Here is a 48,247-nt window from a genome sequence, read left to right on the forward strand (position 1 = left end):
AAACTCGCCGGGGGGCGGCGGCCCGCGCTTTGTCGGGGGGCCTGGTGGGGGGTTTTGCGGGCCGGGGCCCCCCCCGGGGGGGGCCCCGGGGGGGGGGGGGGGGGCCCCGGGGGGGGGCCCCCCCGCACCGGGAGGCGATCAACTGCAGGGGTCCAGCTGCGGCAGCGGTGGGGTCTCCGGCGAGACCTTGCCCGCGGTGGCTCCCCAGGACTTCGCGTACTGGCCGTCGGCTTCGGCTCGGGTCAGGGTGTCGTCGATGAACCGGCAGAACGCCGTGTCGCCCTTCTTGACGCCGACGCCGTAGGGCTCCTTCGTGAACTGCCGGTCGACGAGCTTGAACCGGCCGTTGCCCTTCTGGACCAGGCCCATCAGGATCACGTTGTCCGTGGTGACGGCCTGCACCTGGCCGGTGCGCAGCGCGTCGGCGCACTTGGAGTAGACGTCGAACAACGTCAGGTTCTCCGGGTCGACGTACTGCTTGATCTGCTCGGCGGGCGTGGAGCCGGTGACCGAGCAGACCTTGGCGCCGGTGGGCCGCAGCGACTCCGGGCCGGTGATCGTGTCGTCGTCGGCGGAGACCATGAGGTCCTGGCCGGCTTCGTAGTACGGGCCGGCGAAGCTGATCCGCTGCTTGCGCTTGTCGTTGATCGTGTAGGTGGCCACGACCATGTCGACCCGGCCCTGCTCGATGAGTTCCTCGCGGGTCTTGCTCGGCGCCTCCACCCATTCGATCCGGTCGGCGGGGAGGCCGAGCCCGGCGGCGACGATCTTGCCGATCTCGACGTCGAAGCCCTGCGGGTTGCCGTCGAGGCCCTTCAGTCCGAACAGCGGCTGGTCGAACTTGGTGCCGATGCGGATCGTGCCGGACTGCTTCAGCTTCGCCATCGTGGTGCCGGGCTCGAACTGCGCGTTCGGGTCGACGGGCACGTCGGTGCCGGTTTCGAGGCGGTTCTCGCTGTTGCCCCCGCAGGCGGTCAGCGCCAGCGCCATCGACGCCGCCAGCACGCCCCAGCGCACGCTGCGCGCTTTCATCTCGGATGCCCCTCTCTGGAGGTGTACGGCTCCTGCGTCCCCGCGCGGGTGCGGGGACGACGCGAGGGAGGTCAGTGGGTGAGGATCTTGCTGAGGAAGTCCTGGGCGCGGGCGCTCTCCGGCTCGTCGAAGAACCGGTTCGGCGTCGAGTCCTCGACGATGCGCCCGTCGGCCATGAACAGCACCCGGTGCGCGGCGCGGCGGGCGAAGCCCATCTCGTGCGTGACGACCAGCATCGTCATGCCTTCGGCGGCGAGCCCGGCCATCACGTCGAGCACCTCGTTGACCATCTCGGGGTCGAGCGCCGAGGTGGGCTCGTCGAACAGCATGACCTTGGGCTTCATCGCCAGGGCGCGGGCGATCGCCGCCCGCTGCTGCTGCCCGCCGGAGAGCTGCGCGGGGTACTTCTCCGCCTGGTTGGCGATGCCCACCCGCTCCAGCAGGGCCAGCGCTTCGCGTTCGGCGGTGGCCTTGTCGGTCTTGCGCACCTTGATCGGCCCGAGCAGCACGTTCTCGAGGATCGTCTTGTGCGCGAACAGGTTGAACTGCTGGAACACCATGCCCACGTCGGCGCGGAGCTCGGCGAGCGCGCGTCCTTCGGCGGGCAGCGGCTTGCCGTCGATCTCGATCGTGCCCGAGTCGATGGGTTCCAGGCGGTTGATCGCGCGGCACAGCGTGGACTTGCCCGAGCCGGACGGCCCGAGCACCACCACGACCTGGCCGGGCGGAACGGTGAGGTCCACGTCCTGCAGCACGTGCAGGGAACCGAAGTGCTTGTCCACCGAGGACATGCGGATCATCGGCGAATCCGGGGAACCGGCGGTCATGCACACTCCTAGCCCGAGAATGTCCGGATCTGATGGCGAAAATTTAAGCTGCTCGTACCGATTAGTCCATATGGTGCGGGTCAACTCAGGTTGCAACTCGGTTACGCGGGTGGATCGGAGGATCGGTGGGGGTCTTCCCCATTGCCACGACGAGCTCCGAACGGTCTCCCAACTGCGCGAACCTGTTCTGGTAGGGGAGTTCGCCGCTTTCCGGCGACCTCCGCGGTGCGCACCCGAGGGGTGACCGTCCGTGTCGGTGCCCGCTCGGCCCCGCCCGGATGGACCGTCTGGGTGTGACCCGCAGTAACGCCTTCGGGTCGTGCCACGTGCACCTCCGCGGTGTTCTCGCGCCGTTCCCGCGCATCCCGCGAGCACCGGCGAATGCCCACCATGAATGAGCCGGACCGATCGCGGACGCGGTTTCGCTCGATTCGACTCGACTGCTCGAGAAGAATCACCGAATGCCGTTCATCCGGATTCCGGGCACCGGTCCGGACGGCCGCATCCGGTCCGCCGAACGCCGCAAGCGGCCCGCCGTGCCCGGCCCACGGCCGCGAGCGCCCGGCGACGATCCCCGGCCAGGTCGCCGCCCTCGCCTCCGGGTACTCGCCGACCAGTCCTGAGCAGCCGATATGGTGGCGGGGTGAGCACGACGAGCACTTCCCGGACCTACGAGATCCGCACCTACGGGTGTCAGATGAACGTGCACGACTCCGAGCGGCTGTCCGGGATGCTGGAAGACGCCGGTTACGTGCGCGCCGCGAAGGACCACGACCCCGACGTGGTCGTGTTCAACACCTGCGCGGTCCGGGAGAACGCCGACAACCGGCTCTACGGCAACCTCGGTCACCTGCGGCCCGCCAAGCAGGAACGCCCCGGGATGCAGATCGCCGTCGGCGGCTGCCTCGCGCAGAAGGACCGCAGCGAGATCGTCCGCCGCGCCCCGTGGGTCGACGTCGTGTTCGGCACCCACAACCTCGGTTCGCTGCCGACGCTGCTGGAACGCGCCCGGCACAACGAGGAGGCCGAGGTCGAGATCCTCGAAGCCCTCGACACCTTCCCGTCCACGCTGCCCGCGCGCCGCGAATCCGCCTACTCCGGCTGGGTGTCCGTCTCCGTCGGGTGCAACAACACCTGCACGTTCTGCATCGTGCCCGCGCTGCGCGGCAAGGAGAAGGACCGCAGGCCCGGCGACGTGCTCGCCGAAGTGCAGGCGCTCGCCGACGAAGGCGTGCTCGAAGTGACCCTGCTCGGGCAGAACGTCAACGCCTACGGCGCCGAGTTCGGCGACCGGTACGCGTTCGGCAAGCTGCTGCGCTCCTGCGGCGAGATCGACGGGCTCGAACGCGTCCGGTTCACCTCGCCGCACCCGCGCGACTTCACCGACGACGTCATCGACGCGATGGCCGAGACCCCGAACGTCTGCCACCAGCTGCACATGCCGCTGCAATCCGGGTCCGACCGGGTGCTCAAGGCGATGCGCCGCTCCTACCGCTCCGAGCGCTACCTCGGCATCCTGAGCAAAGTCCGCGAAGCGATGCCCGACGCCGCCATCACCACCGACATCATCGTCGGCTTCCCCGGCGAGACCGAGGAGGACTTCGAAGCGACCCTCGACGTCGTCCGCCGCGCCCGCTTCACCTCCGCGTTCACCTTCCAGTACTCCAAGCGGCCCGGCACACCCGCCGCCGACCTCCCCGGGCAGCTGCCCAAGGAGGTCGTCCAGCAGCGCTACGAACGGCTCGTCGCGCTGCAGAACGAGATGTCCTGGGAGCTCGGCAAGGAACTCGTCGGCCGCGAGGTCGAACTCCTCGTCGCCGAAGGCGAAGGCCGCAAGGACACCGCGACCCGCAGGCTCTCCGGCCGCGCCCGCGACGGGCGGCTCGTGCACTTCCACCCCGGCGGCGCCATCGACCGCGAGATCCGGCCCGGCGACATCGTGCACACCGCCATCACCCAGGCCTCCCCGCACCACCTCGTCGCCGACGGCGAGATCACCGCGCACTGGCGCACCCGGGCGGGCGACCACTGGGAAGAGGGCCGCAAGCCCAAGACCTCCGGGGTCAGCCTCGGGCTGCCCTCCTTCGGAGCCCCCGCGGCGCAGCCCGCCGCCGAACGAGGATGCGGCTGTTGAGCGACGACGACCGCCCGCGCCCCGAACCGGACGACACCCCCGGCCCCGACGAGGCCGGACGGGACCAGGACCCGCGAGAAGGGACCGACGTGCAGCGCGCCGAACCGACCGACCCGGTGAACGCCCCCGAGCAGCAGGCCGACCGGCGGCAGCTGTCCCAGGCCGAACGCGACCTGCTGCGCCGCATCGATCCCGGCAGCACCGCCGTCACCATCGCCGGCGTCATCCTCGTGCTGATCGCCAGCTCGCTGCTGCCGTGGATCGGCGACGCCACCGGGCTGCAGATCCTGCTCGGCCACGCCGACCCCGTGCTGCAGGTCGGGCTGCTGCCCCGGCTGTTCTCGATCAACGCCACCATCGTCGGCGTGCTCATCGGCGCGCTCGCGCTCGTCACCCGTCGCTGGGCGGTCGCCTGGGTCGCGGGCATGGCCGCGATCATCGTGTCCTTCGAGGGCATGATCGCCATCTGGTCGCGGCAGACCGCGCCCACCGGTGGCCCGTCCTGGGGCCTGGTGCTCGCGGCGCTGTGCATGGTGGTGCTGGCGATCCAGTGGCTCCGGGTCGTCCTCACCCGGCCGTGAGGTCGGGGATCGAGTGCGGGTCGGCGCCCCGGAGCGGCGGTGCCGCGCGCGGGGCTGAGTCCTGCTCCCGGGATCAGGTGGTCCGCGGTGCGGCGGCCCCGCCGTCGACGAGGCGGAACCGCTGCCCGGGTGTCCGCCCGCCCCGCTGATCGGGGCGGGCGGCGACCTCACCGATCGGCCAGCGCCTGCTCGGCAGCGGCGAGCCACACCCGCCACTGGCCGGCCTGCTCGTCGGCCTTCTTCGCCCGCTTCGCGTCGCCCGCGGCGCGCGCCTTCTCCGCCTGCGCCTCGAACTGCTCGACGCGCTCCCGGAACTGGTCGACGCGCGCCTGCGCCTCCGGGTCGGTGCGCCGCCACTGCGCGTCCGAAGCCGACCGCACCCGGTCCGCGACCGTGCGCAGCCGCCCCTCCAGCTCCCGCATCCGCTCGCGCGGGACCTTCCCGATCTCGTCCCAGCGCTGCTGGATGCGCTGCAGCTGCGCCTGTGCCGCGTTCAGGTCGGCACCCGGGTCGATCGCTTCCGCCTCGACCAGCAGCGCTTCCTTGTGCCGCGCGTTCTCGGCGAACTCGGCGTCGCGCTCGGAGAACGCCGCCGACCGGCGGGCGAAGAACGCGTCCTGCGCGGTCCGGAACCGCTGCCACAGCGCGTCGTCGCTGTCCTTCGGTGCCCGGCCGCTCTCCTTCCACTCGGCCATGAGCTCCTTGTAGCGCGCCGCCGTCGCTCCCCAATCAGTGGATTCGGTGAGCGCTTCGGCGGCCTCCACGAGCTCCTGCTTGCGGGCCTTCGCCGCGGCCCGCTGCCGGTCCAGGTCGGCGAAGTGCGAACCGCGCCTGCGGTTGAACGCGTCGCGGGCCTTGGAGAACCGGCGCCACAGCTGCTCGTCGGTCTTGCGGTCCACGCCGCGCACCGACTTCCACTCCTCGAGGATCGCGCGCAGCCGGTCACCGGCGGACTTCCAGTGCGTCGCCTCCGCGGCGATCTCCTCGGCCTCGGCGGCGAGCGCCTCCTTGCGGGCCACCGCGTCCGTGCGGGCCTGCTCCTTGTGCGCCTTCGCCTCCTCGACCGCCTGCTCGGCGTGCTGCACGAGGTGCTCCGCCAGCGCGCCCAGCGCGGCCAAGTCGCCGACGACGGCGGCCTCCGGCAAGCCGTCGCGCAGGTGCTTGGCGCTGGTCAGCGACTGCTTCGCGTCCCCGGACCGGCTGTTGAGCCGGTTCTCCAGCAGTTCCGCCTCGGTGCGCAGGTCGTCGAACTTCCGCGCGAAGTGCGCCAAGCCCTCGGCGGGCTCGCCGGCTTGCCAGGAACCGACCTCGCGCTCCCCGTCGGCGGTCCGCACCCACACGGTGCCCGCCTCGTCGACGCGACCCCACCGCTCCGGGTGCGTCGACGCCGTCGGGACGGAGGGGGCCGTCGAGGTGGACCCGGTCCCAGCGGCGGCCGCGGCCGCGTCGGGCGTGGCGCCCGCAGTGCTGTCGGGGGTCGTGTCCTGGTGCGTCATGACCGGAATCCTCCTCGGGTACCCGCTTCGGTGCCCGTGCCGGGCACGGGCGCCCCGCACGTGCGGGGCCGGTACGCGGCGATCCGGACCCCGGTGACGAGTCCGATCTCCGCTGGCGCATTCAAACAGGTCGGCACCCGCGCCGGAATTCCGGCGTTCCTCCGCGCGGTTCGCCCGGTCGCGCGGAGCGGCCGCGGGCGGGTGCCTCGAACGCCCGCCTCCGCCGATCGGATGCCTGCTCCGCTCACCGCTGACCGTGACCTCTACCGTGCACGGGTGTGATCACCCGCATCGCCGTGGTGCCCTACCCGCCGCTGCTCGTCCCCGAACTGACCGTGCGGTCCACTTCGGTGATCGAGCCCGTGCGGAGCGCGTGCCTGCGCGCCACCACCATTTTGACCGAATCCGCAACCGAATGGGTGGCGGTCGGGGTAGATCGTTCCGGTCCTCCCGAACTCGGGCCGGGCACGACGGGCACCTTCGCCGGGTACGGCGTCGACGTCCCGGTCTCGCTGCACGAGAGCGAGCGCACCACCCCCGACCCGGACCTGCCGCTGCCGGCGCTCGTCGCCGGACTGCTGCGTGCGCAAGCCGGGGCCCGGTCCGTGCGGATGCACCTGCTGGATCCCGACGCGCCCGCCGAGCAGGCCGCTGAACTGGGTGAACGGCTGGACGCCTCCGGGACGGAGACCGCGCTGCTGGTGCTGGCCGAAGGCGGCAGCCACCGCGACGAGCGTTCCCCGCACCCGCCGGACCCGCGGGCCGAAGTCCTCGACGAGGTGCTGCGCCGCGCGCTGCGCGACGTCGACCGCGCCGCCCTGCTCGGCCTCGACCCCGGCGAATGCGCCGAGCTGGGCGTGCACAGTCGCGCCGCGTGGCAGGTCGCCGCCGGGGCCGCCGCGCGCGGGACCTGGCAGGCCGAACCGCTGTACTCCGACACGCCGCTGGGCATCACCTACCACGTCGGCGTCTGGACCCGGACCGGCTGACGGCCCGCCGCGACCCCGGCCGGTGGCACTACAGTCCCCACCGTGTCCGCCGCATCCCCAGCTCGACCGGTGGCGATCGTCGGGCCCACCGCCACCGGCAAGTCCGACCTCGCCGTCGAGGTCGCGACCGAACTCGGCGGTGAGGTCGTCAACGCCGACGCGATGCAGCTCTACCGGGGCATGGACATCGGCACCGCGAAGCTCCCGCCGGGGGAGCGGCACGGCGTTCCGCACCACCTGCTCGACGTGCTGGACGTGACCGAAGCCGCCTCGGTGGCCGCCTACCAGCGGGACGCGCGCGCCGCCGTCGAGGACGTCCTCGCCCGCGGCCGCACCCCGGTGCTCGTCGGCGGCAGCGGGCTGTACGTGCAGGCCGTGCTCGACGACCTGCGGTTCCCCGGCACCGACCCGCAGGTGCGGGCGCGCTGGGAGGCCGAACTCGCCGAACGCGGGCCGGACGCGCTGCACCGCCGACTCGCCGAGCTCGACCCGTCCGCCGCCGAAGCCATCCTTGCCTCCAACGGGCGACGCATGGTGCGGGCGCTGGAGGTCATCGAGATCACCGGCGAACCGTTCTCCGCGAACCTGCCGGTGCCCGGACCACCGCGTTACGGCACCGTGCTCGTCGGGCTGGACCGGCCCGTCGCGGAACTCGACGACCGGGTGGACCGGCGCGTCACCCGCATGTTCGACGACGGGCTGGCCGCCGAGGTCCGCGAACTCTGCGAGCAGGGCCTCCGCCACGGGCGCACCGCCTCCCGCGCCCTCGGCTACCAGCAGGTGCTCGCCGAACTCGACGGGTCCGGGGACATGGCCGCGGCCGCCGCCGAGACCGCCCGGCTCACCCGCCGGTTCGTGCGCAAGCAGCGCTCCTGGTTCCGGCGCGACGACCGCATCCGGTGGCTGGCGCCCGAACCGGCGAGCGCGGTGCCCGCCGTCCGCGCACTGCTGCGCACGTAGACTCGTCGACGTGCGGTTTTCCGAAGGACCAGAGTTCGCCAAGGGCCACGGCACGCAGAACGACTTCGTCGTGCTGCCCGACCCGGACGGCGAGCTGAAGCTCACCGACGCGCACGTGCGCGCCCTCTGCGACCGGCGCCGCGGGTTCGGAGCCGACGGCGTGCTGCGCGTCGTCCCGACCGCCGCCATCCCGGACGCACCCGCCGACCTTCACCCGGACGTGTGGTTCATGGACTACCGCAACGCGGACGGCTCGATCGCCGAGATGTGCGGCAACGGGGTCCGCGTCTTCGCCCGGTACCTCGTCGACTCCGGGCTCGTCACCGGCACCGAGTTCCCCGTCGGGACCCGCGCCGGGCTCCGGCAGGTCCGCACCCACTCGGACGGCGGCAGCACCGTCGACATGGGCGCTGCGAACGTGTTCGGCGAGTCCGCAGCGACCCTCGCCGGGCGGGACTTCCCCGGCCTGGTCGTGGACCTCGGCAACCCGCACCTGGCGTGCGTCACCGACGCCGACCTCGACGCGCTCGACCTCGCCGGAAGCCCCGCGCACGACTCCGAGGTGTTCCCGAACGGCGTCAACGTGGAATTCGTCCGCCCCAGCGGGCCCGGGCGGGTGCGGATGCGGGTGCACGAGCGCGGCGTCGGCGAGACCCGCTCTTGCGGAACCGGCACCGTCGCGGCCGCCGTCGCCGCCCTCCGCGCCGACGGCGAGACGACCGGGATCCGCACCGTCGACGTCCCCGGCGGCACCGTGCAGGTCGAGGTGACCGGCGCGACGACCCTGCTCACCGGGCCCGCCGTGCTCGTCGGCGGCGGCCGGATCGACGCCGGCTGGTGGCGGCAGCTCGCGGGCGGCTGATCCGCATCCGGACGCGGTCACCCCGGTCGAAGGGTGAAAACCACTCGCGTGCCGTGGGACAATGGTGTCGATATGAAGAAATCCGCACTGTGGTCACATGAGGCGGGCACCCGCGACGGGAACGCTCGCACGGCATCCGACGTCGGGCGGGACGACCTCCCCGAGGACTCCCGCTACGACGGCGGCCACTTCGACTCCTTCGACGACGGTCCGTTCGACGACCGCTTCGACGACGGTGAGGTCGACTTCACCGCCGACTCCTACTCCGACGACCCGTCCGCGGGTGAGATGGAGCTAGAAGAGCGCAACTCGCTGCGCCGCGTCGCCGGGCTGTCCACCGAGCTCGCGGACATCACCGAGGTCGAGTACCGGCGGCTGCGCCTGGAGCGCGTGGTGCTGGTCGGGGTGTGGACCGAAGGCGACGCCGAGCATGCCGAGAGCTCGCTGGCCGAACTGGCCCGCCTCGCCGAGACGGCAGGTTCGGAAGTCCTCGACGGGCTGGTGCAGCGCAGGCCGCGGCCCGACCCGGCTACCTACGTCGGTTCCGGCAAGGTCAAGGAGCTGCGCGAAGTCGTCATCTCCACCGGTGCGGACACCGTCATCTGCGACGGCGAGCTCTCCGCGGGCCAGCTGCGCCAGCTGGAGGACAAGCTGAAGGTCAAGGTCATCGACCGGACCGCGCTGATCCTGGACATCTTCGCCCAGCACGCCAGCTCCAAGGAGGGCAAGGCGCAGGTCGAGCTCGCCCAGCTGCAGTACTTCCTGCCGCGGCTGCGCGGCTGGGGCGAGGCGATGTCCCGGCAGGCTGGCGGTCGTGCTGGTGGTGCCAACGGCGGCGTCGGCACCCGCGGTCCCGGTGAGACGAAGCTGGAGACCGACCGCAGGCGGATCCACAAGCGCATCAGCAAGCTCCGCAACGAGCTCAAAGCCATGAGCACCATCCGCAGCACCAAGCGCGGGCGGCGCGAGGCGCAGCGGGTGGCGGGCGTGGCCATCGCCGGGTACACCAACGCCGGCAAGTCCAGCCTGCTCAACGCGCTCACCGGTGCCGGAGTGCTCGTCGAGGACGCGTTGTTCGCGACCCTGGACCCGACGACCCGCCGGGCCGAGACCCCCGACGGCAGGCCCTACACGTTGACCGACACCGTCGGGTTCGTCCGGCACCTGCCGCACCAGCTGGTGGAGGCCTTCCGCTCCACGCTGGAGGAGGTCACCGGCGCCGACCTGCTGGTCCACGTGGTGGACGGTTCCGAACCGCAGCCGCACGAGCAGGTCGCGGCGGTGCGCACCGTCGTCTCCGACATCGCCGAGGAGCACGGCGCTCCGGTGCCGGAGGAGCTGCTGGTGGTGAACAAGGTCGACCAGGTCGACGCCACCCGCCTCGCCGAACTGCGGCAGCTGCTGCCCGGTGCGGTGTTCGTCTCGGCGCACAGCGGCGAGGGCATCGCCGCACTCCGCGAGATCATCTCCGACCGGCTGCCGAGGCCGGACGTGTTCATCGACGCGCTGGTGCCGTACACCCGAGGTGAGCTGGTCGCCCGGGTGCACGCCGAAGGCGAGCTGGTGGCCGAGGAGCACACGGCCGACGGCACCAGGGTGCGGGCCAAGGTCCGGCCCGACCTGGCGGGAGCGCTGCAGCCGTTCGTGGCCGTCGGATGAGCGGCGTGCGGCCGGCTTCCGCCCGCGGCCGCGTGCTCGCGGTGCGGCTCACCCCACCCGTGCGGTGAGCGGCCTGCGTCGGCGGCGCCGAGCCCCGGCCCGGTCGGTGCGGCGGGGGAGCGCGCTGTCCGCGGTCGTGGTGCTGTGCGGGCTCGGCACCGGGGCTCCAGGTGCGGCCGCGGCACCGGAGCCGCCTGCTCCCGTGCAGCGCTGCCGGGTGACGGACCCGGGACTGACCGAGTTGTCCGGCCTGGCCTCGGACGGCCGGTATTGGTACGCGGTCGACGATGGCGGCAGCTCGTTGCGGGTCGCCCTGCTCGACCGCGACAGCTGCGAGGTGCGGGCGGAGTGGACTTCGCCGACCGACCCCTACGACGTCGAGGACTTGGCGTTGGCCCCGGACGGTGCGGCGTGGCTGGCCGACACCGGTGACAACCGGCGGACTCGCTCCACCGTGGCCCTGCACCGGTTGACGGCGGACGGCGACTCGCAGCTGTACCGGCTGAGCTACCCGGACGGTCCGCACGACGCCGAGGCACTCCTGCTGGACCGGGCCGGGACACCGCACGTGGTCACCAAAGAACCGTTCGGCATGGCCTTCGTGTACCGCCCGGCAGAGCCCCTGGTCGCCGGCGGGACGGTGTCGTGGGAGCGGGTCGGGGAGCTCGCGCTGCCCACCACCGACTCCCCGGACGGCCCGATCAAGGGCATCGGCACCCGGTTGGTGACGGGTGGTTCGGTGAGCCGGGACGGCACGTTGATCGCGCTGCGCACCTACACCGAGGCCTACCTGTTCCACGCACCCGACGGCGACGTGCCCGCGGCGCTGCGGCGCCCGCCGGTGGCTCTGCGGCTGCCGTCGGAACCGCAGGGCGAGGCGATCGCGTGGGAGCCGGACGGGTCGCTCGTGACGAGTTCGGAAGGACTTCAACCGGTGTACGTGCTGCCCGGGGCCGCGGCCCTGCTGGCGACGGGTGCCGAACCCGACCCCTCCGCGGCGCCCGGGACACCCGCCCCCGGCGTTTCGGAACCCGCCGAGGGCGAACAACCGGCTCCTGGGTCGGACGACGCGGCGGACGGGTCCGTGCTCTCCACCGCCCCCGCGCTCGTCGTGGCCGGTGGGCTGGCCGCCCTGCTGCTGTACTTCCTGGTCCGGATGCGCCGCCGCTGAGAACCCATCTCGGGCGCGCGGCCCGGGCGGTCCACCGGCCGGACGGCGCCCCGGATCAGAGCCGGCGCAGCACCGCGACCACCTTGCCGAGGATCGTCGCGTCGTCGCCCAAGATCGGCTGGTAGGCCTCGTTGTGCGGCACCAGCCAGACGTGCTCGTCGGTCCGCTTGAAGGTCTTGACCGTGGCCTCGCCATCGATCATCGCCGCTACCACGTCGCCGTTCTCGGCGTCCGGCTGCTGGCGCACCGCCACCCAGTCGCCGTCGGTGATGGCCAGGTCGGTCATCGAGTCGCCGACCACCTGGAGCAGGAACAGCGAGCCCTCGCCGACGATCTCCTTCGGCAGCGGGAAGACGTCCTCGACCGATTCCTCGGCGAGGATCGGGCCGCCCGCGGCGATCCGGCCCACCACCGGGACGTAGGCGGGCTTGGGGCGCCCGGCGAGCTCGGTCTGCTCGGAATCGGCCACCAGCACGCCGACCGTGCGCGGGCGGTGCGGGTCGCGCCGCAAGAAGCCCTTCCGCTCCAGCACCCGCAGCTGGTAGGCGACGGACGAGGTGGACGTCAGGCCCACCGCGTCGCCGATCTCCCGCACGCTCGGCGGGTAGCCGTGCTCGCGCATCCAGCTGCGGATCGCCTCGAGCACCTTGAGCTGCCGGTCGCTGAGCTCGTCGGTACCGGGCTGCTCGGGGACCGCCGGGGCGCTCGTCGACTCCGCCGCGATGCCGCCCTTGATGTCGGTCACGATCGCCTCCGCGCCGCGAGAACCGTTCGCCGACCCGGCGTCGCCGGACGTGCCGCCGAGTTCGCCGTTGATCGATTCGGTCGTGTTGCTGACCACCACTGCCTCCTGTCCTCGTGAACGGGACTGCTCGTGACTCCGATTTCCACAGTAGACGGGCTGAAGTGGAAGATCAAACACCTGTTCGAGTTAATTTGGCCGCGACTCTGGCCTTTTCCGGCACTGCTGGTACACAATCGCACGCAGGTTCGATCGAACACCTTTTCGATCATGGAGCGATCGCCGGGCCGTCCCGAGGTCCTGGTGTCTGGAGGTGCTCATGGTGGCGATGTCCGGTGCGGTGTCCCGGTCGCGATCCGGCGCTGCGACGATGGAGCCGTCCGCGGCTCCGATCGGTCGGCCGCGCGCGGAGCGCGGGGATGCGGTGCTTTCCGTCGAGGTGGCGGCGGCCCCGTCCGCCCCGGTCCTCGTGGTCGCGCGGGCGCGGTGGTTCCGCCTGGCCCGCGAGTGCGCCTGGCTCGCCGCCGTGGGTGCCTGCGCGTTCATCGGGGTCCTCCTGTTCGGCTTGCTCGCGCTGGACTCGGGTGCGCGGCCGGTGCCGGACGCCACTGCGGTCGTGCGGGTGGCCGAGGGCGACACGCTGTGGTCGATGGCCGCCCGGTTCGCTCCGGACAGTGATCAGGGTGCGGTCGTTGACCGGATCGTGGAGCTGAACCGGCTCGACCCGGCGGCGCCCGCGTTGGGTGGCGCGCTCGTCGTGCCGGCGCAGCGGGGCTGACCGCCCGGGGCGCGTTCGAGGGTGGTTCGCGGGCGTCCCGGGAGGGCTTCCGCAGGTCGTCGGGTTCGGTGTCACTCGACCGGGGAAGACGGGGTGGGTCGGTTTGCTTCCCGTGTGGGGGCGGATTAGAGTCGACCACAACATCTAGTAGTTACGCCGGTGTAGTTACTCCACGGGTTGGGATCGCGGAGTGTTCGCGCATCCACGGACCGTGAGTCGCGCCGGTGAGCTCGATGGTGTGGATGACGATGATGCCGGGGAGGGGGTGAGTCCGATGCGGTGCCCGTTTTGCCGGGGCGATGATTCGCGAGTGGTCGACTCGCGCGAGGTCGAGGAGGGCCAGGCGATCCGGCGCAGGCGATCCTGCTCGTCGTGCGGTCGCCGGTTCACCACGATCGAGGAACTCGTGCTGTCGGTGGTGAAGCGCTCCGGCGTCACCGAGCCCTTCAGCCGCGAGAAGGTGGTGCGGGGCGTGCGGCGCGCCTGCCAAGGCCGCCCGGTGCAGGAGGACGCGCTGCAGCAGCTCGCCCACCGCGTCGAGGACGCGGTCCGCTCCCGAGGTGTGTCGGAGTTGTCCAGCCACGAGGTGGGACTCGCGATACTGGGGCCGCTGCGGGAGCTCGACGAGGTGGCGTACCTCCGGTTCGCGAGCGTGTACCGGGCGTTCTCCTCCGTCGAGGACTTCGAGGAGGAGATCGCCGACCTCCGGGCCGCCGCCGGCGCAGGCGCGGTCCCGCAGGTCGCCGAGGGGAGCACCGGTGGCTAGGTCGAAGCGGCGGCACGTCAGGCGCGAGCCGTCGAATGCGGGTGGGATGCACCAGCGCCGCCCGGGGAGCACCCCGGACGACGCCGGGAACGCACGAGCGAGCAACAGGGAAGAGGGACAGGTCATGACAGAGACCGTGGGCAGCCCGGCCGGCGCCGCGGGGGAGCCGGATTCAGATGCCCGCACCGAGGGCATCCGGGTGCAGCGCGTCTACACCACCGAGGGGGTGCACCCCTACGACGAGGTGTCGTGGGAGCGCAGGGACGTGGTGATGACCAACTGGCGCGACGGTTCGGTCAACTTCGAGCAGCGCGGGGTCGAGTTCCCCGACTTCTGGTCGCTGAACGCGGTCAACATCGTGACCAGCAAGTACTTCCGGGGGGCGCAGGGCACCGCGCAGCGGGAGAGCAGCCTGCGGCAGCTGATCGACCGGGTCGTGCACACCTACGTGCGCGCCGGCGTCGAGCACGGCTACTTCGCCACCGAGGCGGACTCGGAGATCTTCGAGCACGAGCTGACCTGGATGCTGCTGCACCAGGTGTTCAGCTTCAACTCGCCGGTGTGGTTCAACGTGGGCACCAGCTCGCGCCAGCAGGTCTCCGCCTGCTTCATCCTGTCCGTGGACGACACGATGGAGTCGATCCTCGACTGGTACAAGGAAGAGGGCCTGATCTTCAAGGGCGGTTCCGGCGCCGGCCTGAACCTGTCCCGGATCCGCTCCTCCCGCGAACTGCTGTCCTCCGGCGGCACCGCCTCGGGCCCGGTGTCGTTCATGCGGGGTGCGGACGCCTCCGCGGGCACCATCAAGTCCGGCGGTGCGACCCGCCGGGCGGCGAAGATGGTCATCCTCGACGTGGACCACCCGGACGTCGAGGAGTTCATCGAGACCAAGTCCAAGGAAGAGGGCAAGATCCGCGCGCTGCGCGACGCGGGATTCGACGTCGACCTCGGCGGCGCCGACATGTCCTCGGTGCAGTACCAGAACGCGAACAACTCGGTGCGCGTCACCGACGAGTTCATGCGCGCCGTGGAGAGCGACGGGCCGTTCAACCTGCGCGCCCGCACCGACGGCTCGGTCGTGGACACCGTGCAGGCCCGCGACGTGTTCCGGAAGATGGCCAAGGCGGCGTGGGAGAGCGCCGACCCGGGCATCCAGTACGACGGCACGATCAACGACTGGCACACCGCGCCGGAGAGCGGCCGGATCTCGGCCTCCAACCCGTGCTCGGAGTACATGCACCTGGACAACTCCAGCTGCAACCTCGCCTCGCTGAACTTGATGAAGTTCCTGCGCTCGGATCTGACCTTCGACGCGGAACTGTTCGAGAAGGCCGTTGAGCTGGTCATCACCGCGATGGACATCTCGATCAGCTTCGCGGACTTCCCGACCGAGGCGATCGGCGAGACCACCCGCAAGTTCCGCCAGCTCGGCATCGGGTACGCGAACCTGGGCGCGCTGCTGATGGCCACCGGGCACGCCTACGACTCCGACGGCGGGCGCGCGCTGTCGGCGGCGATCACCTCGCTGATGACCGGCACCGCGTACAAGCGTTCGGCGGAGCTCGCCGGCGCCGTCGGCCCGTATGAGGGCTACGCCCGCAACGCCGACGCGCACCAGCGCGTGATGCGCAAGCACGCCGCGGCCAACGACCTGGTCCGCACCTACCACCGCAACGACGTGGCCGTGCACAAGCTGGCCACCAAGGTGTGGCAGGACGGCCTGGAACTCGGTGCCCGCAACGGCTGGCGCAACGCGCAGGCCTCGCTGCTGGCCCCGACCGGCACCATCGGCCTGATGATGGACTGCGACACCACCGGGGTCGAGCCGGACCTCGCGCTGGTGAAGTTCAAGAAGCTGGTCGGCGGCGGCTCGATGCAGATCGTCAACCAGACGGTCCCGCGCGCGCTGAAGGCGCTGGGCTACCAGGAAGAGCAGATCGAGGCGGTCGTCGAGTACATCGCCGAGCACGGCCACGTGGTGGACGCGCCCGGCCTGCGCCCCGAGCACTACGAGGTGTTCGACTGCGCGATGGGTGAGCGCTCCATCGCGCCGATGGGCCACGTGCGGATGATGGCCGCGGTGCAGCCGTTCCTGTCGGGCGCCATCTCGAAGACGGTCAACATGCCGGAGGCCGCTTCGGTCGCCGACGTGGAGGAGATCTACTTCGAGGGCTGGCGGCTCGGCCTCAAGGCCTTGGCGATCTACCGGGACAACTGCAAGGTCGGCCAGCCGCTGTCCGCGGGCAAGGGCGACAAGGGCACCGCGGAGAAGGCCGTCGAGAAGCAGATCGAGTACCGCCCGGTCCGCAAGCGCCTGCCGAAGAAGCGCCCGAGCCAGACGGTCTCGTTCACCGTGGGCGGTGCCGAGGGCTACCTGCACGCCGGTTCGTACCCGGACGACGGTCTCGGCGAGATCTTCGTGAAGCTGGGCAAGCAGGGCTCGACGCTGGCGGGCGTGATGGACGCCTTCTCGATGTCGATCTCGGTGGGTCTGCAGTACGGCATCCCGCTGGAGTTCTACGTCTCGAAGTTCCAGAACCTGCGCTTCGAGCCTGCGGGCATGACCGACGACCCGGACGTGCGGATGGCGGGCAGCGTCCTCGACTACCTGTTCCGCAGGCTGGCGCTGGACTACCTGCCCTACGAGAAGCGCGCGCAGCTGGGCATCTTCACCTCCGAGGAGCGCACCGCGCAGACCGCGGAGTACGACTCGGGTTCCACCGGCGGTGGTGAGGTCGACCTCGACACCATGCGGTCCACGGTGGACTCCTCGGTCGCCGAGTCGCGGCGCGAGGGCGAGGAGCCCCGCGCGGGCAGCTCCACCGAGCTGCTGGAGCTGCGGCTGGGCAAGGCCGCGGACGCGCCGTTGTGCATGACCTGCGGCACGAAGATGCGTCCGTCCGGTTCCTGCTACCTGTGCGAGGGCTGCGGTTCCACCTCGGGGTGCAGCTGACCTCGTGACGGGGCGCCGACCTGCGGGTAGCGGCGCCTCACCGACGCGGAGGGTGGTCCGGCGCGATGCCGGGCCACCCTTTTCGCGCGTACGAGCGGCTGGGTTCCGGACTCAGCCGTGGCGGGAGAGCAGGTGCGCCGCGGCGGCGACTCCCGCGGTCGCGGTGACGACCGCGGGCCAGGCCCCGATGCGCCGGGCCAACGGGTGCGACCCGGCGAGCCCGGCGGCGTAGGCACCGCCGAGCAGCAGCGCGCGACCGGTACCGCCGCGCCGTCGGCAGCTCTCCACCGCGGCCAGCCCGCCGGCCCCGGCGACCAGCCCGCTCCACGAGCGGTGCCGCTGCACCCGGGTGACGGCGAAGCCGCCGATCAGCCCGGCGGAGCTGAGCAGGGCGGGCGGAACGCTGCGCATGGCGAATCCTCCTGCTGGTCCGGATCGTCGTGCGCCGACTCTACCGGCGGACGTGCCCGGGGCGGATCGTCGCCGGAACCTGGTCCGGTGATCGGTGTGGGCTGTTCGAGTGCTGTTCAGCTCGGCGCTCGCCCCCGGTCGTGCCGGTGCGGTCTGCTGGTGCGCTGAGGTTCCGGGGTGATCGGGAGGGCGCATGAGGTCGCGCGGTCTGGTGCTGGGGCTGTCCGGTGCGGTGCTGGCGGGTGCGTTGACCGCACCTGCCGCGAGCGGTGCGCCGCTGCTGGGTCCACCACCGGTGGAGGACCTTCCCGGCGCGTCCGCGACCGAACGCGGCCCGGTCAGCGTCCGCTCCGCCACGGCGAGGGCGGCGGGCCCGGACGGTTTCGACACGTCGCGGGAGACGTCCGAGGTGGCCCCGGGGCTCACGTTGACCGAGTTCGACCGGTACGAGCCGGAGGGCTGGGTGCGCGGTGACGTGCTCGCCGCGGACCTGGCCGGGTCCGGGTTGCGACCGGAGTACTTGAGCCCTGGTTCGGCGTCGGCGCGCGCTCCGCTTTCCGAGCAGCTCGGCGGCGCGGTCGCCGGGGTGAACGGGGACTTCTTCGACATCGACGCGTCCGGAGCTCCGCTCGGTGCCGCGATGTCGGGTGGTGAGCTGCTCTCCGCGCCGTCCGGCGGGCACAACGACGTCGCCGCGGTCGGCGGCTCGGCGGGGCGCCTGATGCAGGTGTTCCTGGCCGCCGAGCTGATCCGCCCGGACGGCGGGACCGTGCCGATCACCGATCTGAACTCCCCGCGCGTCGCCACCGGCGGCATCGGTCTCTACACGCCGTACTGGGGCGCGGCGTCCCGGAAGTCCGCAGTGGACGGTTCGGCGCCGGTGCTGGAGGTGGAGCTCGCGGGCGACGTGGTGGCCCAGGTGCGACCCGCCCCGGCGGAGGGGCCGATGCCGCCGGGTGCGGTGCGGCTGCTCGGCACCGGCGCCGGAGCCGCCGCGCTCGGCTCGCTGCGGCCGGGCGATCGGGTCTCGGTGCGGTACCGGCCGCGGACGGACGGCCCGGTGGACGTGGCGATCGGCGGCAACGAAATGCTGCTGCGGAACGGGGAGGTGCAGCCCGTCGACGACACCGCCCTGCACCCCCGCACCGCGGCGGGTTTCTCCGCTGACGGAACCCGGATGTGGCTGGTCACCATCGATGGCAGGCAGGCCGACAGCCGCGGTGCGACGGAGCGGGAACTGGCCGAACGGCTGCGGGCGCTGGGGGCGTCGGACGCGATCAACCTGGACGGCGGTGGTTCGTCGACGCTGCTGGCGCGCGAGCGCGGCGCGGACGAGGCGGACGTGCGCAATGCGCCGTCGGACGGGGAGCTGCGCCCGGTGCCGAACGGCATCGGGTTCGCGACCGCCGCGGGCAGCCGCCGGTTGCGCGGGTTCCGGGTCGAGCCCGATGGGGAACGGGTGCTGTCCGGGCTGTCCAGGGCGGTGGCGGCGCACGGCCACGACGAGACCGGGGCACCGGTACCCGCGGATCCCGAGTGGTCGGTGTCGCCGGCCGCGGCCGGCCGGGTGGACGGGGGAGTGCTGCGCGCGGGTCACCCGGGCACGGCCACGGTGACGGCGAGCGCTCCCGGCGCACGCGGTTCGGCGGAGCTGGCCGTCTTGGGCCCGCCGGCGTCGATCAGCACCGATGTGCGGCGGGTGGAGCTGCCGGACGCGGGCGCGCGGGGGCGCTTCCAGGTGCTGGGCCAGGACGCCGAGGGCTTCCGGACCTGGGTGGAACCGGTGGACGTGCGGTTGGAGTACGACCGCGACGCGGTGCGGATCGAACCGGACGGTGCCGGGTTCGCGGTGACGGCGCTGTCGGACTCGGCGACTTCGGCGGTGACCGTCCGCGTCGGTGACCTGACCGCGCACCTCGGCGTCACCACCGGTTCTCGACCGGAGCCGCTGGCGCCGCTGGACGGTCCCGGGGGGTGGGAGGTGTCGGTGTTCCCGCAGCAGGTGGCGGCGTCGCTGCACGAGGCACCGGGGCACGCGGGCACTCCCGGTCTGGCCTTGGACTACGCGTTGACGGGCGCCACGACGACCCGAGCCGCGTACGTGAACGTCACCGAGCCGCTCCCGTTGCGACCGGGAACGCAGCGGCTCGGGATGTGGGTGAACGGCGATGGCCGCGGCGCGTGGCTGCGCGGTTCCGTCGTCGATTCCGCTGGGGTGGCCACGACGGTGGATTGGGCGCGCAACGTGGACTGGACGGGGTGGCGCTACGTCGAGGCACCGCTGCCCGCCGGGGTGTCCGGATCGCTCCGGTTGCAGCGGATCTACGCGGTCGAGCCGGACGGTGCGCGGCAGTACTCGGGGCGGTTGGTGTTCGACGAGTTGACCGCGCTGGTCGCCCCGGAGGTGCAGGTGCCGGTCGACGCGGAACCGCAGGACCCGTCGGTGGTGCGGGATGGGACGTTGCCGCCTGTGCCGGGCGCGTCCCGGATCGCGGTGGTCAGCGACGCCCAGTTCACCGCCGACGAGCCGGACGGTCCGCTGGTGGCGGCCGCTCGGCGTTCGTTGCGCGAGGCGGTGGCGGCGCGGCCGGACGCGCTGGTGATCAACGGTGATCTGGTGGATCGGGGGACCGCGGCCGATTTCGACCTGGCCCGCCGGGTGATCGAGTCGGAGGTGGGGGATCGGGTTCCCTGGTACTACGTGCCGGGGAACCACGAGGCCTCGGGGCCGGGGGACCTGCGCGAGTTCGCCGCCGAGTTCGGGGCCACCCACCAGGTGGCGGATGTGGCCGGGACTCGGGCGGTGTTGCTGGATTCGTCGGCGGGCTCGTTGCTGGGCGGCGGGTTCGGCCAGGTGCGGATGCTGCGGTCGGCGTTGGACGAGGCTGCGCGGGATCCGGCGGTGCGTTCGGTGGCGGTGTTCCTGCACCACCCGCCGCGCGATCCGGGCCCGACGGACGCCTCCCAGCTGGAGGATCCGAAGGAGGCGGAGCTGCTCGGCCGGTGGCTGGCCGATTTCCGGCGGGATTCGGGGAAGCCCGCCGTGCTGGTGGCCGGACATGCCGGCACCTTCCACTCCTCCACCGTGGACGGGGTGCCGCGGCAGGTGAACGGCAATGCGGGCAAGCGGCCTGCCACGGCCCCGGACGCGGGTGGTTTCACCGGGTGGAGCCTGCTGCGGATCGATCCCGGCGACCGGCGCGACCCGGTGCGCTGGGAGACCAGGCCGCGCGTCGACCGGATCGAGCTGCCGGTGCCGCCGGTGGTGGCGGGTGGTGCTGCGCCGGTGGCGGCCACGCTGCTGCAGGAGGACCGGGTGGTGCCCGTGCGGTACCCGGTGAGCGCGGACTGGTCGGGCCGGTCCGTCCACATCGGACCGCGTGCGGAGGTGGGGCCGGGTGCGGTGGCCGCGTTCGATCCGGGCACCGGGCTGCTCACCGGGCTGCGTCCGGGGCGGGCGGAACTGAGCGTGATGATCAACGGGGTGAAGAAGTCCACCGTATTCGCTGTCACCCGGAGGTGAGTTCTTCCTGCTATACCGGGGAGTTCTTCCACAGGGCGCCGGTTCGTCCACAGATCTGAAATCCACCCTGCGGCGGCTCTGCCGGTTCTCCCGATGTTCTGGGTATGACCACTCCGTTGAACGCACGCATCCACCTCGGCGACGCGGGCGAGATCCTCGCCGCCGTTCCCCACCTGCTCGGGTTCACGCCCACCGATTCCCTGGTCCTGCTGGGCCTGCGCACCGAGGGAGACACCGGGACGTTCTGCCTCACGCTGCGGATCGACCTGCCACCGCCCGAACACCGCAGGTCGGTGATCGAATACCTCTCGGCCGGTCCGATGGTGCGGCGGGGCGCGACCCGCGTCATCGTCGTGGCCGTCGGACCGGGCGGGGGCGGTGGCCACGGCCCGCCGGACGGTGAAGCCGAGCCGTCCGCCGCCGACGCGGGCCCTGAACCGGCCGGCGGCGCGCGACCCCTGTCGGAGCCCGAAGTGGACGAAGCGGTCCCGCACCGCGAGCTGATCCTGCTGCTGCGGGACGGATTCGCCGCGGCGGGCATCGACGTGCTGCACGAGATCTGGACCGACCGGCTCGTCGCGGGCAGCCCGTGGCGCTGCTACGACGACCCGCCCTGCCGCGGCGAGGTACCGGACCCGAAGCGCACCGCACTCGGCGCCGCGATGGCCGCGTCCGGCTCGGTCACCTTCGACAGCCGCCGCGAGCTGCAGGGCCTGGTCGCCCCCGAATCCGAGCGGACGACCGCCCGCTGGTCGGCCCGGCTGAACGGCATGCTCGACGACTCCGAGCGGGAGGGGGGCGACGTGCACGAGGACGTGGCCACCGCGCTCGCCGGGATCCGCCGGACGGCGGCGGGGGAGGCGCTGACCGAGGAGGACCAGCTGCGAATCCTGCTCGCGCTGAACGACCAGCGGGTGCGCGACCTGTGCCTCGGCGTGGCGCTGGGCGAGCAGGCGATGGCCGCGGAGCAGCTGTGGCTGAGCCTGGTGCGCAAGGCGCCGGAACCCGAGGTCGCCGACGTGGCCGCGCTGCTGGCCTTCTCCGCCTACCTGCGCGGCGAGGGGGCCTTGGCGAGCGTCGCGCTGGAGCGCGTGGAGGCCGCCCGGCCCGAGCACTCCCTGGGGTCCCTGCTGCGGCAGGCCCTCGAACGGGGCATTTCACCGAAGGAACTGGGCGAAGTGGCCAAGGACGCGATGAGCGACGCCCAGCTCATGATCGAAGCGGAGGAGTCCTGATGAGCGCCGCGATCCGGCACCGCTCGGCGGCGCGCCCGCGGCCGGGCCGTCCGGTGCCCGATCGCGCGGCGACCGGGCACCGGCGGGCGTCAGCTCTGCTCGCGGGCCCGGGTGAACTCCCAGGCATCGCGCACGATGACCGACAGGTCGGCCAGCTTCGGCTTCCAGGACAGTTCTTCGCGGGCGCGGTCGCTGGCGGCCACCAGCGTCGCCGGGTCACCGGCGCGCCGCGGTGCCACCGCCGCCGGGATGGGGTGGCCGGTCACCTCGCGGCAGGTTTCGATCACCTGCTGCACCGAGAAGCCGGTGCCGTTGCCCAGGTTGTAGATCCGGTGCTCGCCGGGCCGCGCGTTCTCCAGCGCCAGCAGGTGCGCGTCGGCGAGGTCGGTGACGTGGATGTAGTCGCGGACGCAGGTGCCGTCCTCGGTGGGCCAGTCGGTCCCGTACATCTGCACCTGCTCGCGCTTGCCCAGTGCGACCTGCAGCACGATCGGGATCAGGTGCGTCTCCACGGCGTGCCGCTCGCCGAACGAGCCGTGCGCGCCGGCAACGTTGAAGTAGCGCAGGCTCACCGCGCCCAGTCCGTGCGCCGTGGCGTAAGAGCTGATCGCGTGGTCGATGGCCAGCTTCGTCGCGCCGTAGGTGTTCGTCGGCCGGGCCGGGGCGTCCTCCGGGATCGGCACCACGTCCGGCTCGCCGTAGGTGGCGGCGGTGGAGGAGAACACCAGCCGCGGCGTGCCGTGCTCGCGGACCGCCTCCAGCAGCCGCAGCGAGGTGACCACGTTGCCCTGCCAGTACTTGTGCGGGTCCTCCATGGACTCGCCGACGAGCGACTTCGCCGCGAAGTGCAGCACGCCGTCGTACCCCTCGGCCAGCAGATCACCGGCCGCTTCCGCGATGTCGGCCCGCACGAAGGTGGCGCCCGGCGGCACCGCGTCGGCGTGTCCCGTCGAGAGGTCGTCGACCACGGTCACCTGGTGACCGTTCTCCAGCAGCCGTGCCGCGCACACGCTGCCCACATATCCCGCACCACCGGTGACGAGGAGCTTCACGGAGGTTCTGCCTTTCCTGGTACGTCCAACTCGAAGGCCCCGCCGTGCCGCGGGGCCGGATCAGCGGTCGCGGCCCGCTCCGGCGGCCGGAATCGCGGTGAACAGCCGCGGCGCCGGCAGGTCCTGCTCGGCGTAGGAGTCCAGCACGGCCTGCCCGATCGCCTCCCGGTCCTGCGCGCGCACCAGCGCGATCGCCGAGCCGCCGAAACCACCGCCGGTCATCCGGGCGCCCAGCGCACCGGCTTCCAGCGCGGCGTCCACCGCCACGTCCAGTTCCAGGCAGGAGATCCGGTAGTCGTCGCGCATGCTCACGTGCGAGGAGGTCAGCAGCGGTCCGATCGAGGCGAGCTCCCCGGCGTCGAGCGCGGCGACGGTGGACACCACCCGTTCGTTCTCGGTGACGACGTGGCGCACCAGGGGCCGCAGCTCCTCCGGCAGCACCTCGAGCGCGCCGTCGAGTTCCCCGATCGACACGTCGCGCAGCGCCTTGACCCCGAGCAGGTCCGCCGCGTGCTCGCAGCCGCGCCTGCGCTCGCCGTAGCCGGATTCGCTGTGCGAGTGCTTGGCGCGGGTGTCGATCACGAGCAGTTCGAGGCCGACGGAGGCGGTGTCGAACGCGATCTGCTCCAGCTCGCCGGAGCGCACGTCGAAGAACAGCGCGTGCGATTCGGTGCAGCTCAACGAGGCGGTCTGGTCCAGCAGGCCGGTGGGGGCGCCGACGAAGTCGTTCTCCGAGATCTGCACCCAGCGGGCGATGTCGGCGGTCGCCGGGGCCTCCGGCCCGTCGGCGGGGCGCCCGGCCAGGTCGAGCAGCGTGAGCGCCACCGCGCACTCCAGCGCGTGCGACGACGACAGCCCGGCCCCGGCGGGAACGTCGCCCGCGATGACCAGGTCCGCCCCGGGCACCTCGACGCCCTGCCCGCGCAGCGCCCACGCGACGCCGGAGGGGTATGCGGCCCACCCAGTCTGCGCGCCCGGCGCGAGCGCGTCCAGCGGGGTCGACTCGGCCCGGTGCAGCACGCCGTCGTCGCCCAGCGTGGCCACCGACAGCACTCCGTCGGTGCGCGGCGCGGCGGCCACGGCGATCCGGTGCGGCAACGCGATCGGCAGCACGAACCCGTCGTTGTAGTCGGTGTGCTCGCCGATCAAGTTGACCCGGCCGGGTGCCGACCAGGCGACCTCGGGAGCGCGTCCGTGCTCGGAGGTGAAGGCCTCGGCGGCGGTCTCGGCGGGGCTCACCGGGCGCGGACCAGGACGGCGTGGGCGATGCCGGGCGCGAGCTGGGTGCTGCCCTTGGGGCCGTTCACCTGGATCGGCTTGTTCACGCCGGTGACCGGCACGATCTCGATGTTCTCCGAGGGCATCAGGCCGACTTCCTTGAGCTCGCTCATCACGTCGGGGTCCAGCTGGACGTGCTCGGCGATCCGGCACACCACGGCCTGGCCGCCACCGTTGCGGGCGATCTCGTCGACCCGCTTCAGATCGGACTCACCGATCGCCGCGGTCGCCGGTTCGGCACCGAGCTCTTCGAGGCCGGGGATGGGGTTGCCGTACGGGGAGGTGGACGGGTTGCCGAGCAGCGCCACCAGCTTGCGCTCGACCGCCTCGCTCATCACGTGCTCCCAGCGGCAGGCCTCGTCGTGCACGTGTTCCCACTCCAGGCCGATCACGTCGACGAGCAGCCGTTCGGCGAGCCGGTGCTTGCGCATCACGCGGACGGCGCGGGTGCGGCCTGCCTCGGTGAGCTCCAGGTGCCGGTCCTCGGCAACGGTGAGCAGGCCGTCGCGCTCCATCCGGGCCACGGTCTGGCTCACGGTCGGCCCGCTCTGCTCCAGGCGTTCCGCGATGCGGGCGCGCAGCGGGACGACGCCCTCCTCCTCCAAGTCGTAAATGGTGCGAAGGTACATCTCGGTGGTATCGATGAGATCGTTCACGCTGGCTCCCCGATTTGCGGTCCCACCTGTGATTCTAGTCCCGGTGCCGTACCGCCGGTCGGTGGCTTCCGAGCAGGCGTTTCCGCCGCCGGAGCATGCTTTCGGCCCCTTTCCCGAGTCGTTCCGTCCCCGAGCAGTCCAGGAGGTCCGATGGATCCGCTGATCAGTGCAGACGATCTTGCCGAGTCGCTGGCGGGCGCGCGCCCACCGGTGCTGCTGGACGTGCGGTGGAGCCTGCTCGGGCCACCCGGCCGGGAGGACTACGAGCGCGACCACCTGCCGGGCGCGGTGTTCGTGGACCTGGACACCGAACTCGCGGCCCCTCCCGGCCCCGGCGGCAGGCACCCGCTGCCCGCCGCCGCGGATCTGCAGGTGGTGCTGCGGCGGGCCGGGGTCACCGCGGACCGCGAGGTGGTGGCCTACGACGCCGCCGACGGTTCCGCGGCGGCGCGGGCCTGGTGGTTGCTGCGCTGGGCCGGGCACCCGCGGGTCCGGGTGCTCGACGGCGGGTACCGGGCGTGGGTCGACGGCGGCCACCCGGTCACCGCCGAGGTGCCGGAGGTGGCGCCCACCGACTACGAGGTGGTGCCGGATTCGCTGCCGGTGATCGGTGCCGACGAGGCCGCCCGGCTGGCCGCGGAGGGGCGGCTGCTCGACGCCCGCGCCCCGGAGCGGTACCGCGGTGAGGTGGAACCGGTCGACCCGCGGCCCGGCCACATCCCCGGGGCGCGCAACGCCCCGTTCGCCGACAACGTGACCGCGGACGGGACCTGGCGGACGCCGGCGGAGCTGGCGCGTTCGTTCGGCGAGCTCGGGGTGGACCGGGAGACTCCGGTCGGCGCCTACTGCGGTTCCGGGATCACGGCCTGCTCCGCCCTGCTCGCCCTGGAGCACGCGGGTCTGAGCGGGCCGGGGAATCCGGCCGCGCTCTACGCGGGTTCGTGGTCGCACTGGTCGTCCGACCCGAACCGGCCGGCGAAGACGGGGGACGCTCCGGGCTGACGTCCGGGACGGCGAGCACGGCGGTGCCGCGGTGTGTCCCGGGACACTGTGAGCGCCGCCACGGGCCGGGTAGCGTCCGGCGCATGGGCAACCAGTGCGCGGTGGTGTGGGACGAGTCGGTCCTCGGCTACGACCTCGGTGGTGAGCACCCGCTGCACCCGATCCGGCTGGACCTCACGATGCGGCTGGCCAGTTCGCTCGGGGTGCTGGACGGTGTGACGCCGGTGCCGCCGCGGCCGGCCACCGACGAGGAGCTGCTCCGCGTGCACCGCCCGGACTACCTGGCGGCCGTGCGCGCCGCACCGACCGCGGCCTGGGACATCGGGTACGGGCTCGGCACCGAGGACAACCCGATCTTCGACCGGATGCACGAGGCCTCGGCGCTGGTGGCCGGAGCGTCGATCACCGCGGCCGAGCAGGTCCTGTCCGGGAAGGCCGATCGGGCGGTGAACCTCGCCGGCGGGCTGCACCACGCGATGCCGGAGCGGGCCGCCGGGTTCTGCGTCTACAACGACTGCGCCGTGGCCATCGCCTGGCTGCTCGACCAGGGCGTGGAGCGGGTCGCCTACGTGGACGTGGACGTGCACCACGGCGACGGGGTGCAGAAGACGTTCTACGACGACCCGCGGGTGCTGACCGTCTCGCTGCACCAGCACCCGATCACGCTGTGGCCGGGCACCGGCTTCGCCACCGAGACCGGCGGCCCCGGGGCGGAGGGGACCGCGGTGAACGTGGCGCTGCCGCCGGGTACGGGAGACGCGGACTGGTTGCGGGCGTTCCACGCCGTGGTGCCGTCGCTGCTGGATGAATTCCGCCCGCAGGTGCTGGTCACGCAAGCCGGAGCCGACGCGCACCGGGAGGACCCGCTCGCGGACCTGGCGATGTCGGTGGACGGCCAGCGCGAGAGCTACCACGCGCTGCGGGGCCTGGCGGAGCGGTGCGCCGGTGGCAGGTGGGTGGCGCTCGGTGGTGGTGGCTACGCGCTGCACCGGGTGGTGCCGCGCAGCTGGACCCACCTGCTGGCGACCGCGCTGGACCGGGACCTGGATCCGGCGACGGCGTTGCCGCCGGAGTGGCTGGCGCACGCCTTGCGGGTGGCGGGGAACGTTCCGCTGCCGACATCGTTGACGGATGGGGAGGACCCGACCTTCGTACCCTGGACGGGGGTGACCGAGTCCACGGTGGACACTGCGATCCGGGACGCGCGGCACGCGTTGTTCCCGTTGCACGGTCTGGACCCGGCCGATGTCCGCGACTGACCTCGGCGGCGCACGCGCACCCGCACCGGCGGCGCAGTGCGCCCGGCCTGCTCGACGCCGGTGCGGTTGAGAGGGTGCTGGCTGATGGGCGGGTCGAAGCGACGCGGGACGAGCGGCGGCGGTCGTGCGGCCGCGGACCGGGGCGGTGCTCGGCCGGAGCCCGGCCGGCGGGCGGACCTCGGGACGGGCGACCAGCGGCCGGACCAGTCCAAGCCCGACCAGCCCGGCTCAGCCGACCAGCGCACCCAGCCCGACCAGCCCGACCAGCCCGACCAGCCCGACCAGCCCGGCAAACCCGGCAAACCCGGATCGCCCGACCAGCCCGGCCGGGCGGAGCAGCCCGCCCAGCCGCGCCCAGCCGGCCAACCCGCCTCGGCGGCCGACGCCGCCCCGTCCGGCCAGCCCGCCCGTCCCGGCGAGCCGCCCCGCGCGGGTCAGCGAGGCGACTCGGACCGGCCGGATGCGCCGCCCACCGGCGACGGCAAGCCGTACCCGCGCAGCTGGGAGGCCGACGTCGTGCTCTCCGACGGCGGCACCGTGCACCTGCGGCCGATCTCACCGGACGACGCCGACCAGCTGATCTCGTTCCACAGCAGGCTCAGCGACCGCACCCGGTACTTCCGCTACTTCGGCCCGTATCCGCGGATGCCGAAGCGGGACGTGGAGCGGTTCAGCACCGTCGACCACCGGGACCGGGTGGCGCTGGTGGCGCTGCTGGGCGACGACATCGTGGCGGTGGGGCGCTTCGACCGGCTCGACGACCAGGACTCGGCCGAGGTGGCGTTCGTGGTGCAGGACCAGCACCAGGGCCGCGGCCTCGGTTCGATCCTGCTGGAGCATCTGGCGGCGGCCGCCCAGGAGCGCGGGCTGCGCCGGTTCGTCGCGGAGGTCCTCGCGGAGAACTCGGCGATGGTGCGGGTCTTCCGGGACGCCGGCTACCAGGTGCGGCGCGCGATGGAAGAGGGCGTCGTGCACTTGGAGTTCGACATCGACCCCACCGAGGAGTCGCTGGCGGTGGCCAGGGCCCGGGAGCAGGCTGCGGAGGCGCGCAGCGTGCACAACCTGCTGCACCCGCGGTCGGTGGCGGTGATCGGCGCCTCCACCGACCACCGCAAGATCGGGCACGCGGTGCTCGTCAACCTGCTGACCGCGGACTTCGCCGGCCCGGTGTACCCGGTGAATCCGGAGCACCGGGCGGTCCGCGGCGTGCGGGCCTACCCGTCGGTGCTGGACATCCCGGACGACGTGGATCTGGCGGTGGTGGCGATCCCGGCGGCGGGCGTGGACGAGGTGCTGGACGCATGCCTGGCCAAGGGCGTGAAGGCGCTGGTGATCGTCAGCTCCGGGTTCAGCGAGTCGGGACCGGACGGTCGCGCGATCGAACGCCGCATGGTCCGCGCGGCGCGCGTGCACGGCATGCGGGTCGTCGGCCCGAACGCGCTGGGCGTGGTCAACACCGATGCCGGCTACCGGCTCAACGCGACCTTGGCGCCGCGGTTGCCGGGGTCCGGGCGCACCGGGTTCTTCTGCCAGTCGGGGGCGCTGGGCGTGGCGATCCTGGCGACCGCGACCGAGCGGGGCCTGGGCCTGTCCACGTTCGTCTCGGCGGGCAACCGCGCCGACGTCTCGGGCAACGACCTGCTGCAGTACTGGCAGACGGACCCGGCGACGGACGTGGTGCTGCTGTACCTGGAGTCCTTCGGCAACCCGCGCAAGTTCGCCCGGCTGGCCCGGCGGTTGGCCCGGACCAAGCCGATCGTGGTGGTGAAGTCGGGCCGCAACGCGGTGCGCCCCGGGCTCGCGGCCACATCGGTGCAGGTGGACGAGACGAGCGTGCAGGCGCTGTTCGAGCAGGCCGGGGTGATCCGCGTCGAGTCGGTGGCGCAGATGTTCGACACGGCGCTGCTGCTGGCCCACCAGCCGCTGCCCGCGGGAGAGCGGGTGGCGATCGTCGGCAACTCCTCGGCGCTGGGCATGCTGGCGGCGGACGTCGCGCAGGCGGAGGGCCTGCGGCTGGCGGGTGAGCCGGTGGACGTCGGCGCGTCGGCGAGCCCGGAGGAGTTCGCCGCCGCGGTGCGCGCGGCCGCGCTCTCCGACGACGTGGACGCGCTGGTGACGGTGTTCGTGCCGCCGGTCGCGGTGCCGGGCACCGCTTACGCGAGGGCGTTGCGGGAGGCCTTGCAGGAGGCCGCGGTCGCGGCGACGAAACCGGTGGTCACGACGTTCCTGGCCGCCGAGGGTGTGCCGGACGAGCTGGCGGTGCCGGGGCCGGACGGTTCGGCTGGCTGGGGTTCGGTGCCGTCCTACCCGAGCCCCGAGCGGGCGGTGCTGTCGCTGGCCAGGGCGACGCGCTACGCGCGGTGGCGGGCCGCGCCGCAGGGGCACTTCGCCCGGCCGGAGGGCATCGCGCCGGAGCGGGCGCGGCGGCTGGTGGAGGCCTCGCTCGGGGACGGTGAGGTGCGGCTCAGCGACGAGCAGTCGGTGGAGCTGCTGGGGCACTACGGGATCGAGCTGGTGCCGTTCCGCCGGGTGTGCAACGAGGCGGACGCGGTGGCCGCGGCGACCGAGCTCGGTTTCCCGGTGGTGTTGAAGGCCGCCGACGACCAGTTGCGGCACCGCGCGGACCTGGTGGGCGTGCGGCTGGACCTGGTGAACGCGGACGCGGTGCGGGCGGCGTACGCGGACCTGCTGCGGGTGTCGGACACCGCGGAGGTGTACGTGCAGAACATGGCAGGGCGCGGGCATTCCTGCGTGATCGACCTGATGGACGACCCGTCGTTCGGCACGCTGGTCTCGTTCGGACTGTCCGGTGTGGCCAGCGAACTGCTGGGGGACAAGGCGTACCGGGCGGTTCCGATGACCGATGTGGACGTGGCGGCGCTGGTGCGCTCGCCGCGCGCGGCACCGCTGCTGGCGGGCTACCGGGGTGATGAGCCCGCGGATCTGGCGGCGCTGGAGGACCTGGTGCTGCGGGTGGCGACGCTGGTGGAGGACCTGCCGGAGGTGCGGGAGCTGACGTTGCAGCCGGTGCTGGCCTCGGCGCTCGGCGTGCGGGTGACGGGAGCGCGGATCAGCGTGGGGCGTTCGGCCGCGGTGCCGGACACGGGTCCGCGCAGGCTGCGCTGATTCCGCGGCGGGGGTCCGCGAGTCCGGGGCGGGATCGCGGACCGCGCGCCTGACTCCCGGCGCCCACCTCTCCGAGACTCACCCGTACCGTTATTCTGTGCGCGCCGAGGAAGCGAGGACGGGAGCCCGGGAATGGCCGACCTGACGTTGACCGAGCTGGGCGAGCTGCCCGCGGGCGAGCACCGGCTGACCGTCCGCGCCTGCGCCGCCGAGGACCCGGCCGCCCCGGCCGTCGTCCTGCTGCCCGCGATGGGCGTCCCCGCCTCCTACTACCTGCCGTTCCTGCGCGAGCTGCACGAGCGCGGCTGCACGGTGGTGAGCGTCGACTGGCGCGGCCAGGGCACCGCGCCGCCGCGCGCCGACCGCAAGATCCGCTTCGGGTACCAGGACCTGGTAGACGACGCCGCCGCCGTCGTGGACCTCGTGGCGCGCGAGTTCCCCGCCGCGCCGCGCTTCCTGGTCGGGCACAGCCTCGGCGGGCAGATCGCGCTGCTGCTCGCCGCCGCGGACCCGAGCCGGGTGCGGGGGGTGACGCTGCTGGCCTCCGGTTCGGTGTGGTTCCGCAGCTTCCCCGGAATGCAGGGCTGGAAGAACCTGGTGGCGACCCAGTTCGTCGCCGCGGTGAGTTCGCTGCTCGGCTTCTGGCCGGGGGAGCGGCTCGGGTTCGGCGGCCGCCAGCCGGCCGGGATCATGGCGGATTGGGCCCGCCAGGGGCGCACCGGCCGCTACCGCCTCGGCGGATCGGACTTCGACTACGAGCGGGCGTTGCGGGAGCTGGACGTCTCGCTGCTCACGGTGAGCGTCGAGGGCGACGAGCTGGCCCCCGCGTCCTCAGTGGATCACTTGGCGGCGAAGGCGGTGGCGGCGCCGCGCACCCGGCGGCACTACTCCTGCGAGGTGGCGGGCGCGGCGAAGCTCGGCCACTACGCGTGGGTGTACACCAGCGGGGTGCTGGCGGACTGGATCACGGGCTGGGCGGCAGCGGCGACCGGGACCACCTGGCCCGGTTCCGCAGGTGCCGACGTGCGGTGAACTCGGACCGGTTCGACGCGGACCGTTCACAGTGAATGCTCCTGACCAGCGAAAACGGTGGCCCTAGCGGCGGATTCCACAGTGTCCGCCCAAAAGATCCCGGATCCGCGCAACCCGGCGCGGACCGGGCTCCGTCTACCGGGCATGAAACGCCTACACACCACAGTGGGCGCGGGCGTGCTGCTCCTCGCTTTCACCGCCTGCGCCGGACAGCAAGAAGACGTCGGATTCGGCGGGCAGCCGCCCGCCCCTGAGCCGGCCGCCCCGGTGCAGCCGAAGCCCGAGCAGGAACGAACTCCCGTGCCGGAGAACCTGATCAAGGCCGAGAGCCAGTCCGGGACCACGGTGCCCCGGGTGTGGACCCAGGACGGCGGTTCGGCCGTCGTCACCAACGGCCAGGAAGGCGGTTGCAGCAAGGTCCACGCCGAAGTCGCCGACCAGAACGCCCAGCAGGTGAAGGTCGTGCTGGTGAACGAGACCCCGGATCCGCCGGGGATCTGCACGATGGATCTGCGCTACCCGCCGGTGGCCGTCCAGTTGGACGAGCCGCTGGGCGAGCGCACCGTCGTGCTCGAAAAGCGCGAGGTGAAGGTTCCGCGTTGATGAGTTCGACGTGCTGACCTGCGCTTCGCAGGCACTTCTCCCGTAGGAGGTGGGGCTCCTACGGGAGAAAGTGCGTGTCCCCCCACTGTGGTGTGCCACGGCCGGCGGTTCCCGGAAGGGAGCCGCCGGCCGTCGCCGTTGCGGGGGCCTCGTTTCTCAGCGGGCGAAGGAGATCTGCAGCGTGGGCTGCGTCGAGTCCGCGAAGAAGTCCTCCCCCTTGTCGTCGACGACGACGAACGCCGGGAAGTCCTCCACCTCGATGCGCCACACCGCTTCCATGCCCAGCTCCGCGTATTCGAGGACGTCGACCGACCGGATGCAGTCCTGCGCGAGCCGCGCGGCGGGGCCGCCGATGGAGCCGAGGTAGAACCCGCCGTGCTCGCGGCAGGAGGCGGCGACCTTCGACGAGCGGTTCCCCTTGGCCAGCATGACGAGCGAGCCGCCGGCCGCCTGGAACTGCTCCACGTAGGAGTCCATCCGCCCCGCGGTGGTGGGCCCGAAGGAGCCGGAGGCGTAGCCGTCCGGCGTTTTCGCCGGCCCCGCGTAGTACACCGGGTGGTCCCGCAGGTACTGCGGCATCGGTTCGCCCGCGTCCAGCCGTTCGGCGATCTTGGCGTGCGCGATGTCGCGGGCGACGACGAGCGGTCCGGTCAGCGACACCCGGGTCTTCACCGGCAGCTTCGAGAGCTCCGCGCGGATCTCGGCCATCGGCCGGTTCAGGTCGATGCGCACCACGTCGCTGGACAGCTGCTCGTCGCCGACTTCCGGCAGGTACCGGGCGGGGTCGCGTTCGAGCTGTTCGAGGAACACGCCCTCGGGAGTGATCTTCGCCTTGGCCTGGCGGTCGGCGGAGCAGGACACGGCGACGCCGACGGGAAGCGAAGCGCCGTGCCGGGGCAGCCGGACGACCCGCACGTCGTGGCAGAAGTACTTGCCGCCGAACTGGGCGCCGATGCCGAACTGCCGGGTCATCTCCAGCACTTGCGCTTCGAGTTCGACGTCCCGCAACGCGTGCCCGGACGGGGAGCCTTCGCGGGGCAGGCCGTCGAGGTAGCGGGCGGAGGCGAGCTTGGCGGTCTTGAGGTTGTGCTCGGCGGAGGTGCCGCCGACGACGATCGCCAGGTGGTAGGGCGGGCAGGCCGCGGTGCCCAGCGAACGCAGCTTCTCCTCCAGGAACCGGGCGAGCCGCGTCGGGTTCAGCAGCGCCTTCGTCTCCTGGTAGAGGAAGGTCTTGTTGGCGCTGCCGCCACCCTTGGCCATGAACAGGAACTCGTAGTGCGGGTCGGTGCCCGCCTTGTTGTACAGCTCGATCTGGGCCGGGAGGTTGCTGCCGGTGTTGCGCTCCTCCCAGAAGTTCAGCGGCGCCATCTGCGAGTACCGCAGGTTCAGCTCCTGGTAGGCGTCGAACACGCCGCGCGCCAGCCGCTGCTCGTCCTCGCCGCCGGTGAGGATCGTCTCGGTGCGCTTGCCGATGACGATGGCGGTACCGGTGTCCTGGCACATCGGCAGCACGCCACCGGCGGACACGCAGGCGTTGCGCAGCAGGTCGGTGGCGACGAACCGGTCGTTGGCGCTGGCCTCCGGGTCGTCGACGATGGCCCGCAGCTGCGCGAGGTGCGAGGAGCGCAGCAGGTGCTGGATGTCCTTGATCGCCGCGCGCGCGAGCGCGGTCAGCGCCTCGGGCGCCACTTCCAGAAAGCGCCGCCCGGCGGCTTCCACGGTGCGGATGCCCTCGGTGGTGAGCAACCGGTAGTCGGTGTCGTCCGGACCGAGCGGAAGGATCTCGGTGTGGTCGAACGTGGTGGTCACGACGCCGCTCCTTTGCGCGTTCGGGAATGCGGTGACGTTAACGCAACGGCGCGCGGAGCCGGACCGGGTCTGTCGGCAGGGGTCGGACACCTGCGAGGCTGTCGGACGGTAACCGAGCCGATGGGAGACGCCCTTGTCCACGACGGATCCGACCTCCGAGGCCCTCGACGGGTTGGTCAACCTGCGCGATCTCGGCGGATTGCCCGCCGAACCGGGGACCACCCGGGAGGGGATCGTGCTGCGCAGCGACGCCCCGCGCGCGGGGGACCGGGACCCGGAGGACGTGGCGTGGCCGCCGCGGCTGGTGCTGGACCTGCGGGACGCGTCGGAGCTGAACGGCACCGCGCACCCGCTGGCGCAGGTGGCGGAGGTGCACCAGATCGAGCTGCTCGCGGGCATCCACTCCACTGAGGTGGCGCATCCGCTGCCGGAGCTCTACCAGCTGGCGCTGCGGAACGCGGCGGACAAGCTGGTGCGGGTGTTCCGCCTGGTGCTGGCGGCGGAGGGGCCGGTGCTGGTGCACTGCGCGGCGGGCAAGGACCGCACCGGCGTGGTCTCGGCGATGCTGCTGAGCGCGGCGGGAGTCCGGTCGGACGCGATCATCGCGGACTACGTGCGGACGGACCGGAACATGTTCCGGGTGCTGCAGCGTCTGGAGATGGCGCCCGCGTTGCCGCCGGGCGTCAGCGAGGAGGACGTGCGGCACCTGATCTCGACGCCGGTGGAGGCGATCGAGGGCGTGCTGGCGACGTGGGCCGAGCACGAGGAGCACGCGGCTGGCTGGTTGCGCGCGCACGGCGTCACGGCGGACGAGATCGACCGCTGGCGCCGCAAGTTCCGCGACTGAACGGGGGCCGGCCCGGACACCGGGTCGCCCGCCGCACGGACGGCCCTGCCGCGGCCCGCCCGGAGCACGGTCGGCCCCGGAGCACGGACGCACCCGGTGCGGGTGACGGGCGCGGACAGGGCGAGAGGCCGGACCTGCCTCGGTGGGCGAGTCCGACCTCCCCTGGGATGCGCCCGGCCGGTCGCCCGGCCGGACGCGCACGTCCGTTCCTTCGGGTCGCCGCGGGTGCCGAGCGTCAGCTGGCGTAGGCCCGCAGCCGGTCGGCGCGGTCGCCCTGCCGCAGCTTGGACATGACCTCCCGCTCGATCTGGCGGACCCGCTCGCGGGAGAGCCCGAAGGCCTTGCCGATCTGGTCCAGGGTGCGCGGCTGGCCGTCGTCGAGGCCGTAGCGCATCCGGATCACCGACTGCTCCCGCTCCTCCAGCGTGCCCAGCACGCGGCGCAGGTCGTCCTGCAGGAAGCCGGAGATCACGGCGTTCTCGGCGTCGGCGGACTCGGCGTCCTCGATGAAGTCGCCGAGCGGGGCGTCCTCCTCGGCGCCGACCGGCATGTCCAGACTCACCGGGTCCCGGGAGTGGTCGAGCAGGTCGGAGACCTTCTCGGGGGTGAGCCCGCTCTCGGCGGCCAGTTCCTCGTCGGTCGCCTCGCGGCCCAGCTTCTGGTGCAGGTCGCGCTTGATCCGGGCCAGCTTGTTCACCTGCTCGACCAGGTGGACGGGCAGCCGGATGGTGCGGGACTGGTCCGCCATGCCGCGGGTGATGGCCTGCCGGATCCACCAAGTGGCGTACGTGGAGAACTTGAAGCCCTTGGTGTAGTCGAACTTCTCCACCGCGCGGATCAGCCCGAGGTTGCCCTCCTGGATCAGGTCCAGCAGCGGCATGCCGCGGCCGGTGTAGCGCTTGGCGAGGCTCACCACCAGCCGCAGGTTGGCCTCCATCAGGTGGTTCTTGGCCGACTGGCCGTCGCGCACCACCGCCCGCAGGTCGCTGCGCCGCTCGGGCGAGATCTTGCCGTCCGTCTCCAGCATGTGCTTCGCGAAGACGCCCGCCTCGATCCGCTTGGCGAGGTCGACCTCCTCCTGCGCGGTGAGCAGCGCGGTCCGGCCGATGCCGTTCAGGTAGACCCGCACCAGGTCGGCCGAGGGGCCCTGGTTGTCGAGGTCGGCGTCGGTGGCGGTCATGGTGTTGGTCTGCGGGACGGTCATTGAGCTCCCTCCCTGACGGGCTGGCTTGCGGGGCGTGCCCACGGCGCGGACTGGCGCTGTGGAGGACGCGTACGCTCGGTGTTGCGGGCCGAATGCCACGCCGTCCGGATGTGACGGTTGTGCTGTCTGGTGTCGTGCTGTCGGGTCGGAGTGGTGCGTGTTCACGACGTGCCTCGTGTGGTTCCGGTGCGAGAACGGCCGTTCTGATCGGAACTCCACTCGACTCGCCGTCGAGCCGCCGCGTTGCGGTGGCGGCTCGGTGGACCGGGCTGTCGAAGCTTGGATACCTGGAAAACGAACGCACCCTTGAATTCGTTCCCGAACTGCTCGACCGTGAGACGTCGCGGCGGTCACATCCGTTGCTCCGCGAAGTCTGAGGATCAGCTGAGAACCGGCGTTACATTCACACGTCGATCAACAACGTGAATGGTCCGTCGTTGACGCTGTCCACTTCCATCATCGCGCCGAAGCGCCCGGTGGCCACCTGCGCGCCCCGCTCCCGCAGGCGTTCGACGACCTCCGATACCAGTGGTTCGGCCTGCTCAGGGCGGGCCGCCTCGGTCCACGACGGGCGGCGGCCCTTGCGAGTCGAGCCGTAGAGGGTGAACTGGCTCACCACCAGCAGCGGGGCTCCGGTGGTGGCGCAGGACTCCTCATCGCGCAACGCCCGCATCTCGTGCAGTTTGCGCGCCATATTCGCCGCCTGTTCGGAGCCGTCGGAATGGGTCACGCCCAATAGCACCAGCAGACCGGGTTCTTCGATCTTGCCGACGGCCTCCCCGCCGACCCGGACCGAGGCCCGCGTGACCCGGCTGACCACCGCCCGCATTACTCGCCGCCTGCCCATTCCGCCGGGATCACCATTCCGTGCCGCACCAGTTCCCGCAGCACCGGCACCGCGGCGCGGGAGAGCTCCGCGGCGTCCTCGCCCGCGCCGAGCGCGAGCAGCTCCACCAGGTCCCGCACCGGCAGCGCGCCCTGGCAGCCGGCGAGCAGCCGCACGCCGAGCTCGTCGATCTCGTGCTGCCAGCCTGGGCCGTCGGTGCGGTGCAGCCGGTGCACGAAGCGCTCCCAGCCCTCCTCGCCGTGCGCGGCGACCTCCTCCAGCACCGTCGAGGGCGCGGTGACCAGCCGCGCGTCCAGCAGCCCGTCGCCAGAGCCGTGCTCGCGCAGCCACGCCACCCGGCGCAGCCAGCCGTCGCTCTCCGGACCCAGCGGGTCGTCGAAGGCCTGCCGGAGGTCCTCGCACACGACCTCGCCGCGCTCGGCGCCGCTGCGGCGCAGCGTGACGAACCCGAAGCCGACGCCGTCCACGTCGTTGGCGTCGAACCAGTCCAGCCACTCGGCGGCCTTGCGCCTGCCCGCGGGCGAGCGCGGGTCGAACCCGGCGTCGCGCAGCCAGGTGCCGACGTACAGCGCCGGATCGGCCACGTCACGCTGCGCGAACCAGGCGTCCACCCCGCCCGGCGGCAGCCAGCGCGCCACCCGGTCTTGCCAGTCCTCGCCCTTGCGGTGCAGCCAGGAGGCCAGCAGCTGCCCCGTGCCGCCCTCGTCGAGGAACGACGGCAGCTGGCGCACCACCAGCGCGCTCGCGTCGTCCCCGGCGAGCCCGGAGTCCCGGTACACGTAGTCGGTGCGCGGCGGGCCGACCACGAACGGCGGGTTGCACACGATCTGGTCGAACCGCCGGCCGCGCACCGGTTCGAACCACTCGCCTTCGGCGAGCTCCACGTCGATCCGGTTGAGCCGGAACGTGGCCGAGGCCAGCGCCAGCGCCCGCGCGGACACGTCGGTCGCGGTGACCCGCTGCGCGTGCGTGCTGGCGTGCAGGGCCTGCACGCCGCAGCCGGTGCCCACGTCCAGCACCGAGCCGACCTGCCTGCGCGAGGTCGCCCGCACCAGGCTCAGCGAGGCGTGCCCGACCCCGAGCACGTGGTCGACGCCGGTCGCCCAGCCCTCCGGGCGCAGGTCGGCGTCGAGGTCGGAGATCACCCACCACGAGTCCTCGCCCGCGCTGTGCGGGCGGATGTCCAGCGCCGCGCGCAGCGCATCGCCGTCGGCGGCCAGCACGCCACCGGCGACCGCGTCGGCCACCGGCAGCGGCCGCAGCGCCGCGGCCACCTCGGCGGCCGGTTCGGCCTCGCCGAGCAGGAACAACCGCACCAGCGTGCCCAGCGGCCCGCCGTCCGCGGTCGCCCGCAGCGCGGGGACGGGTTCGCCCCGCCCGAGCGCGGCGTGGGCCTGCGGCCCGAGCAGGTCCACCACGCCGTCGGCGTCGTAGCCGACCTCTTGGAAGGCGGCGCGGAGGCGGTCGAGGACGTCGTTCGAGAGATCCGGAATCACGCGCCCGATCCTCACACGCCCCGCGGAACGGCCTGCGCAGGGACGCGCGGAACCCCGCGTGCGATCCTGACCGCATGAGCCGGACGCTGCACCTGACCCAGAACGCCGAGGCCGACGCGCTGCTCTCGGAAGATCCGCTGGCGTTGCTGCTCGGGATGCTCCTCGATCAACAGGTGCCGATGGAGTGGGCCTTCGCCGGCCCCAAGGTCCTCCTTGATCGCCTCGGCGAGCTCGACGCCCGCGGCATCGCAGCGATGGACCCGGAGGAGTTCGCGGCCACCTGCGCCACCCCGCCCGCGATCCACCGATTCCCCGGCTCGATGGCCAAGCGGGTGCAGGCGGTGTGCGCGTACCTGGTGGAGCACTACGACGGCGACGCCGAGCGGATCTGGACCGACGGGGACCCGGACGGGGCCCGGGTGCTCGCCCGGCTCAAGGCCCTGCCCGGGTACGGCGACCAGAAGGCGCGGATCTTCCTGGCGCTGCTCGGCAAGCAGTGGCAGGTGCACCCGGACGGCTGGCGGGAGGCCGCGGGCGCCTACGGGGATCCGGACGCCCGCCGCTCCATCGCCGACGTAGTCGACCAGGAGACCCTGGACGAGGTCCGCTCCTGGAAGAAGGCCCAGAAAGCAGCCGCCAAGAAGAAGTGATCCGGGGCTTCGAACTCGGGTCGGGTAGGGCTCGGGTGGCGGAACCTCAGCGGCGTTCTCGCTGCGGGATCGTTTTCACAGGTGGCTCCGCCACATGAGAAAACGCTGTCCTCGCGAGAACGCCGCTGAGAACCCGCTGGTGGTCCGGTTGATCAGGTGATCGGCGGCTCAGCGGCTTCGCCGCTGACAAGAAACAGATAGGACCCGCTGGGCAGGTTCGATCAGGTGTCCTGGCCGATCAAGCCGCCTGTTGGGAGGACGGGGACTGGTAGCGGTCCACGTACTCCTGGTCGGACAGCTCCGAGATGGCGTACATGATCTCGTCGGTGATGGACCGCAGCACCGGCAGCGACCCCTCCATGCCGTGGTAGCGGGAGAAGTCCAGCGGTGCGCCGAACCGGACCTCGACGCGGGTGAGCCGCGGCACCTTCGCCCCGATGGGCAGCAGCCGGTCGGTGCCGTGCAGCGCCACCGGCACCACCTTCGCCGCCCCGCTCAGCGCCAGCCGGGCCACTCCGGTCCGGCCGCGGTAGAGGCGTCCGTCGGGGGAGCGGGTGCCTTCGGGGTGGATGCCGAACGCGCCGCCGTCGGCGAGGACCCGCTCGGCCGCGCCCAGCGCCTCCTTCGCGGCCCGCCCGCGCCCGCGCTCCACCGGGATGGCTCCGAGCGACCGGAACACGCCTCCGACGAGCCGGTTCTTGACCCCGCCGCCCTGGAAGTACTCGGCCTTCGCCAGGAACGCCACCGGCCGGGGGACCACCAGCGGCACGATGAAGCTGTCGGCCACCGACAGGTGGTTCACCGCGAAGATGACCGGGCCCTCGGCGGGGACCTGCTCGGCACCGGTGACCTTCGGGCGGTACACCGCCCGCGCCACCGAACCGAGCACCCGTTTCGTGAGCATGTACAACATCGCGCAGCCTCCCCGTCCGTCTCTCCCGCCACCCCAGAACCTACCGCCGCCGCAGGTCGCCGCGGTCGCCACCGGGTCAAGTCCACGTGAAACCCGTGGATCGGTGCGGCGGCGGTCACCCCGCGACCAGGGTGTCGGAGCCGCGGGCCGAGTGGGACGATGGAGGACGTGGAGGTGGTGTCGTGAGCAGCACTCGGCACGGCGACGACACCCCGGTGCTGATCACCGAGGCGCAGCCGTCCTACGACGATCAGCAGGCGGAGCGCCGCCGCAAGTACGCGATCATGATGTCGATGCGCATCCCGTGCCTGATCGCGGGCGCGGCGTGCTACCAGATCTGGTGGCTGGCGTTGATCATCGTGGCGATCTCGATCCCGCTGCCGTGGATGGCGGTGCTCATCGCCAACGACCGCCCGCCGCGCAAGAGCGAACAGGTCAACCGCTACCAGCAGTCGGCGCGCGCGCTGGAATCCCGCGACCACCGGGTGATCGACGACTCCTGAATCGGTTCGGGCGTCCGAGGTGCGCGGTGCACGCCGCGCGCGGTGCGGCATCATGGGGTGATGAGCACGATGACGCTTCCGGAGACCGATGTCCGGCCGGAGACCACGGACCAGACCCAGGATGACCGTCCAGAGGTCTTCCACTACGTGCAGAAGGACAAGATCGCCGAGAGCGCGGTCATGGGCACGTACGTGGTGGCGCTGTGCGGCGAGGTGTTCCCGGTGACGAAGTCGGCGAAGCCCGGCTCGCCGGTGTGCCCGGACTGCAAGAAGGTCTTCGAAGGCCTGCCCCCCGGTGGTGGCGACGACGACTGAGCCGGGTTGCTCAGTGGCTCGCCGGTGCCGGGGAGCCACTGAGAGCTGGACCGGCTAGGACTCCTCGTCGGGGTCCGGTTTCTCCTGCGCGAGCGCGGTGGTCACGATCGTCGTCGGCGGATCGACGGCGGCGCGTGGCCGCTCGTCCTTCGCCCGCCACGCCCGGTAGCCCTCCTCGGTGCGCAGCTGCTGCTCGGCGCGGCGCATCTCCAGGCGCCGCCACTTGCGCCGCTCCCGGCGGGTCATCTTCGCCGGCCACAGTTCCTGCAGCGCCTGGTTGAACTGGGCGCCGATGATGATCGCCAGCCCGATGAAGAACGCGAACAGCAGGAACGCGATCGGCGTGGCCAGCGCCCCGTAGGTGTAGCCGGTGCCGGTCACCCAGGTGATGTACCAGCGCAGTCCGACGCTGGAGCACAGGAACACGGCCATCGCCACCAGCGCGCCGGGCACCCCGCGGTGCCACGGCAGCTTCCGCGGCAGCGCCACCTTGTACAGCGTGGCCAGCGCCAGCACCAGCAGCAGCCCGGTGGCGGGGAAGTAGAACACCTGGATCAGCCACGCCACGTCGTCCTGCATCGACGGCGGAAACACCGTCGGCAGCCACTCCGGGCCGAGCGCGATCACCGGCAGTCCGACGACGGCCAGCAGCAGCGCCGCCAGGTAGAGCAGCAGCGCGAAGATCCGCTGCCACACGCTGTGCCGCACCGTGTACTGGTCGTAGGCCATGGTGATCGAGTCCACCAGCGAGGCCAGCGCCGAGGATCCCGCCCACAACGACAGCAGGAAGCCCACCGACACGATCTCGCTGCGCCCCTTGGTGAGGATGTCCTCCACCGTCGGCCCGATGATCTGGTCCACCACGTTGCCGCTGAACACCGCGCGCGCCCCGGACAGGATCTTGCCGTGCACCGCGTCCACGACGGCGGGCCCGAACCAGTCCCCGAGGAACCCGAGGCTGCCCAGCAGCCCCAGCAGCAGCGGCGGCATCGACAGCGTCTGCCAGAACGCGGCCGCCGCCGACTCGGAGAAGATGTTGTCCCACCACGCCTTGTCGATGGTGCGCCAGATCAGCTGCAACGGCCCTCGTCGCGGGCGGGTTCCGGCGGTGGCGGCCCAGCCCTGCTCGGGCGGCGACTGGGCGTCCTCCTCCGGCGCGCGCGCATCGGAGGGCTCCGGCCGTCGGCCGTGCTGGCCGGGCCGCTGGCTGTCACCGGTCGGACCTGAGGAACCCATCGCGGCTACAAGGATGCTGCATGCGAACGACGAGCGGGCGTGGACCCGGCGAACCGGGAGTGTCAGCGCGATCTCGATCCGGCTGGCGGGTCGGTGCGCCCGGTCACGGGAGGCGGGGCGGTAGGCTGCGGGTCGCCCTCGGCGGATCTCCCGCTCGGCGCGGAGCCGCGCGGCGGGACGGGTGGACGGGTTCCACCGGGCCGCCGGGGCGTCTCGCGCCCGGCCGGTGATCCGCAGGTACGCGCCGCGCGCATCGCGAGGGGGAGAAGGCTCAGGAAGGAGCGGCGAGCAAGCGTGTCCGAGGCACAACTCGATCCAGTCCGATCTGTGCTCAGCGACCCGTCGCAGGCCGCCCAGCGCCCGCTGCGCGCCTGGCAGCGCCGGGCGCTGGCGAAGTACCTCTCCAGCAACCCGCAGGACTTCACCGCCGTCGCCACGCCCGGTGCGGGCAAGACGACGTTCGGTCTGCGCATCGCCGCGGAGCTGCTGGCGGACCGGACGGTGGAGTCGGTGACGGTGGTCGCCCCCACCGAGCACCTCAAGCACCAGTGGGCGATGGCCGCGGGCGGTGCCGGGATCCCGCTGGACCCGGACTTCCGCAACTCCGACGGCTTCACCTCCAGCGACTACCGCGGCGTGGTGGTCACCTACGCGCAGATCGCCGCGCACCCCACGTTGCACCGGGTCCGCACCGAGCGGCGCAAGACCCTGGTGATCCTGGACGAGGTCCACCACGCGGGCGACGCGAAGTCGTGGGGCGACGCGACGCGCGAGGCGTTCACCCCGGCGGTGCGGCGCCTGGCCCTGACCGGTACCCCGTTCCGCAGCGACGACACGCCGATCCCGTTCGTGAACTACGAGCCGGACGCCGACGGGTCGATGCGCAGCAAGGCCGACAGCTCCTACGGCTACTCGGACGCGCTGCGCGACGGCGTGGTGCGCCCGGTGATCTTCCTGGCGTACTCGGGGGAGACCCGGTGGCGCACCAACGCGGGCGACGAGTTCTCCGCGCGCCTCGGTGAGCCGCTCACCGCGGAGCAGACCGCGCGGGCCTGGCGCACCGCGCTGGACCCGGCGGGGGAGTGGATCCCAGCGGTGCTGCAGGCCGCGCACACCCGGCTGCAGCAGCTCCGCAACGGCGGGGTGCCGGACGCGGGCGGTCTGGTGATCGCCTCCGACCACGTCACGGCGAAGGCGTACGCGAAGACGCTGGAGCGGATGACCGGCACGACGCCGACGGTGGTGCTCTCCGACGACCCGAAGGCCTCCGGCCGCATCGCCGAGTTCGCCGATTCCGACGGCGAGTGGATGGTCGCGGTCCGGATGGTCAGCGAAGGTGTCGACGTCCCGCGGCTGGCCGTCGGCGTCTACGCCACCAGCGCCTCCACCCCGCTGTTCTTCGCGCAGGCCGTCGGCCGCTTCGTCCGCGCCCGGCGCCCGGGGGAGACGGCGAGCATCTTCCTGCCCAGCGTGCCGGTGCTGCTGGAACTGGCCAGCCAGCTCGAAGCCGAGCGCGACCACGTGCTGGGCAAACCGCACCGGGAGAAGGACGGCTGGGAGGACGAGCTCCTCGCCGACGCGAACCGCACCAAGGACGAGCCGGGCGAGGAGGAGAAGGCGTTCACCTCGCTGGGTGCCGACGCCGAGCTCGACCAGGTGATCTACGACGGTTCCTCGTTCGGCACGGCCGCGTTCGGCACCAGCGAGGACGAACAGGACTACCTGGGCCTGCCAGGGCTGCTCGAACCGGACCAGGTGCGAGCGCTGCTGCGCCAGCGCCAGGAGCAGCAGCTGGAGACCGTCGGCAAGCGCGAGGCCGCGGACAAGGAGCAGAAGGCCGCCGAACGCGCCGAGCAGGCCGAGCAGGCCCGTCGCCCGCAGAGCGTGCAGGAACGGCTGAAGGGGCTGCGCAAGGAGCTCAACACGCTCGTCTCGCTGCACCACCACCGCACCCGCAAACCGCACGGCAAGATCCACAACGAGCTCCGCCGGATCTGCGGCGGCCCGCCCACCGCGATGGCCACGGTCGAGCAGCTGGAGGAGCGGATCGCCACCCTGCGGTCCTGGTGAGGGCTCGCTGCCCGCTGCGGACGGTGTCCGATCGCGACCCCGGTGTGATCGCCCGTGCCTACCCTGCTCCCCATGGCATTCGACGTGGAGAAGGTGCGGGCCCGGTACCCGGCGCTGTCCGACGGCCGGTCCTGGCTCGATTCGGCGGGCGGGACGCAGGTCCCGCAGCAGGTGATCGACGCGGTGGCGGAGGTGCTGGCGCGCGGCGTCTCGAACGTGGGCGGGGACTTCGACTCCAGCCGCCGGGCGGTGTCGGTCGTGGCCGGGGCGCGCGCCGCCCTGGCCGACCTGACCGGCGCGCCCGGCCCGGAGTGCGTGGTGTTCGGGCCGAGCACCACGGCGCTGGTCTACCGCTTCGCCGGGGTCCTCGCGGCGGGCTGGCGCCCGGGCGACGAGGTGGTGGTGACCGAGCTCGACCACGACTCCAACGTGCGCCCGTGGGTGCAGCACGCGCAGCGGGCCGGAGCGACCGTGCGGTTCGCCCCGATCGATCCGGAGACCGGGTCGCTGCCCGCCGAACGGGTGGTGGAGCTGATCGGGGAGCGGACCAGGCTGGTCGCGGTCACCGCGGCGTCGAACCTGGTCGGTGAGGTCCCGGACGTCGCGGCCATCACCCGGCGGGCCCGCGAGGTGGGGGCGACGAGCTTCGTCGACGGGGTGCAGCACTGCCCGCACGCCGAGGTCGACGTCGCGGCGCTGGGCGCCGACTTCTACGCGACCAGCGCCTACAAGTGGTCCGGCCCGCACCTGGCAGCCGTGGTGGCGGCCGACCCGTGGTCGTTGGAGACGCTGAACCCGGACAAGCTGCTGCCCTCGCCGGACGAGATCCCGACCCGGTTCGAGCTGGGCACCGCACCGTTCGAGTCGCTGGCGGGGGTGACCGCGGCCGTCGACCACCTCGCCGAGCTGGACCCCGCGGCCACCGGAACCCGCCGGGAGCGGCTGCTCGCGAGCCGCCGCGCGGTCGTCGCCCACGAGGACCGGCTGGCCGCGCTGCTGTTCGACGGGCTCGCCGAGCTGCCGCACGTGCGCCGGGTCGGCCGGCCAACAGGCCGTTGCACGCCGATCGCGGCGTTCACCGTGCCCGGCCGCTCGCCCGCGGAGGTCGCCGGGTGGCTCGCCGAGCGGGGCATCAACGTGTCCGCCGGGCACGGCTACGCGTGGCAGGCGGTGCGCGCGCTCGGCCTCGGCGAGGAGGGCGCGGTGCGCGCCGCGCTGTGCCACTACAGCGAGGAGGCCGACGTGCGGCGGCTCCTCGACGCGCTCGGCGAACTGGCCTGACCGCGCGTACCGGTACGCCGAAAGCCCCGGAGAACCAGGTTCTCCGGGGCTTTCGGGTCGGGTGTCGTTACTGCTCGTCCTGCTGGAGTTCGGCGTCCATTTCCCGCAAGCGCGGCTCGAACTCCCGGCCGTGGTGCCCGCAGAACAACAGCTCCCCACCGGATGGCAGTACGGCGCGAAGCTTCGCAGCGGCCCCGCAGCGGTCGCAGCGGTCGGCGGCGGTCAGCTCGGGGCGGGTGAGCGTTCCAGGCATCGTGATCTCCCTCCGTCCCGGCGCCGGGTCGTACCCCGACGCCCTCGATCCTGCTGCGACCACCGGTGGCCCACTGGCGGCGGGGCCGGTGCTCGCTTACCCCACTCTTGCAGACGCACAGCCGTACGTCAGTGTTCCCGAGCGGAGTGGCGACCGTCGTCACGTCGAAGTACCCGCTTGCCGCAGCACCGGTAGCGGAGCGTGGCAATCCCGGCACGGAGCCGTTTTCGAGTCCCCTGACCAGGGAAAATGGTGAACCTCGAATTGCGCCGACCGGCGTTTCGTGCGTACCGGCGGTGCGCATTCCCGGCTCCGGGCGCGAACGGTTCTGCTGCAAGCGAACGACCGGCACGCCTGGGATGCGCCGAATTCCCGAGATTCACTGTGTGATGAATCACGCCTCGATTCCCCGCGAATTCCGGCGAATCCGGCGTGGAACCGCCGCTGAGGGGCCTCCGCGGCGGAACGTTCCGGTCTCGGTCCGCCAGGATCCCCGCGGCGGGACCGTGCGGATCGATCGCGCGGAGCGGCCACCAAGCCGCACCGGTGCCGTCGACCGATCGCGCGGATCGCCCCGCGAATCCGGGCGTCCGAGCTCCGGGCGAGGCGGACTGCTCCGGCCGGGAGAGCGACCGCGGTCGACCCACGGCCGCCGCGATCACCTAACCGAGCGGGCCCGTGGGCGAACCACCGCGGCCGAGCAACGGCCGTGCCGGCCGCGTCGAGCGGTTCGCGCACGTGCAGCGCGCACTGGAGAGTCGTGCGTGCATCCTGGACACAGGGGTTCACCCACTTCCACGCACTTCGGCGGTTCAGTCTTCCGACCGGCTCATGCTGTCACGAACGGTGACCGAGCCGGAAGATCCATTACCCGATCGTACGAGCACGTGCCGCTCCCCGTCCGGTTCCTCGCACCAGCCGGCGGGCCACTTGCGGCGGACCCCGTCGGCGGGTGGCGTCGCGGAGGCGTCGGTCAGAGTGGTCTCGGTGTGCGTGCCGAAGTCGACCTCGCCCGCGAACAGGGCGTCGCGGAAGTTCGCGCCCTGGCCGTCGAAGCCCACCCGCCGGAAGTCCGCGAGTCCGGTGAACCGCGCGGACCGGAAGTCGGCCTGCTGCTCGAACACGGCGCCGCGGAACACGCCGGCGCCGTCGAAGCGGGCCCCGGCGAACGTCGCCCGCCGCACCCGGCAGCGGGTGAACCGGAACGTGCTCAGCACCGCGCCCGCCAGGTTCAGCCGGATGTCCGGCCAGAACAGCTCGGCGGTGTCCTCGTCGGCGCGCAGGTGCGCGGTCAGCACCAGTTGGGCGGTCTCCCGCACCTCCCGCTCCAGGGCGGGGTCGGTGTCGTCCGCGCCGGACGTGGCGGCGGGCATCCGCAGGTAGGCGCACAGCAGGTCCACGATGGTCTGCCGGTGCTCCGGGTTGCCCTGGGCGAGCCGTTCCAGCGCGAAGATCCCGGCCAGCCGCACCGGTGCCTTGTCGCTGCCCAGCTGGTCCGCGGCCCGGCCGTACAGCTCGGTCACCCGGGCCACGGCCGAGTCGTGGCTCTTGATCTCGATGTCCAGCTCGGTGGACCGCTGCTTGCGCGCGGTCAGCAGCAGGCCGGCCGCCCCGCCACCGCCGAGCACGATGCTGAACGCGGTGCGGATGGCGTCCAGCCGGGTTCCGGCCTCCGGCCCGGTGCTGCTCACCAGCACCCACAGCGCGATGATCGAGATCAATCCCAGCAGCACCAGCCCGATCCCCCAGGCCGCGATCGCCGCGTTGGACAGCACTTCGGGCCGCTGCGCGCTCCGCCGTTCGCTCACCACTCGATCATGTGGCTCCGGCGCGCGGTCGAGCCACCGAACGACCCGACGCCACCCGGATGCGCGGCGACGACCGCGCGGGGTGACCGCGCTCCCGGATTCACCGAACCACCTCGCCGGACCGCGGCGTCTCGATAATCTCCGCGGGTGATCACCGAACATGTCGGCGTGTCCGCGCTGACCCACGTGCACGCCCGCCCCGGTGGCCGCGGAGTGCTGCGCTTCGACCAGCAGGGCTGGACCCTGCACCGCACCGCTTTCGCCTGGCCCGACCTCAAACGGCTGATGATCTGGGTGGTCGTCGCCACCTGGGTGCTGGCGGTGCTGGCCATGCCCTTCCGCGAGCGGCTGGAGCACGACGACACCGCCCAGCTGGTCGCCGCGATCATCGCGACGCCCATGTTCCTGATCCTGGTCGGCCTGCTGCTGTACTGGGTGGTGAACCTGCTCGCCGAGGTCCTGTCGATCGTGTTCACCGTCGTCACCCTCGGGCACTTCCACCGGAACCCGCCGCGCTGGCTGCAGCGGCTGCGCGCCGCCCGGCGCCGCAAGTCCGCACCCGGCGAACCGTCCGCGCCGGTCGCCGCGCACCGCTACGACTCCGTCGTCGAAGGCCGCGTGCTGCACCGGTTCCGTCGCACCGTCGTGCTGCTGCGCACCACCGACGGGCGCACGCTGCGCTACCGCACCTGGGGCTTCGCCGGACGGACCCGGTTGCTCGGCGACGCCTTCGCCGAGCACCTCGCCGACCGGCTCCGCTGAGCGGGAGCAGACCTGGACCCGCCTCGAACGCACAGGAGGGGGGGGGGCCCCCGGGGGGGGGGGGCCCCCGGGGGGGGGGGGGGGCGGGGGGCGGGGGGGGGGGGCCGCGGGGGGCCGGCGCGGGGG

The 48,247-nt window shown here is 72.5% G+C and carries 40 protein-coding genes; 24 read left to right on the forward strand and 16 right to left on the reverse strand.

All coding sequences use genetic code 11. From position 1 onward, the window contains the following. Positions 1-138: 138 nt before the first annotated feature. Both LCD31_RS00415 and LCD31_RS00420 read right to left on the reverse strand, forming a co-directional pair. Positions 139-1,032, reverse strand: coding sequence for a glutamate ABC transporter substrate-binding protein (locus LCD31_RS00415; RefSeq protein WP_224955365.1), 894 nt, complete (start codon positions 1,030-1,032; stop codon positions 139-141). Positions 1,033-1,103: 71 nt separating this feature from the next. After that, positions 1,104-1,832 (reverse strand): amino acid ABC transporter ATP-binding protein, encoded by a 729-nt coding sequence (locus LCD31_RS00420; protein ID WP_224955401.1) that lies wholly within the window; start codon positions 1,830-1,832, stop codon positions 1,104-1,106. Between the two features lie 670 nt (positions 1,833-2,502). Between LCD31_RS00420 and miaB the strand changes: the two genes are divergently transcribed. Both miaB and LCD31_RS00430 read left to right on the forward strand, forming a co-directional pair. After that, on the forward strand, positions 2,503-3,993 hold the full coding sequence (gene miaB, locus LCD31_RS00425; RefSeq protein WP_224955366.1) for a tRNA (N6-isopentenyl adenosine(37)-C2)-methylthiotransferase MiaB: 1,491 nt from the start codon (positions 2,503-2,505) through the stop codon (positions 3,991-3,993). Further along, positions 3,990-4,574 carry a hypothetical protein gene (locus tag LCD31_RS00430; RefSeq protein ID WP_224955367.1) on the forward strand — a complete coding sequence of 195 codons (585 nt, stop codon included), beginning with the start codon at positions 3,990-3,992 and terminating at the stop codon, positions 4,572-4,574. The genes miaB and LCD31_RS00430 overlap by 4 nt, the downstream gene beginning before the upstream one ends. A gap of 167 nt (positions 4,575-4,741) precedes the next feature. Here the strand turns inward: LCD31_RS00430 and LCD31_RS00435 are convergent, their stop codons facing one another. After that, entirely contained in the window at positions 4,742-6,070 is a 1,329-nt protein-coding gene (locus LCD31_RS00435) for a DUF349 domain-containing protein (protein ID WP_224955368.1), read from the reverse strand. Between the two features lie 278 nt (positions 6,071-6,348). On the opposite strand from LCD31_RS00435, the gene LCD31_RS00440 reads away from it, so the two are divergent. The 5 genes from LCD31_RS00440 to LCD31_RS00460 all read left to right on the forward strand — a co-directional run bounded on the left by LCD31_RS00440 (position 6,349) and on the right by LCD31_RS00460 (position 11,711). Then, positions 6,349-7,059 (forward strand): hypothetical protein, encoded by a 711-nt coding sequence (locus LCD31_RS00440; RefSeq protein ID WP_224955369.1) that lies wholly within the window; start codon positions 6,349-6,351, stop codon positions 7,057-7,059. Positions 7,060-7,101: 42 nt separating this feature from the next. After that, the gene (miaA, locus tag LCD31_RS00445) at positions 7,102-8,019 is read left to right on the forward strand and encodes a tRNA (adenosine(37)-N6)-dimethylallyltransferase MiaA (protein ID WP_224955370.1); all 918 of its coding nucleotides are present in this window, start codon (positions 7,102-7,104) and stop codon (positions 8,017-8,019) included. Between the two features lie 10 nt (positions 8,020-8,029). Next, positions 8,030-8,881, forward strand: a complete 852-nt coding sequence (gene dapF, locus LCD31_RS00450; RefSeq protein ID WP_224955371.1) for a diaminopimelate epimerase — start codon at positions 8,030-8,032, stop codon at positions 8,879-8,881. Positions 8,882-9,169: 288 nt separating this feature from the next. Next, positions 9,170-10,540 carry a GTPase HflX gene (gene hflX / locus LCD31_RS00455; RefSeq protein ID WP_224955402.1) on the forward strand — a complete coding sequence of 457 codons (1,371 nt, stop codon included), beginning with the start codon at positions 9,170-9,172 and terminating at the stop codon, positions 10,538-10,540. A gap of 64 nt (positions 10,541-10,604) precedes the next feature. After that, on the forward strand, positions 10,605-11,711 hold the full coding sequence (locus LCD31_RS00460) for a hypothetical protein (RefSeq protein WP_224955372.1): 1,107 nt from the start codon (positions 10,605-10,607) through the stop codon (positions 11,709-11,711). A gap of 55 nt (positions 11,712-11,766) precedes the next feature. Here the strand turns inward: LCD31_RS00460 and lexA are convergent, their stop codons facing one another. After that, the gene (gene lexA / locus LCD31_RS00465; RefSeq protein ID WP_224955403.1) at positions 11,767-12,435 is read right to left on the reverse strand and encodes a transcriptional repressor LexA; all 669 of its coding nucleotides are present in this window, start codon (positions 12,433-12,435) and stop codon (positions 11,767-11,769) included. Positions 12,436-12,877: 442 nt separating this feature from the next. On the opposite strand from lexA, the gene LCD31_RS00470 reads away from it, so the two are divergent. The 3 genes from LCD31_RS00470 (at position 12,878) to LCD31_RS00480 (ending at position 16,950) form a co-directional block, all read left to right on the forward strand. Then, entirely contained in the window at positions 12,878-13,231 is a 354-nt protein-coding gene (locus LCD31_RS00470) for a LysM peptidoglycan-binding domain-containing protein (RefSeq protein ID WP_224955373.1), read from the forward strand. 274 nt (positions 13,232-13,505) lie between these two features. Continuing rightward, the gene (gene nrdR / locus LCD31_RS00475; protein ID WP_224955374.1) at positions 13,506-13,997 is read left to right on the forward strand and encodes a transcriptional regulator NrdR; all 492 of its coding nucleotides are present in this window, start codon (positions 13,506-13,508) and stop codon (positions 13,995-13,997) included. 124 nt (positions 13,998-14,121) lie between these two features. Next, entirely contained in the window at positions 14,122-16,950 is a 2,829-nt protein-coding gene (locus LCD31_RS00480; RefSeq protein WP_224955375.1) for a vitamin B12-dependent ribonucleotide reductase, read from the forward strand. 111 nt (positions 16,951-17,061) lie between these two features. On the opposite strand, the gene LCD31_RS00485 is transcribed toward LCD31_RS00480, so the two are convergent. Continuing rightward, a complete protein-coding gene (locus LCD31_RS00485) occupies positions 17,062-17,361 on the reverse strand; it encodes a hypothetical protein (RefSeq protein ID WP_224955376.1) in 300 nt (99 codons plus the stop codon). Between the two features lie 193 nt (positions 17,362-17,554). Between LCD31_RS00485 and LCD31_RS00490 the strand changes: the two genes are divergently transcribed. Together LCD31_RS00490 and LCD31_RS00495 are read left to right on the forward strand one after the other, a co-directional pair. Then, on the forward strand, positions 17,555-20,884 hold the full coding sequence (locus tag LCD31_RS00490) for a phosphodiester glycosidase family protein (protein WP_224955377.1): 3,330 nt from the start codon (positions 17,555-17,557) through the stop codon (positions 20,882-20,884). A gap of 104 nt (positions 20,885-20,988) precedes the next feature. Beyond that, positions 20,989-22,119 carry a DUF4192 domain-containing protein gene (locus tag LCD31_RS00495; RefSeq protein ID WP_224955378.1) on the forward strand — a complete coding sequence of 377 codons (1,131 nt, stop codon included), beginning with the start codon at positions 20,989-20,991 and terminating at the stop codon, positions 22,117-22,119. Between the two features lie 89 nt (positions 22,120-22,208). Here the strand turns inward: LCD31_RS00495 and galE are convergent, their stop codons facing one another. Genes galE through LCD31_RS00510 form a run of 3 tightly spaced genes read right to left on the reverse strand, consistent with a single transcriptional unit; the run spans position 22,209 to position 25,105 of the window. Continuing rightward, positions 22,209-23,171 (reverse strand): UDP-glucose 4-epimerase GalE, encoded by a 963-nt coding sequence (gene galE / locus LCD31_RS00500; protein WP_224955379.1) that lies wholly within the window; start codon positions 23,169-23,171, stop codon positions 22,209-22,211. A 60-nt stretch (positions 23,172-23,231) separates the two neighbouring features. Continuing rightward, entirely contained in the window at positions 23,232-24,410 is a 1,179-nt protein-coding gene (gene galK / locus LCD31_RS00505) for a galactokinase (RefSeq protein WP_224955380.1), read from the reverse strand. Then, entirely contained in the window at positions 24,407-25,105 is a 699-nt protein-coding gene (locus LCD31_RS00510) for a metal-dependent transcriptional regulator (protein ID WP_224955381.1), read from the reverse strand. The genes galK and LCD31_RS00510 overlap by 4 nt, the downstream gene beginning before the upstream one ends. Positions 25,106-25,255: 150 nt before the next feature. On the opposite strand from LCD31_RS00510, the gene LCD31_RS00515 reads away from it, so the two are divergent. The 5 genes from LCD31_RS00515 (at position 25,256) to LCD31_RS00535 (ending at position 32,127) form a co-directional block, all read left to right on the forward strand. Then, complete coding sequence (locus LCD31_RS00515) at positions 25,256-26,107, forward strand: sulfurtransferase (RefSeq protein ID WP_224955382.1); 852 nt, start codon at positions 25,256-25,258, stop codon at positions 26,105-26,107. Between the two features lie 83 nt (positions 26,108-26,190). After that, positions 26,191-27,366 carry an acetoin utilization protein AcuC gene (locus LCD31_RS00520; protein ID WP_224955383.1) on the forward strand — a complete coding sequence of 392 codons (1,176 nt, stop codon included), beginning with the start codon at positions 26,191-26,193 and terminating at the stop codon, positions 27,364-27,366. Between the two features lie 84 nt (positions 27,367-27,450). Further along, positions 27,451-30,492: a bifunctional GNAT family N-acetyltransferase/acetate--CoA ligase family protein gene (locus LCD31_RS00525; protein ID WP_224955384.1), complete on the forward strand. Its 3,042-nt coding sequence runs from the start codon at positions 27,451-27,453 to the stop codon at positions 30,490-30,492. A 132-nt stretch (positions 30,493-30,624) separates the two neighbouring features. Further along, positions 30,625-31,524, forward strand: a complete 900-nt coding sequence (locus LCD31_RS00530) for an alpha/beta fold hydrolase (protein ID WP_224955385.1) — start codon at positions 30,625-30,627, stop codon at positions 31,522-31,524. Positions 31,525-31,701: 177 nt separating this feature from the next. Further along, positions 31,702-32,127 (forward strand): hypothetical protein, encoded by a 426-nt coding sequence (locus tag LCD31_RS00535; RefSeq protein ID WP_224955386.1) that lies wholly within the window; start codon positions 31,702-31,704, stop codon positions 32,125-32,127. A gap of 156 nt (positions 32,128-32,283) precedes the next feature. On the opposite strand, the gene LCD31_RS00540 is transcribed toward LCD31_RS00535, so the two are convergent. Further along, entirely contained in the window at positions 32,284-33,936 is a 1,653-nt protein-coding gene (locus LCD31_RS00540) for a fumarate hydratase (RefSeq protein WP_224955387.1), read from the reverse strand. A 133-nt stretch (positions 33,937-34,069) separates the two neighbouring features. Between LCD31_RS00540 and LCD31_RS00545 the strand changes: the two genes are divergently transcribed. Then, the gene (locus LCD31_RS00545) at positions 34,070-34,783 is read left to right on the forward strand and encodes a tyrosine-protein phosphatase (protein ID WP_224955388.1); all 714 of its coding nucleotides are present in this window, start codon (positions 34,070-34,072) and stop codon (positions 34,781-34,783) included. A 235-nt stretch (positions 34,784-35,018) separates the two neighbouring features. Here LCD31_RS00545 and LCD31_RS00550 read toward each other — a convergent pair whose 3' ends face one another. The 3 genes from LCD31_RS00550 to LCD31_RS00560 all read right to left on the reverse strand — a co-directional run bounded on the left by LCD31_RS00550 (position 35,019) and on the right by LCD31_RS00560 (position 38,330). After that, complete coding sequence (locus LCD31_RS00550) at positions 35,019-35,987, reverse strand: sigma-70 family RNA polymerase sigma factor (RefSeq protein ID WP_224955389.1); 969 nt, start codon at positions 35,985-35,987, stop codon at positions 35,019-35,021. Positions 35,988-36,390: 403 nt separating this feature from the next. Further along, positions 36,391-36,816 (reverse strand): D-aminoacyl-tRNA deacylase, encoded by a 426-nt coding sequence (gene dtd / locus LCD31_RS00555; RefSeq protein ID WP_224955390.1) that lies wholly within the window; start codon positions 36,814-36,816, stop codon positions 36,391-36,393. Continuing rightward, on the reverse strand, positions 36,816-38,330 hold the full coding sequence (locus LCD31_RS00560) for a methyltransferase (protein ID WP_224955391.1): 1,515 nt from the start codon (positions 38,328-38,330) through the stop codon (positions 36,816-36,818). Before LCD31_RS00560 ends, dtd begins: the two co-directional genes overlap by 1 nt. A gap of 74 nt (positions 38,331-38,404) precedes the next feature. On the opposite strand from LCD31_RS00560, the gene LCD31_RS00565 reads away from it, so the two are divergent. Continuing rightward, on the forward strand, positions 38,405-38,980 hold the full coding sequence (locus LCD31_RS00565) for an HhH-GPD-type base excision DNA repair protein (RefSeq protein WP_224955392.1): 576 nt from the start codon (positions 38,405-38,407) through the stop codon (positions 38,978-38,980). Positions 38,981-39,218: 238 nt separating this feature from the next. Here LCD31_RS00565 and LCD31_RS00570 read toward each other — a convergent pair whose 3' ends face one another. Continuing rightward, a complete protein-coding gene (locus LCD31_RS00570) occupies positions 39,219-39,893 on the reverse strand; it encodes a 1-acyl-sn-glycerol-3-phosphate acyltransferase (protein ID WP_224955393.1) in 675 nt (224 codons plus the stop codon). 182 nt (positions 39,894-40,075) lie between these two features. On the opposite strand from LCD31_RS00570, the gene LCD31_RS00575 reads away from it, so the two are divergent. After that, positions 40,076-40,396 (forward strand): DUF3099 domain-containing protein, encoded by a 321-nt coding sequence (locus LCD31_RS00575; protein ID WP_224955394.1) that lies wholly within the window; start codon positions 40,076-40,078, stop codon positions 40,394-40,396. Positions 40,397-40,456: 60 nt separating this feature from the next. Continuing rightward, the gene (locus tag LCD31_RS00580; RefSeq protein ID WP_224955395.1) at positions 40,457-40,711 is read left to right on the forward strand and encodes a DUF3039 domain-containing protein; all 255 of its coding nucleotides are present in this window, start codon (positions 40,457-40,459) and stop codon (positions 40,709-40,711) included. A gap of 54 nt (positions 40,712-40,765) precedes the next feature. Here the strand turns inward: LCD31_RS00580 and LCD31_RS00585 are convergent, their stop codons facing one another. Continuing rightward, positions 40,766-41,947 (reverse strand): YihY/virulence factor BrkB family protein, encoded by a 1,182-nt coding sequence (locus LCD31_RS00585; protein ID WP_224955396.1) that lies wholly within the window; start codon positions 41,945-41,947, stop codon positions 40,766-40,768. 327 nt (positions 41,948-42,274) lie between these two features. Here LCD31_RS00585 and LCD31_RS00590 point away from each other — a divergent pair, with 327 nt between their 5' ends. Next, positions 42,275-44,017, forward strand: a complete 1,743-nt coding sequence (locus LCD31_RS00590) for a DEAD/DEAH box helicase (RefSeq protein ID WP_224955404.1) — start codon at positions 42,275-42,277, stop codon at positions 44,015-44,017. Positions 44,018-44,089: 72 nt separating this feature from the next. After that, positions 44,090-45,298 carry a cysteine desulfurase-like protein gene (locus tag LCD31_RS00595; protein WP_224955397.1) on the forward strand — a complete coding sequence of 403 codons (1,209 nt, stop codon included), beginning with the start codon at positions 44,090-44,092 and terminating at the stop codon, positions 45,296-45,298. A gap of 67 nt (positions 45,299-45,365) precedes the next feature. Here the strand turns inward: LCD31_RS00595 and LCD31_RS00600 are convergent, their stop codons facing one another. Further along, positions 45,366-45,551: a hypothetical protein gene (locus LCD31_RS00600; RefSeq protein ID WP_224955398.1), complete on the reverse strand. Its 186-nt coding sequence runs from the start codon at positions 45,549-45,551 to the stop codon at positions 45,366-45,368. Between the two features lie 812 nt (positions 45,552-46,363). After that, positions 46,364-47,359 carry a pentapeptide repeat-containing protein gene (locus tag LCD31_RS00605; RefSeq protein WP_224955399.1) on the reverse strand — a complete coding sequence of 332 codons (996 nt, stop codon included), beginning with the start codon at positions 47,357-47,359 and terminating at the stop codon, positions 46,364-46,366. A 147-nt stretch (positions 47,360-47,506) separates the two neighbouring features. Here LCD31_RS00605 and LCD31_RS00610 point away from each other — a divergent pair, with 147 nt between their 5' ends. After that, positions 47,507-48,121 (forward strand): hypothetical protein, encoded by a 615-nt coding sequence (locus tag LCD31_RS00610; RefSeq protein WP_224955400.1) that lies wholly within the window; start codon positions 47,507-47,509, stop codon positions 48,119-48,121. Positions 48,122-48,247 lie beyond the last annotated feature (126 nt).

Origin of the sequence: Saccharopolyspora sp. 6M (assembly GCF_020176775.1) — a bacterium.
Lineage (GTDB): Bacteria > Actinomycetota > Actinomycetes > Mycobacteriales > Pseudonocardiaceae > Saccharopolyspora_C > Saccharopolyspora_C gregorii.

Excerpts from the sequence above, each read along its gene's own strand:
- LCD31_RS00415 (WP_224955365.1), bottom strand. The coding sequence starts at position 1,032 with ATGAAAGCGCGCAGCGTGCGCTGGGGCGTGCTGGCGGCGTCGATGGCG.
- LCD31_RS00420 (WP_224955401.1), bottom strand. The coding sequence starts at position 1,832 with ATGATCCGCATGTCCTCGGTGGACAAGCACTTCGGTTCCCTGCACGTG.
- LCD31_RS00435 (WP_224955368.1), bottom strand. The coding sequence starts at position 6,070 with ATGACGCACCAGGACACGACCCCCGACAGCACTGCGGGCGCCACGCCC.
- hflX (WP_224955402.1), top strand. The coding sequence starts at position 9,170 with ATGGAGCTAGAAGAGCGCAACTCGCTGCGCCGCGTCGCCGGGCTGTCC.
- nrdR (WP_224955374.1), top strand. The coding sequence starts at position 13,506 with ATGCGGTGCCCGTTTTGCCGGGGCGATGATTCGCGAGTGGTCGACTCG.
- LCD31_RS00480 (WP_224955375.1), top strand. The coding sequence starts at position 14,122 with ATGACAGAGACCGTGGGCAGCCCGGCCGGCGCCGCGGGGGAGCCGGAT.
- LCD31_RS00485 (WP_224955376.1), bottom strand. The coding sequence starts at position 17,361 with ATGCGCAGCGTTCCGCCCGCCCTGCTCAGCTCCGCCGGGCTGATCGGC.
- LCD31_RS00490 (WP_224955377.1), top strand. The coding sequence starts at position 17,555 with ATGAGGTCGCGCGGTCTGGTGCTGGGGCTGTCCGGTGCGGTGCTGGCG.
- LCD31_RS00495 (WP_224955378.1), top strand. The coding sequence starts at position 20,989 with ATGACCACTCCGTTGAACGCACGCATCCACCTCGGCGACGCGGGCGAG.
- LCD31_RS00515 (WP_224955382.1), top strand. The coding sequence starts at position 25,256 with ATGGATCCGCTGATCAGTGCAGACGATCTTGCCGAGTCGCTGGCGGGC.
- LCD31_RS00520 (WP_224955383.1), top strand. The coding sequence starts at position 26,191 with ATGGGCAACCAGTGCGCGGTGGTGTGGGACGAGTCGGTCCTCGGCTAC.
- LCD31_RS00525 (WP_224955384.1), top strand. The coding sequence starts at position 27,451 with ATGGGCGGGTCGAAGCGACGCGGGACGAGCGGCGGCGGTCGTGCGGCC.
- LCD31_RS00530 (WP_224955385.1), top strand. The coding sequence starts at position 30,625 with ATGGCCGACCTGACGTTGACCGAGCTGGGCGAGCTGCCCGCGGGCGAG.
- LCD31_RS00550 (WP_224955389.1), bottom strand. The coding sequence starts at position 35,987 with ATGACCGTCCCGCAGACCAACACCATGACCGCCACCGACGCCGACCTC.
- dtd (WP_224955390.1), bottom strand. The coding sequence starts at position 36,816 with ATGCGGGCGGTGGTCAGCCGGGTCACGCGGGCCTCGGTCCGGGTCGGC.
- LCD31_RS00565 (WP_224955392.1), top strand. The coding sequence starts at position 38,405 with ATGAGCCGGACGCTGCACCTGACCCAGAACGCCGAGGCCGACGCGCTG.
- LCD31_RS00570 (WP_224955393.1), bottom strand. The coding sequence starts at position 39,893 with ATGTTGTACATGCTCACGAAACGGGTGCTCGGTTCGGTGGCGCGGGCG.
- LCD31_RS00580 (WP_224955395.1), top strand. The coding sequence starts at position 40,457 with ATGAGCACGATGACGCTTCCGGAGACCGATGTCCGGCCGGAGACCACG.
- LCD31_RS00585 (WP_224955396.1), bottom strand. The coding sequence starts at position 41,947 with ATGGGTTCCTCAGGTCCGACCGGTGACAGCCAGCGGCCCGGCCAGCAC.
- LCD31_RS00595 (WP_224955397.1), top strand. The coding sequence starts at position 44,090 with ATGGCATTCGACGTGGAGAAGGTGCGGGCCCGGTACCCGGCGCTGTCC.
- LCD31_RS00600 (WP_224955398.1), bottom strand. The coding sequence starts at position 45,551 with ATGCCTGGAACGCTCACCCGCCCCGAGCTGACCGCCGCCGACCGCTGC.